The organism is Comamonas sp. BIGb0124, from assembly GCF_003752175.1.
Taxonomy (GTDB): domain Bacteria; phylum Pseudomonadota; class Gammaproteobacteria; order Burkholderiales; family Burkholderiaceae_C; genus Comamonas_F.
Genome location: NZ_RJVF01000010.1, coordinates 56,854 through 114,524, shown reverse-complemented (window position 1 = coordinate 114,524; position 57,671 = coordinate 56,854). Strand labels below are relative to the sequence as shown.

The window sequence follows — 57,671 nt, the reverse complement described above, 5'->3', positions numbered from 1 at the left end:
GCGGCAGCAGACACCCCTGCGGTGTCGCATGCAGCAGGCACGCCGGCCGGCGTCGCGACGGCAGACGCCGTCAATGCCTGGACGACGCCCAACGCGCGGCCACGCGCCAGTCATGTGCTGATCCGGCGCAACGCCGACGTGGCGGAAGCCCCCGCCGCTGTTGCCGTGGTGGCCGCCGCACCGGCCGCTGCCGCCCAGACTGTGGCTGCAGAATCGATTCCCGTGCCCGCCGTGGTGCCCGCACCGCCCGTCACCGAACCGGCCCCCGCAGCCAGGGTCGAGACCCCGCAACCGCAGACCGTGGACCAACAGGCCCCGGCGTCCGAGCCTGCCACCGTGGTCGCATCCGACGCACCGTCCACCCGGAACGTGTCCGTGGTGACGGAGCCTGCGGCACCGGTGACCGTGCCGGAGGCTGTGGTGCCGGCGACCGTGGCCGCGTCGACGCCTGTGGAAGCGACGCCGACCCCCACACCCGCACCCACACCTGCGGCTTTGGCATGGGTCGCACCGACGCCCAAGCCCGAGGTCTCGGCCCCGTCCACCGAACCGCTTGCAAAGACTGCGGCAACCCCGGTGATCGCGGCTTCCGCCTCGGAGGCGCCAACCCCAGCGACCGATACGGCTCAGGCCGCACCGGCCGAACCGATCTCGGTATCGGCTGCGCCATCGACGGCAGCGACGCGCGCAACCAACGATACCGCGACCACCACCGTGGTTGCAGCCGCAAACCTGAGCGCAGAGCCGGCGGTTGCGGTCAAGACGACGGAAACGGCCACTCCAGCAGCCACACCGGCGGTCGCGCCCGAAGCCGCAACGACGGCGCCGGTGGCGGCAGCCCGTGCGGCAGCGGAGCCATCCGCCGCGCCGCCTGTGGCTGCGGCGGTGCCGTCCGCTTCGCCTGCGGCTGCCGTTGTGCCATCGACCCCTGCCCCGGCTGCGGCTGTGCCACCTGTCGAGCCCGAGCCGTCCCCCGTTGTTGTCGCAAGCGTGGCACCAGAGACAGCGGCTCCGGCAGCCACGGTGGCACAACCGGCCGTGGTCGCCGACGAAGCCGGTGCACGTGCCGCGGTCAATGCCTGGCTGGCAGCATGGAACAACCGTAACGCCGACGAATTCGTCGCCGCCTACTCCGCAGGCTTCAAACCGGAAGACGGGACAGACCACGCGGCCTGGGTTCAATCGGTGCGAGCCGGTCTGGACGTGCCGCGGCCCCGCGTGCTGCAGATCAGCGGCCTGTCGTTCGAACTGCCCACGGCCTCGTCGGCCGATGGCGCACCGATGGCCATTGCACGTTTCCGTGAAAGCAGCGTGGCGGGCGTGCTGCGCATCACCAAACTCAAGCGGCTGGACTTGCGCCACGACGGCCAGCGGTGGGTGATCGTGGAAGAGGGTTCGGGTCTGTGATTGACCCGCGATCCAGGCCTTGGCGCCTGGACGACCGAAGCCGCGCCAAGCGCTGCGGTTTCGGTCAGACCCCCGTCAATTGATCAACGGCGTCTGCGGCTCGCCGTCGACGATCTGGTACTTGCGCATCTTTTCCCACAGCACCTTGCGGCTGATGCCCAGGTAGTGTGCAGTGTTCTGGCGCCGCCATTCGTTGGCATCGAGCGCATTGATGATCTTGTTGCGCTCGGCCATGTCCCATGAGCGGCGTGCACTGTCGACGGCTTCGACCGGTGCGAGATCGGGCTGCGACTCGCCGCTGATGGCCAGCATGCGCTTGACCACCGTCTCCACATTCCAGGCGCCCGTCTGCCGCACGATGACGCCCACGCGCTCGGCAAAGTTGCGCAGCTCGCGCACATTGCCGGGGAAACGCATGCGGCCGACCGTGTCGAGCAGCCACAGCGGCGGATCGCCCACGGTGGTCATGATGTCCTCGCCCACCACCTGGCCCACGATGGACCGGAAGATGGCGATCTTGTCCTGGTCGCCGCGCTCCTCGAGGGAGGGCACGTAGAGCTCGATCACCGCCAGCCGGAAGAACAGATCCGACCGGAAATCCCCGATCTGAACCATCTCGCGCAACGGACGGTTGGTTGCCGCCACCAGCCGGAAATCCAGACGCGTCGAGGTCGTCGCGCCCACCCGCGTCACGGCACTCTCTTCGAGCACCCGCAGCAGCTTGACCTGCTGGTAACGCGGCAGGTCGCCGATCTCGTCGAGGAACAGGGTGCCGCCGTTGGCCTGCTCGAAATAGCCCTTGTGTGCCGCCACCGCGCCCGTGAAGGCGCCCTTGGCATGGCCGAAAAAGAGGGATTCGAACAAACCATCGGGAATGGCGCCGCAGTTGACGACCACGAACGGGCCCTGGCAATACCCGGTGTGCTTTTCATGAAGCCGCTGCGCCACGCGCTCCTTGCCCACGCCTGTCTCGCCATAGATCAGCACGTTGTGCTCGCAGTCGGCATACACGTCGACTTCCTTGAGCAGCTCGATCATGCAGGCATCGATGGCGATCAGGTCGTTGGTCTGCACCTGCCGCACGGTGTTGGCGCGCATCTGCTGCACCACGCGGACCACCATGGCGCGCAACTCGGCACCCGTGAAGTCGTAGGGAAGCACATGCGAATACTCGGCGGCAAAACCGCTTTTCTTCTCGCGCTCGCGCCCGCTCGCCGCGACCCAGATCACCGGCATGCCATAGCTGCCCTCGATGCTCTGCTGCGTCAATTGGGCGCCTTCGAGCACCGAGACGCTGATCACGGCAATCGCCGTGTTGCTGATGTCCTGAACCGCAGAAAACACCACGCCGTCGGCGCGCATGACCTGCACGTCCAGGCTGGCCATGCAGCGTTCGACACGCTCGGCGATATCGGCTGAGCCTTCCCAGACGTAGATTTCTAGTTCATCGAGGTTGAGGGGGGTACGCATGAATAAATGGAAATATGACTAGTAGACCAACTCGGGACGTCCACAGCTCAGACTTTGAACATGCACCGTGGCTTTTCCAATATCCAGTCCAAGGATGCCGCCAAGCAGGCCATTGGCGAGCGTTGTTCCGATTGGATCTAATAATTTTTGCAGAATTTCTAGAATAGGGCCAATCACTACCGATAACAACGGCGTCCCTCCGCTTCCTGTTCCCAGGTTAAGTATTCCTGCAACCAAATTAACAAGTCCGCCCAAAACATTTCCGAGCAGCCCCCCAGTATTTGCAGTTTGAAGTGAGGCCGTCAACCCTTGCTCTTTACAGAGTTGCGTTGTACAACCTTTTAGATTGTGTTCCCACTCATCTACCATTGAAGAACTGAGTAGCCCCAAGAAACCAGGCCGATTCCAGTCCACGCCATCGCTGACTAAATTCTTCTTTGTGTTAGCCACATTATATGAATTCTTCACCAAATAGTCTTTAGCCAACTTCCCTGCCAAAGTAGCATTATCTATCCGAACCGCCGACTGACTATTGGATGCTCCGAGACCGCTCACAACCAATTTCAACAATTGATCAACCGTATTTTTCACGGTCGTCCCAATCGCCAGTTGATTCCGGGTTGTATCCTTAGACTCCCCTGCCACCAAGGTCACATTCTCAGGACTAGGCTGAGCCAACAGCGGCAAAACCGCTTTTCCGCTTAATAAATTCACACCCGCAACAGTCACAAAATTTGTATTCCCAACGTTGCTAGCTTCGCATATTTTTGCCTTGGACCAAAGAATACCGGTATCAATATTTCCGGCACATGCATTGACGACAGATGTGGTGACAGCAATCGTGGCTTGGGGCGGAGAGACATTGCAATTGATGCTATCGAGAGTGCCATAAGAATTTGCAACATCGATAATCAGTGGAACATTGATCTTTGTTGAGAGTAATTTAAGTACAGCCGAAAGAATGCTGTCTTCACTGCTGACACTGATCTTGGTCCGCACCTGAGAATTATAAGCAGTCACACCCACAGGGCCAATCGCAATCGATGGCGGCTCGACAATTCTTGATTCAACACTGATACCAAGCCCAGGAACCGACAAAGCGACGCTTGCTGCATTATTCCCATTTCCAACCGCAATCGCCGATGTCACCAAACTCAAAACATCAACATTTGCATCCAATGCGCTCATGGGATTGGCGCTGGTTATTTGTGCAAAGAGACCACGGCCAGCCTGATCAGACGAACCCAGTTGCACCAGAAGATCCTCGATCTTTACATTGATTGGAATACCATTAGAATTAATGATCTTCACAGACTGCGACAGCACCTCCGCCTGCAATCTGACCAAGTTATTCTGGCCAACGATTTCAGCTGCAGCATTCACCAAATCGCCAATTTTGATCTGCTCCGCAACCAGTAGATCATTAAGACCTCCAGCCGTTAAATTGGCAGTAACAGGTATTTCGAGTGCACTCAACAACCCTGCAGGCGTGACGTATGCCGAAGCCAATCCGTCATAACATCCTACGCACAGCTTCCCAATATCAGCACCGACAAATTTAAGAACTGAAAACAATGGAGCTTTCGGATTTGCATCCACCAACTTAGAGCCGACCGAGAAAGCAGCAGAGTCCGCACCGATGCGGGCTACAGCCCTTGCTGTCAAAGTTGTACTTTCGATACCAGGAACCAAGACAACCGGCGTAATACTTGCAACCACTCTAATCGCGTTGTAGGGGGCAGAACTCGCATTGAATCGCATGTCTTGAGCAGATGCCTCAGCCCAAGTACCACAGTAAGGCCCAGCAGCGGTGGCAGTAACACCCAAAACCTTGTTATTCGTCAAACCACTCCCCACCGCAACGCCTGCAGCCGTACATCCGGCGGCAGTTCGCCCATTCAGTTCTAGAGCACGAGCACCCGCCAGAGCGGCAAAATCCGCTGCACGCTGGAGTTCACGATTGGCATAAAATAAATAACCAATCTGCACGGCACCCAATATAACCACGCAAACCAGCAACCCAATTGCCGCATTAACGATCACAGACCCACGCTGCCGCCTTGCCGTGGCCATCGAATGAAACTTTTCATGCATCATTTCAAGCACTCCAAGCAGACTTCACAGTGATAACGGAATCATTTTTCAATAGCCAACCAGACATATCAGCCAGAGGTATATATGGCAACAGGCGATTTTTTCCGTATTCGAATCTAAGTTCAACAATCCTCGAATCCAGAGAGCTTCTGACCACCACTGAGTTCGCCCTAACCCAAGTCAACCTCTCCGCAAGATTGGCTCCGGGCGTAAAAGACGACTGGGCAAGCGACTCTTGCACCAGAGCGACCACCGAGTCTTTCTGCACATTCGAGAGAGTGACAGCGTTCCCTACCATGAGCCTCTGCGCTAATCGCGCGCCATCCTCCGCAGCGCGAGAGACCGCTTGCATCTTAAAAAATACATCAGCAAAAGTCACCAAGCCATAAAAAATAACAAAAATAATCAGAAACACAAGAGAAAACTCAATTGCTGCAACACCCTTGCACGTTGGCAAAGAGGCTTTGGGCATTTTTATGGTCGAGCAACTCATAAACTGACCCTCTCCAATAGCACCGATGCTTTACCCGTCAATACATCTGGAAAAATCAGACCAAAACCAGGCAAAGAAGGCGCAATAGGACGACTTCGATAGTCATAATCGATTTGAACTTCGATCGAGCAGGTCTGAGCGATATCAACACCGGTGCAAACAATTGGAGTTCCGGTCCCGCTCCAGCATACCGTCGGAGCATCCCGCCTGCATATCTGATGACTGACGGTATAACTAGATGATGGCAACCAACCGGAAAGAAAATTTTGACTTACTAGTGTGACATTTTCCAAGCGACTTGCACCAGTCGCCTCATAACGTAATGCAGCACGCGCCCCCTCCTCTGCAGCATGTTGCAATGACAACCTCAGTGTAAAAACCAATCCATAACTAATTACTGCGTACAGGATGACAAAGAAGACTGGGAACACCAATGCATATTCAAGCGCATACGCCCCCAGCTGCCGGCGCGAGCGGCTGCTATCGGGGATCATTAAGCTGAATGGACGCAACATGATCAAATCATTCTTTTGAATATCAGTTAGCTTCCGCCACCGCCACTTTGCTTCACATCCTTGATGTTGGACTCATACTTCTCGGGAATAGGAAATTCAAAACTCTTCAAATAACGCGCATAGCTCAACGAAGCCTGATCACCAGCCACAGGCCGTGCACGGCCCACCGATTCGCGTTGCAGCGCCAGCAGATTAGCCGTGGCGGCGCCAATGACCGGTCGGCGGGGCGGGTTGGCCACTGGAGCAGCGGAAGTAGGCTGGGCAATGGCGATGGGCGGCATGGAGGAGAGGGTCAATCCACTCCCCGTGCTTGGTGGCTGAGCGCTCACGGCCGGCGGGGCCTCTTGCAGTGCTACGGTCGAAACATGACTGGTTGCCGCGCCGACGTCTGTCGGTGCAGGCTGCTGGGCGTGAGCATCCGGAGCAGCCACGATGAGAGCGGCGAGGGTCGACAGAGTGGAAGCAGCCACTGCGACCTTGCGCTGGGCAGACTGGACTGGGAATGGATAGACGTTCATGGCGTGGACTCCTCTACTGAGTTGACGGGGCCGAGCGTTGCGTTGCCCGCAAGGGATTGAGCACGGGGCACCGCGTGTGTGGCGGGCATTTCGGATGTGAGCTGCAAAGCACTGGGCGAAGCACCGACGGTTCGGCGTACCAGCAAGGCACCGGTGGCATGGCTCGTGGGCAAACCGTTTTCTGCGGCCGTCACAGGGCGAATCGCATTGCTGCTGCCGGTACCACTGCGACCGATATCACTGGGCCGCTCGGCGCCACCGCTGCGTGCGCGGATCTGCTGCGCCGTACGCCGCAAAGCGTCCCGTGTGCTGTCGTCCGCATTGGCCATGGCGTTGAGAACCTGCTCGGCTCGGGCGCTGTCGCCCTGGGCGTAGTAGAACAGCGCCAAATTGGATTGAACTCGCGGATCGCGCGGTGTGAGTTGGGCGGCCTGCATGATGGGAACCCAGGCCGCTTCGAGCTGCCCGGCACGCATGTGGGCATAGGCCAGGTCACTCAGGATGCTGGCATCGGTCGGGTTGCGGCGCTGCGCCTGGGCAAAGAACTGGGCTGCTCCCGAAAAATCTTGTCTGGCCCCGGCGGCCAAGCCTAATCCTCGATAGGCTCGGGCGGCTTGCGGTCCGTTGGTCATCTGTTTGTAGATGGCAATGGCTTCGTCCATCTTGCCTGCGTTGCGCAGCGCATCGGCGCGCATCAACTGGGCATCGGGTGAGGTGCCATAGCTCAGCTCGAAAGCATCGATATGGGCGAGAGACGCAAACCACAAACCTTGGGTCTGCATCTGACGAATCAGATCAAGATAGGTGTCGCGGGTTTTCTCGGCCGTGGTGGTGGTATCGGCTTGAGCAGGATCCGCGATCATGGTCGCGGCAGGAGGCAAGTTACGGGTGGAGACGCCGTAGCCTTTGGGGGGTGAGCTGCAGGCGGAGAGCACGACAGCCGCTACCAAGGGTAGAGTGCGCAATCCAAGCGAGAGCACCCAGCACCGATGTGTCACATGCCTCAATGCATCAATCATCGCGCACCTCCCATGGAACTCAATGATCGAATGACGGCGACAAAACCCGGTCCAGCAGTAATCACCAGCAGCGCGGGAAGCAAGGTCAACACCATCACGCCCGTCATCTTCACGGTGATCTTGCCGATCTTTTCTTTGAACTGTGCCTGACGTTTTTCTCGGAGCCGCATACTGAACTGCTTGAGGGGCTCTTGCACAGCACCCCCATGTCGGTCAACTTGAATCAGCAACGCGATGATGGCACGCACATCGTCGCTGTCAGAGATGAGCGTTAACCGCCTCAAGGACTGTGCTCGACTGCGTCCATTGACATACTGAGCATTGGCGATACCGAGTTCCCGACCCAGAACCTGCAGCACACTGCTGAACTCGCTGGCGAGCACCTGCAAGGTTTGATCGATGCTCAAGCCGACCCCCTGCAACAGACGCAGCAAGTCGACAAACAAGGGAAGCTCTTCAGTGACTTGTGCACGACGTTTTGCGACGAGGTGGCGCAACACCCATTTGGGAATCATGATGCCGAGAGCAAGCGCAGCAAAGGCTGCAGTCATGAGATAGACAAGGCTTTTCTCTCTAAACAATACGAAAGCCACTAGGGGCAGGCCCAGACCAAGCACCACACGCGCAACAAAAAACACCGACTGGCCTGTGGCCGGCTCGGTACCACAGACGTCGATAAGTTTGCGATCCTCATCGGCTAAAAGCGCTTGCCCCAGCTTCCCGCTGAGCCAATGCCCCGGCACCGTAAAAGTCTCTTGCTGCGAGCCGTCATCGTCGGCCATAGGATCAACTGGCTTCCACGGCACCGCGCCACTTCGTGCCTTGAGGGCGGCCTCCATGCGCTGTTCAGCCTGTTCGTTTCGATGCGCACGCAACGCCATTGCGCCACCCATAACCAGCACAGCCAGTGCAAGCAGAGCCATGCTCCAAATCAACATGTTGTTTGCGTTCATGTCTTCGCGCCTCTTACTTGAGCCGCGCCAAGCGGTAGAGGATGAAGGAGCCCATCGCTTCGAGCACGCCCGCAGCAATTACCAAGGTGCGTCCCGTGCTGTCGTCCCACATACGCTGGAAGTACTGGCCATTCATGAAGATAATCATGCCCCCCACAACAATAGGTAGCAGCGCCAGAATCCAGGCCGAAAGTCGAACTTCAGCCGACAAAGCATGCAGCTCCATCTCCGCCGACTCACGGTCACGGATGTAGTCCGCAACCCGTTCAAGAACCACATCCGCGCGCCCGCCATAACGCACGCTCATGCGCAGCACAGCAGCGACCAAATCGAGTTCTTCGACGTCATAGCTATAGGCACTCTGCGCTACGGCATGATCAAGATCCTTGCCCGCCCGCAGCATGCTGCCCGCCTGCTCCAGGCAGGTCTTGATGGGCTCTACCAGGTTGCCTAGAGCCAGTTGGAATGCTGCATGGGGCGAGTTACCGATCGAGATAAGCCGAACCATGTTGTCCAGAAACACCGGCAGTTGGGCCACCAACCTGCGCCGCTTTTTCTGCGCACGCTGCCACAACACCACCGCCGTGATGCCGACGCTCAACAACAAAGCGAACACCAGACCAAAACCGCCGGCTGCAAACCAGCCGACAGCCGCCAACACCACAATACCCACGATAGCCACCAAGATGACTTTGCCGGAGATGTCCCACAGCGCACCACCACGCAAGCCCATCAGCCAGCGGCGCCAGGCTGTGGTTTCCTGCATACGTGCATAGGCGGCCGGATCGTAGTCGCTGTTGTTGAGCAAACCTATCGCACCGCCGGGGCCGAACAGGCGCGGCTCCATGCCGCGATCCAGGCGGGCTTCGGTTTCTTGCCGACGTGTCTGCTGACCCGCACGACCCAAGAGCAACACGGCGCCGGCCAGCAGCAACACCGCCACGGCGGCAAAACCCAAAGCGACGCTGTTAGCCATGTCGTCCTCCTCGCCCACCACCACCCGCCGGGTTGTTCTGCGCAGCCTGTTGCATGCCCTGCTGCTGATGGCGCCAGCGCTGCAGCTTGGGCGAATGCGGATTGATGCCCAGCGACACCCAGCGGTCGTGTTCCTGGCCGTCCTGACCCACGAAGGGCTCGTAGCGGTAAAGCTCCTGCATGGAGATCACGTTGTCGTTCATGCCGGTGACTTCGGTGATGGAAACCAGGCGCCGGCGGCCATTGGACATGCGTCCGATCTGCACGATGAAATCGACCGCATTGGCAATCTGGCGGCGGAGGCTGGATTCGCTGCCCTGGAAGCCGGCGAAACCCGCCAGCATCTCGGCGCGATACAGACATTCACGCGGCGAGCTGGCATGGATGGTGCCCATGGAGCCATCGTGGCCGGTGTTCATCGCCTGCAGCAGATCGAGCACTTCGCCGCTGCGCACTTCGCCCACGATGATGCGGTCGGGGCGCATGCGCAAGCTGTTGCGCAACAGGTCGCGGATCGTGACCAGACCCGTGCCGTCGAAACCGCCCGGACGGCTTTCCAGACGCACCACGTGCGGGTGATTGAGCGAGAGCTCGGCCGTGTCTTCGATGGTCACCAGCCGCTCGGTGGGCGGAATGAATGTCGCCAGCGCATTGAGCAGCGAGGTCTTGCCGGAGCTCGTCCCCCCGCTGACCAGGATGTTGCAGCGTGCCTTGACGGCATAGTCCAGCAAGGCACACATCTCTTCGCTGAAGGTGCCCAGTTGCACCAGTTCGTCGGGCCGCAACGGGTCTTTGCGAAACTTGCGGATGGAGACGCTGGGCCCATCGATGGCGAGCGGCTCGATGATGACGTTGATACGGCCACCATCGGGCAGGCGCGCATCGACCATGGGGCTGGACTCGTCGAGCCGTCGGCCGATGGGCGCGAGAATGCGGCGCACGATGCGCAACACATGCTCGTTGTCGTTGAAATGCAGGTGCACCCGCTCGAGAATGCCCCGTCGCGAAACGTAAACATTCTGGTAGCCGTTGACCAGAATATCCTCCACGGCAGGGTCGTCCAGCACTTCCTGCAAGGGACCAAAGCCATTGAGTTCACGCGTGAGCGCCTGCGCGATATGGCGAATCTCCGACTCGTTCATCGGAATGCGGTGCAAGCGCACAAAGCTGTCGATTTCCAGCGTGACGAACTGATTGATGGCCGCAGTGGACCAACGGCCGAACTCCGCACCCAGTTCTTCGATGCGCGCGAGCAGATGCTCGTGCGCCAGGTTCTTGACTTGCTGAAACTGTGCCGACGACTCGAGTTGAGACAGTGCGGCTTCGTCTGCGAATTCAATTTCGCTTGCCATGGCTGATCCGGTTCAGAAGATTTGAGAACTTGGGCAGCGACCTCAGACGGTCGCCGGAATTCGATGCGGTCAAGGCGCCATCGGTCTGCTGGACATCGGCCAGCAGCTTGTCGATCAACACGTTGACGGCTTGGGTATAGGGGTCGCGCGGTTGCTCCTGCACCAGCAGCTTGCCCAGATTGGCAGCCTGTACCAGCGGCACACGGCGCTCGGGCACGCGGCCGGCCAGCACCAGCCCCAGACGCTGAGCGACTTGATCGGGGGTGATATCGATCCGGCTGTCGTAGGCGTTGACGACCACGCTCAACCGGCTCGCCTCCACGCCTCGGTCGGCCAATCCACGCACCAGCTCGGCCGTCGCCACGATGGCAGACACACTCTGATCGCAGACCAGCCAGATGTCACCCGCCTCGCGTGCCACACGCGCCATGAAATCGAGATTGGAGAACCCGCCCAGATCCATGACCTGCCAGGCAAAGAAGGCCTGCAGCCGGCTGACCAGCGCACTGGATTCCGCATGCGACACGTTGCGCAATTCGCCCAGTTGTTGCGGCAAAGGCAAGACACGCAAACCGGTCGATCCGACTTGGCTGAAGGCTGTCTGCACCAATGTCTGGTCGAAACGATGCAGGCTGCGCACGGCATCGACAAACGAGAACTCGCCGCGCAGATCCAGATAAAGCATGCCGTCGCCCGCAGGCAACCCCAGGTCGAGCAATGCCACACCTTCCTTGATGTTGCCGTTCGATGCAGTTTCGGCCTTGGGCCCATGCGCCTTGGCGTTGAGCAGAACCGAAAGGCTGGCCGCCAGTGTGGTGACACCCAGCCCTGCGCGGGCGCCGAGCAAGGCAACGGATCGGGCCTTGCTGTTAACGGGCTTGTTCTGCCCGCCCAACATACGCTGCAGCATGCCCGACATCTCTGCTTCACTGGCTTGCACGTCTGCAAACTCCTGAACACCGGCGCGCAAGGCAGCCAGAGCCCCCGACGCATCGGACGTACTGCCTACCGCAACCAGCGGAATCTGCGGTTGCGCGCCACGAACGGCCGTGACGAGTTCGACCGCGCGGTCGAGGCGCGCCGCAGAAAAATCGACAAACACGATGTTGGGACGCAGCGCGTCTAGCCGCTCCACGACTGCAGCCACATCCAGGCTCGCGGCTTCGGTCACACCGAATCGGGTGAGCGAACGCAGCATGTTCTCAGCCGCAGGCAGTCCCCCGTGGGCATACAGAAAAGGTCCCCAGGCGCCGGCTGCAGGTGTCTGAAGAATATCAAGCATAGGGTGTGCGTGCATAGGGGCCGGTCCTGTTCATGTGCTGCAGGTTCTGGCCATTGCCTGTCAGTACGAGAAGCCGGGTAACGGCGCCCGCGGACCGGCAAAACCGGTGACATGTTTGCCCCATACGTTGCCGTTGAGGCGTTCGCTCGATGCACCGGGCAGCGAGTTGACCAGATCGGTGCCGGGCGGCAGTGGACTGATCAGGCGCGGCGTGACGACGATGACCAGTTCTTTCTCGTCCTGGGTGTAGTTGAGCGATTTAAAGAACGCGCCGATGATGGGCAGGTCGCCGAGCAGGGGCACCTTGTCGACGTTGGAGGCCGTTGTGCGGCTGACCAATCCACCGATCACAAAGCTCTCGCCATCGCCCAACTCGACCGTGGTATCTGCACGCCGGGTGACCAACGCGGGCACCGAGATGCCATTGAGCGTGACGGCGTTGGCATAGTCCAGATCGCTGGCTTCGGGGGCGACCTTGAGCGCGATGCGTTCGTTGGAAAGCACCGTCGGTGTGAGTTGCAACGAAATGCCGAACTGCTTGTATTCGATGCTGGTCTGGCCATCGCCAGCCGAGACCGGAATCGGCAGTTCGCCACCGGCCAGGAAACTTGCGCTCTGGCCCGAATGAGCGACCAGCGAAGGCTCGGCCAACACGCGGGCCAAGCCATTGGTTTCCATGATGCTGATGTTCATGTCCAGCGTGGCAAAACCGATCAGCAGGTTGAACGCCGAACTGATGGGACCCGTTTCCGTGCTGGCACGGGTGCTGCCAGGTTGATACACACCAAAACCAAAGCCCGAGCTGCTGCGGCTACGGAACAGATTGATACCCGCCTGCTTGAGCATGCTGCGGCTGAACTCGACCACCTTGACGTCGACTTGAACCGTGTTGCTTTTGACAGCCACGGTCGAGAGGTCGTTCAGCACACCGCCCTGCCCCGCCTGCACCTTGGCTGCTGCCGCTGCGCTGGCTTGCTCGGGCATGGTTGCAAAACTACGATCCAGAGTCAGGCTTCGTCCGCGCACGCTGACCTGATGCACCACAGGTTGGCCGCCTCCGCGCGGCCAGATGGTCAGCGTGGTCAGACCTGCAACCTTGGGCGTGAGCAGCAGTGCAGCGGCCTGTTTGCCGCGGGCCTGTCGTGTGACATTCACATCCAGCACATTCGGATCACCGATGGCGATGCGCTCGACGCCCGCGTCGACGATGAGCTCCTGCTGCATGCCGGGCGAAAGGCTGAGCGTCTGGGGCGTCGACGAACTGCTGCCTGCATTCGCCGACGCACCTGTCGAAGCGCCACCCACCTGGGCATGGGCCAAGCCGGTGGGCCCTGCCACCAGGCTCAGGCAAGACAGGCCGGCAATCCAGCGCCTCAGCACCAGGCCCGATGAGAACGGCGACCGGAGCGGGCCATGCTGGCGGTTCGCGATACGACGTTGCGTGACGCTGGCTAAGCTCATGTTGACAACCCCTCTGATTATTCTCGAACGCTGACCGGATCACCGGTCCAACAACAACTGAAGGCCTCCCGGTGCATGCACGCACCGCGGGGGCCGGAACATCTCGACAATCAATAACGGACGGTTTGTGACTGCCCGCCGCGCAGAATTTCGACCTGCGTCGTGGTGCTGGCGGCCGCACCGCCGCCCGAGGCCGCTCGCACGACGGGTCTGGGCGGGGCTGGCGGTTTTCGAGGCTCTCCGCCACCTTTCGCAAGATCTTCGAAACGCAGACCGGCATAGGCACGATCCAGACCCTGCAAGGTGGGCGGCGTTTTCTGACCCGGTGCAACGACAGGTGTCAGTGCCGGGGGCAACTGAGCAAACAAGGCCGGATCCGGCTCGGCTGTATCGGTGGGGTTACGCAGTGCGAGTGTCAGCTTGCCGTACTGCTCGCCGAGCGAAAGGCGTTCGATGTCTGCCAACGGCACGGCAAGAACGGCGGTACGGGCGGCTTCGACACGTTGCGAACTGCGCGCGGCGCGCGGCGTGTCGTTTTGGTCACGCGGTACATCCGGCCCTTCGACAGACGTTGTACCGTAAGCCAGCACACGCTTGCGAGCGAGCAGCAGGCGCGTCTGGCGATCGATGTTGTTGGCTTGTGCATTGGCACTGGATGCCGAAGATGGATTACCTACAGTTTGCTGATCCAACGTGAAATAGATATCGACAAAATCGCCAGGCTGGATTCGATTACCAGCGGCCATGGCTTCGTCAACTTTGATAGAAATTGCGCGTTCGCCTTCGTTTACACGCGTGGAAAACCCTTGGACCAATTGCTGGGTGAAAACAGGAACATCCACAGTCAGATCGACCATAGGAACAGCACCAGTCACTTCAGAAATCTTGGCATAAGAACCAGGAATGCGAGTAGGAAGCTGACTGACTTTCAGGTCAGGTTCGCCAATAATTTGGCCAGCCTGAATGCTCTTGGCAGCAACCACAACAGGGAATAATTCAGCGGGAACAACATGCTGAGTGGACACTGTTGCCGATGGCGCGGCAGGCGTGGGCTGCCGGGACAACATCCAGGCAACAGCAGCCAATAGTATTGCCATCACAATCAAAAAAGCAGCCAGGACTTTGGTCTTATTCATTAGGACATCCCCTCAAAAGCCCTCGAACAGCAAAAGCAACAACAAACTTGTCACTCAACCCATATTTCAATTTTTAATTACCAAAATAAAGGCAATTATTGCCATATACGCAGCATAAGGCACAACCCTCTTAATATTACTTTTCTCATTGCGAAGAAGGGAGAAATTCAATTTCATTTGGTCGCGCTGATCATCCACAGCGTTTATCCAACGATGCAGCCCAAGCGACAACAACACACCCTTGACCTCTACTCGCCTTTGCAACGCCGAGACGGCGTAGCTCAGCAGACTGTGCAGTCCGGCAAGCAGACTCCCACCAATCCACACCCAGCAAAGATCGAATGAAAACCCGAACCACAGCCCGGCAACAATTCCGAACTTCACATCGCCAGCCCCCATCCATTTCATCATATAAAATGGAAGGAGAATTAGAAAAGCGGACAAAGCCCCAAGCCAAAAAACGACGTTAGTAAAATCGCTTGTAGCCAAGAACCATCCCAAAAAACCAATCAAAACCAATCCATTAGGGACGCGTCGCCAAAGCAAGTCACAGGCAATGACAGCAACCAGCCACAACTGAATAAACATTCAATACTCGCGACGCGTCACAAACCAACTAATTCAAAAATCAACCATCTTACTGTGTGGTAGTGGGAGTAATAGTTGCCCCTTGCAGGGCGCCTGAAATGCGACCAAACAACCCGGTCAACTGCCCGGAAAGAGCTGTCAGCGCACCAGCAATAGCCACAGCAATCAAACCCGCAATCAGACCATATTCAATAGCCGTTGCGCCTTCTTCATCCTTCAGGAAACGAATCACAGCGTTTTTCATAACAATCCCCTAGTCAGTCAAAAAGTTAATCATGGACACAGGTTTCACTTCCCCTGTGATTCCATTGCATCACACCTCTCACGGGTCAGCAATCTCCTACGCCTGATGTAAGCGTTCTTGCACATGGCGTGCCAACTTCGAGAAAGACGGGCTCAAAAACTTAGGCATTAATACCGAAGATCACATTCAGCCCAAATTGAGTACCAAAGATGTAACCACTTGATCGACTTTTTCACCTAAAAACAAGGACTTACGCGGATTCACTCTCATTTGGTGTGTCAAAAAAATGTGGCTAAGACACCCAAAGATGTAAAAACCTTTGACAGAAGGTGGTCTTTTCATTCACACCAAAGTATTAAGAATGTGCTACACGTTACGTAACGGTGCAGTCGCGTTCCCGTAACCCGACACCTGTTTGTTTGCTCGGTTGCCAAAAAACAGGGCATTCGAATGTCGGAAACAAAGCCCGAAGCGTGCGATGAGCCCGATTGGAGCGATCAGCGCACGCGGCGATGGGCGATCGGGACACGCTGTTACCGTAACGCGGGGACATTGCCGGGGGGATGAGATGCGGCCCCAGAAGGGCTGCTGCGGGCCTTCGAGAGGCTTGCAATGCAAGCCGATGACCCTTGCCTTGGCGCAGGCAGATCCAGCGAGGGAGATGAATGACACGACCGCTCGGGCCGTGTCTGGCGTCGGATGTCGCGCCTCCCGGCGGACATCGATCGATCTGAAGTCGGAGGGGCTCCTCAGTCGGCCCCATCGACGCGAATCACAAAGTGGGTGGAGCCCGGCGCGGATGTGTCCACGCCCGCGCGGAGCTCGCCTGGCAAGCCCGCGTCAGGGCGCGGATGCGGTTTGTGTCGCGGCGACTGCGGTAGGCGACGATGCGCTCTGGGCCTTCTTGCCAGCAGACTGGGCCTGCGCGGACACCTTTTTCGAACCATTGCCGTTGGCAGCAGGGTTGCGTGGGCCGGCAGCGGGGGCTGCAGCGCCGGCGACAGGTGCAGCCGGGCAGGCACCCGGTGCGGCATCGGCGCAGCTCGGCACTTCGGCACGGGCCATCAGAGCGGACAGGCCGACGAGATCCTGGCCGGTGAAATAGCTGTCGAGCCAGTCGGCAGGCTGACCGGGCAGCATGTCGAGGTAGCCGGTGGTGCGGGCCAGGCGCAGATCGTTGATGCGGGTGTCGTAGACGGCGTCGACGTAGTCCTGCAGCGCGGTGTAGTAGTCGATCTGGGCGTCCAGCACCTGCGGCAGGGTCTCGCGGCCGAATTCCATGAGGCGGCGGCGGCCTTCGAACACTTCGCGTGCAGCATCGGCGGCTTCGCGCAGGCGGGCTTCGCGTTCGCGCATGGCGCTGGTCTGGCCCCACACGGCAAAGGTCTGCTGCTGCACGTTGCGGCGCACGGATTCGTACTTGGCCTCTTGCGCGGACTGCTTGGCCAGGGCGACCTTGACCTTGCGCTGCAGTTCGAAGCCGGTGCCGAAGTTCCAGTTGACTTCCACACCCACCCGCGTGCCGTCGCTGTAGACGACACGGTCCTTGTCCTTGGTCTTGGCGACGACGGCATCCAGCGTGGGCCAGCGGCCGCCTTCGGCTTCGCGCACGCCGGCCTTGGCCTGGTCGATGAGCAACTGGGCCTCGCGCAGCTCGACGCTGTTGTTGGACGCCGCCTGCAGCGCGTCTTCGAGCGTGGCCAGCGACCACTGGCTGGGCGTGGTGGTGGCGGGCATGTATTCGGCGTTGGGCTGGAAACCGAAATAGCTTTCGAACTTGGCCAGCGCATCGATGCGCTTGGATTCGAATTCGCTCTGGCGTGCAGCGGACGACGCACGGCGTGCCAGCGTCATCTGGTAGTCGCTGCGGCCCGAGGCACCGAGGTCGACACGGCGTTCCTCGACCCGTGCGATTTCGTCGAGCACGGCGCTGGAGCGGTCGGCGACCTTGCGCTTGAGATCGAAACGCTGCACCTGCAGGTAGGCGGTCAGCGAGTCGAGCAACACCTGCTGGCGAGCCGAGACATACGCTTCGTCGATGGCCTGGTTGCCGGCCTTGGCGGCATCGACGCGAGCGCCGATGGAGCCGCCGTCGAGCACGGTGATGCGGGCATCGGCCGACAGCGCGTTATAGCTCTGGCTGCCCGAGGCGGTACCGGCATCGGTATTGCCGACGGATGTACCGACCTTGAAGCGGGGGAAACGCTGCTGGCGGGCGGCTTCGACTTCGTAGCTGCTGGTTTCCAGCTCGGAGAGCGCGGTCAGTACGTCAGGATGGGTGCTGAGTGCGTCGACCAGGGCTTCCTTGATCTGGCGGGTATAGGCCACCGAGCCTTGCGATTGGGGCGAGAGCTGGCGGGTGCTTTGCAGCGGTGCCGCAGGCGCGGTCGATGCCGAGCCGGTGGCAGGCACGGCGGGCGTGGCCGTCGCGGGCAGCGGCTCGGTCACAGGCGCCGCAGCGGCAGGGGTGGCGGGGGCCGCGAGCGTCGGGCTGGCCGTTGCGGCCGGCGCGACAGGGGCAACAGGAACGACAGGCACCGTGGCGGTCGTCGGCGCGGCTTGCGCCAGCAGGCTGGTCTGGCCCGCGGGCATCGCGTCGGAGACGACGACCGGCGCGGGGGTGACGGCCGACGGTTCGGCCACCCCGGCAGCCGGCTCGGACTGGGCGCGGCGCACCAGCACGACACGGGTGCGTCCCTGGACGGCGGGTGTGGCCACGGGTGCGGACGAAGCAGCCGGTGCGGTCGATTCGGCGCTGACGGCAGCGCCCTCTGTGCCGACCGGTGCACTGCCATCGGCCCAGGCCGACACACAGATCATGCTGCCGGCGCACAGCAAGAGATGCGCGGGCAGACGGGAAGACCAGCCCAACCAGCGGGGCATGGAAAGAGAAGACTTGTACAAACGTCCGGACATCAGGGCTCCCTAAAGGCCTCATTCTTGACACGCAGCACGGGCCGCAGCATGTACCAGATGAAAGGCTCATGACCTACAACGAGGTCGGTTTCTGCTTCCATGCCGGCCGTGATGCGGTTGTCGGGGCGGCCCACGTGATCGGTCTTGGTGCTGACGAGCAATCGATAGAAGGGCTGCGAGTCCGGCTTGCTGGTGTCACGGTCGGCATCGGCGGCCACGAGTGTAACTTCGCCGTCAACGGTTCCATAGCGCAAAAAGTCGTAGGCGGTGATCTTGACCTTGGCCTGTTGTCCCACGCTGACGTAGCCACGGTCGTTCGGGCTCAATTGGGCTTCGACCAGGATGCTGTCTTCGTCGGGCACGATTTCCATGATCTGTTCACCCGGCTTGACCACCCAGCCGGGGCTGGGATTGCGCAGGCCCTTGACGATGCCGGCCGCAGGCGCGGCCACCGTGGTGCGTTCGCGCTGGTTGCGTGCACGCGAGAGGTCTTCGGTCAGGCTGGCGAGCTGGCGTTCGACATCGGCCAGGTCGTCGGAGGCCTTGCGCTGGAAGGCGCCGCGCGACTCGGCCACCCTCGCCTGAGACTCGTTCACCGCGGCGCGCCCGGAGATCACGACTTGCCGCGCCACGGCAAGCTCGCTGCGCACCGATTCGACCTGGCGGCGTTTTTCCAGAACTTCGAGCTGGCCGATGAGTTTTTCCTGGCCGAGCTGTTCGGAGATGTCGAGTTCCTTCTGGAACATGGTGAGGCGCTGCTGCAGGCCCTGCGCCTTGGCCTGCTGCTCGAGGCCCTGGCTGCGCGCCTGCTCGAGCGAGGAAACGGCACCGGCCTCGATGCCCTTCTGTTCGAGCATGCGTGCGTTGTAGGCGCCCATCTGGGTCCGCACCACACCGCCGTCCATCTCCTTCGGAAAATCGGCCAGCAGCAGCGGCTTGCCTTCGACTTCGGCGGTATGGCGTACGCGCATGGCCTGCAGGGTGGCGTTGCGTGCGCTCAGTTCCTCGAGGTTGAGACTGTTGCCGCCGAGGTCGATGGTGACCAGCGGCTGGCCCAGTTGCACGCGCTGGCCTTCCTGCACGTTCACCGCCGTGACGATGCCGCCTTCCAGATGCTGCACGGCCTTGACGCGATCCGAAGGAATGATGCGGCCGGGCGCGACGACCACGTTCTCGACCGGGAAGAACAGGCCGAAAACACCGAGCACCAGGATACCGCCGACCAGCCAGCGGACCTGCCGCTGGCGCTTCGGATCCTTGGGCTTGCGCACGTGTTCGGGGTTGTCCCTCAGCAGGACCTGGGGCAGATCGGGCGTCTTGCTCATGATGCGGCAGAGATGTTGGGAGTGAGGGGTGCCACGGCGGCCGGGGCGCCGGCCACGGATGCAGGCGATGCGGCGGCGGCCGAGGCGGCGGGCAGACGGGTGTCGTCGGCCTCCGGGCTGCTGGCGGCCACGGGGCGCCTGACGCCGAACAGCTTGGGCACCATGACCGAGGGCGTTCCCTGCACCACCGATCCGTCGCCGGTGACGTGATAGACCTGATCGGCCACCGACACCAGACGCAACGAGTGCGTGACGGCGATGACGGTCCGCGTGCGCGCCACGCCCTTGAGAGCGGCCAGCAGGTTGGTCTCGCTTTCGAAATCGAGGTCGTTGCTGGGTTCGTCGAGGATGAGCACGGAAGGATTGCGCAGGAACAGCTGCGCCAGGGCCAGCTTGCGCCGCTGGCCCACCGACAGCCCGGCCCCCGCCTCGCCCACGTCGGTGCGATAGCCGGCAGGCAAGCGCGAGATGAAATCATGCGCACCGGCAAGCCGGCATGCACCGATGATCTGGTCGTCGGCCGCTTCGGGAGCCGTGCGGCGCAGGGCTTCGATCAGCGGACCGCTGAACCAGTAGACCTCCTGCGCCATGATCGAGATCCACTGCACCATCTCGGTTCGGGAGAACTGCCCCACATCGTACTCGTCGATGTTGACGGTGCCATGCGTGGGCGCGTAGAGGCCGGCCACCAGCTTGATCAGCGTGGACTTGCCCGCGCCGTTGCGCCCGACCACCACATGCAGCCCGCAGGGGCCGATGTCGAGGTTGAGGTTCTCGAGCACCGGATTGGCGGCGCCGGGGAATTGGTAGGTCACGCCGTTCAGGCGCAGATGACCGCGCGGTTTGGGCAGGGCCAGTCCACCCGACGAGCGCTCGACCGGCTCGGCCAGCACTTCTTCGAGACGGATGGCGGCTTCGGAGGCACGCGCCAGCGAGCGCCAGCTCGAGGCCAGCCGGGCCACCGGAGCCAGCGCCTTGCCGGCCAGCAGGTTGATGGCCATCAGGCTGCCGATGGACATCCATTGCTGCGTGATGCCGATCGCACCGACCGTGATGACGACCACCGAGAACACGGTCAGCAGCACGGTCGTGCCTTCGCGCGCGTTCTCGATCTGGCCGTTCTTGCTGAAGCTCTCGGTCAGCCAGGTGTTGTAGCTCTGCTGCCACATCTTGTTCACGACCTCGTCCTGGCCCAGGGTCTTGAGTGTTTCGCGGGCCCGGCAGATTTCCGAGGTGGTCTTGTCGAGATCGCGTGCATGACCGGTCTCGTCGACCCGCTTGGCACGAACCTCGTCGGCCCACCACCAGGCCAGGAAGGACAGGATGGCCAGCGCGGCGATCACCACCGGCAGCACCGGCAAGGCCACGACACCGATGACGATGAGCGCGAACAGCGCCATGGGCATGTCGAACACGGCAGCGACCAGGCCGCCGGTGATGGTGGCACGCACGGCGCCCACATCGCGGAAGAGCTGGAACCAGGCCGTCGACGGCCTCGCCTCGAGCGAGCGCAGCGGCCGGTTGAGCATGCTGCCGAGCAGCGCCTTGGTGACGTCGTGATCGATCATGGCGCCGGCGTCGCGCAGCGCCCTGGCCCGCCGCACACGAAACCAGAACTCGAGCGCCAGGAAGAACAGGACGCCGGCGACCAGCGCGGTCAGCGTGGCCATGCCGCCGCGATAGATCACGCGGTTGTAGACCTGCAGGATGAAGATGGACGGCAGCAGCCCGAAGAGGCTGATGGGAATCGACCACCATCCCGCTCGCCGCAGCAAGGGCGAGGCGGCCCGAAAGGCGCGCGACATGGCCGCGGCATAGGGACTGGCCTGAGGATCGTCAGGTTGGCGAGCCACCAGTTGACGGGGCATGAGGAACTTGATCATGGGCTTTCAACCGGGAAAAACTAAAGGTGCGAACACACGATTGACCAACAGGCTGCGAGGATTATGGGAGGGTTTTGTCAATGAGAACTTTTTTATGCATGGCCGGCCGCGAGCCGCCGGAGCCTTGCTGCAAGGGCCCGGCGCCACGCGGCAAACCGATCAGGAAGCGCTGCGCAAACGATCCACGACGGTTCCCAGACCGGTGGCGGCCGAGCTCTTGACCAGCACCCAATCGCCCGCATGGAGGTTCTGCTCGAGCGCCCGCGACAGACTGTCGAGACTGTCGAACCAATGCGAAGGCGTGTGCTCGCGCAAGCGCTCGTGCAGCGCACGCATGAGACTGCCGTACAGGAAGACACGACCGGCAGCGGCCTCGAGCAGATCCTGCTCGAGCTCGAGGTGGTAGCGCTGGGCCTCGACGCCGAGGTCCAGCATGTCGCCCAGCACGGCCACGCGCTGGCTGGGCGCGCAGGGGGCCTGGGCCAGCAGGGCCAGCGCCGCTTTCATGGATTCGGGACTGGCCGAACCCGCATCGTCGATGACCGTGGCCTGGCCGCCCGACTGCAACGCAGCGCCGAAACGCTGGCCCCGGCCCGGCAAGGGCTGCATGTGGGCGAACTGCTGCAGCGCGGCATCGAGCGGCAGCTCCAGGGCCAGCAACGTGGCGATCACGCCCAGCGCATTCACGGCCATGTGGCGGCCCGGCAAGGCCAGTTGAAAACTCACCTCTTCGCCCTGTACCACGGCCCTCACCTGCCCGTTGCCGGCGACCATGAGGCTGACATCGGCTTCGTCGTGGTCGCCATACGAGATCACATGCAGCCCACGCGCCTGTGCCGCACGCTCGACCACGCGGTAGTGAGGCATGTCGCGCCTGAGCACGGCATGGCCGCCCAGCCGCATGTGTCCGAAGATCGCGCTTTTCTTGCGGGCGATGCGTTCGACCGTGCCGTAGTGCGACAGGTGGGCCGGCGCCACGCTGGTCACGATGGCGACGGTGGGGCGAGCCAGTTGCGCATTGAGCAGCATGCTGTCGACGGCCATCTCGATGACCCAGCACGGTGCGTCCTGCGGCATGCTGGCCATGTCGGCGGCTATGCCCAGCGGCATGGAAGTCTGGCTGTGGGTATGACCCGCGCCTCCCAGCGGACGCAGGGCTTCGGCCAGCATCGCGACCATGGTGGTCTTGCCGACACTGCCCGTCACGCCGACCACGTCGCCGAAGAACCGGCTTCGCGCATAGGAGCCCAGGCGCATGACGGCCATGGCGGTGTCGCCGACCTCGAGGACGGGAACGGGGACGCTGGCAGCCGGCACGCCGGCGGCATCCGATGTCAGCAGGGCCCCGCTCATGGGCACCAGACGCTCGAGCGCCAGGGCGCCGATGCCGATGCTGTCCGTGGCGCCCCGCAGCACCGCCATGCGGTTGGGGCTGCATGCATCGGCCGAGAGCGCAAGTCCGCTGACACGCCATCCCTCGGGTGGGGACACGACCCAGCGGCCTTCGGTCGCCGAAGCCACCATCTCGGCCGTCCAGGCGCCACCGGACTGCAGGCCCGGCGGCTGCGAGACACGCTCGAACATGGCCTTGAAGATGGGCGTGGGTTTGGCAAGGCCCATGGTACTGGCGGGCGGGGTATGCATGTCGTCTCCTGTGCCCTCTGTGGGCGGATGCCCCCCGGTGTTCTCGCGCAAGGCCAGGTGGGCGTGGTACGAGACCAGCGCGCGGATGGCTGCATCCGCCTCGCCCGTGCTCGCACGGAAATCGTCGCGCCTGGAAAAGAACGTCCCGGCGACTGCCTCCGGATGGGCAAAGTACATGGCCATCTCGGGCCACATGAACTGGTTGAGCAGGCCGTGCGCGAGCTGCTCGATGGCGGCATAGAGCCGCTCGCCGTCGAGCTGCTGCAGCAGATGCCCCATGGCCGGCAGCAAGGCCAGTCTTTCGGCAAGCTGTCGACCGGCCAGCGCCAGCTCGAGCATGGCCGGCGAAGCCGGTACACCCGGCCGGACGGTGGCCTCGAAATCGGGCAGATTGCGCACGCCGAACTGAAAGAATTTCTCGAGCGGACGAAAGCGCGTCAACACGCCGGCGGCACGGCTGAGCCACGGACTGTGGTGCTGCCAGTAGCGCTGGTCGATGACGTAGTCGAAAGCACTTTCCGCTGCGGACAGCCAGCGGCTCTCGCCCGTGAGCTCGTACAGCTTGAGCAGCGCATGGATCGCCTCGCCGTCGTATTCGACATGGCGAAAGACATCCACCACCGCCAGGTCGCGCGCCGAGATCACATGGTCGAAGCGCCCGGTCTGCGCATCCTGCATGCACAGCATGCCGGCCGCAAGGTTCTCGAGCAGCGGCAAGTGACCGCGTTCGCCCGTTGCCTCGCACAGGCGCACCAAGGCCAGTATGCCCATGGCATTGCCCGCGAGCGTGATGTGGCCGCTGGGCTCTACCAGGTAAGAAACCGTTTGCCCGAAAGCCAGACGGAACGACCGCACCCCGCGGGTCACCAGACCGTCGAGGGCCGGCTCGATCGTGGACCGGAGCGACTCGTCGCGCGACAGCGCCCAGGCCTCGACCAGGGCATGAAGCGCACTGGCCTGCGCACGAACCGTCGGCGCTTCGAGCTCACGTCCCGTGCGTGCCAGGTACCCGCCGCCGATGCGGCCATTGGCACGTACGCAGCGCGACAGGAACGAGGCGACGCTGCCCAGCATGTCGCCGATCCGGTCGGTATCGAGCTGGGCGACCTCGCGGCGACCGGTGTCCGGGCCCCGCGGCAACAGGCGATGCAGTTCGCCGTAGGGGTCGCAGTACAGCCCCTCGAGCGTGAGTACATGCAGCTTGCGCTGCGTGTCGGCGAGCACAGGGACAGGCAAACGCCCGAACCGATGACGCGCATAGCGCTGCAAGGCGACTCGGTTGAGCTCTGCACATGCTTTCTGATCGTCGGCCACCAGCACGCCGTTGGCGTTGAGCTCCTGTTCGGTCAGCGCAATAGCAAAGGCGTCGTCGAAGGCGATGCCGTAGCGGAAATGACCACGCCGGACTTTGGCTGCCAGCTTGGCAAAGCTGCCCAGCGTCATGGTGCGGATGCCCACGACCCAGTCGATCCGGAAATGCACCCAGCGGGTAGCCGTGTCGTTGCCTTTGGAGGCCTGCTCGAAGCCGCTCATCAGCAGACGCCAAGCGGCATCGAAGTTGGCGGCCACGGCGTGCAGCACGTGAGCGCGTTGCCCGTTCTCACCGACCGAAAGAAACAGCGAGACAGCGGGCAAGTCGTGTATCGTCAACGGGTGGCAGTGAGCTGCCACGTGCTCCCTGCAGGCCTGGAGGCGACTTTCAAGCAGTGCCACAGGGCGTTCTGCCTCGGCCGGCCACATGGGAAGAGACCCTTCAGCGATAGACCAGTTCGACGCGGCGGTTGAGCTGGTAGCCGCTCTCGGTGGCTTCGGTGGATGCGGGACGCTCCTTGCCGTAGCTGACTGCCTCGAGCCGGTCGTTGCTCACACCCTGCTGTGTCAGCGCGCGCTCGACGCTCTGCGCCCGGCGCTGGCCCAAAGCCAGGTTGTACTCCGCGCCACCGCGGGGGTCGGTATGACCGGTCAGCAGCACCTGGCTGCGGGGGTTGCTGCGCAGGTAGTTGCCATGCGCTTCGACCACGCTGCGGTACTCCGGACGAATTTCGGCACTGTCGAAATCGAAATAGATGATGCGCGCGACATTGGCAGGTCCGCCCGTGCCGGTATTGGCCGGAGGGACCGTCACGGGCGTGACGGCTGCCGACGACGGGGCACGCTTGCCGCTGGAGTAATAGTAGGCGGTGCTGTCCTGTCCGTCTTGCGGTTTGGACGCACAGCCGACCAGCACCATCGCCGCAGCGATGAGTGCCAGCGAAGGCTTGGAAATAGGTTTCATGGTGTGACTCCTTGATATGAAACGTTGTCGGCCGAGCCGGCCCGGGTCTGGAATGCTTTCGCGAATCCCAAACCCGTAGCCGCTCAGACTCAGGCCAGGGTGTGCAATTGCTCGACCACGCTGGAAGCGGTTGCCGATGCGGTATCGGCCACTTCGCTGACCGTGCTGGTGACCGGGGCGATGCTGGATCCACCCAGCAGGCCGCCCAACAAACCACCACCGGTGCTGCCACCCAACAGGCCGCCAACCAGGCCGTTGTTGCCCAGCAATCCGCCCACCAGACCACCGTCGTTGAGCAGACCACCGACCAGACCGCCTTCGTTGAGCAGACCGCCGACCAAGCCGTCTTCACCCAGCACACCGCCGAGCAGGTCACCACCCAGCAGATCGCCACCGATCAGACCGCCCACCAGGCCGTCTTCTCCCAGCACACCGCCGAGCAGGTCACCACCCAGCAGATCGCCACCGATCAGACCGCCCACCAAGCCGTCTTCACCCAGCACGCCGCCGAGCAGGTCACCACCCAGCAGGTCGCCGCCGATCAGACCACCCACCAGGCCGTCTTCTCCCAGCACGCCGCCGAGCAGATCGCCACCCAGCAGGTCGCCACCGATCAGACCACCCACCAGGCCGTCTTCACCCAGCACACCGCCGAGCAGATCACCACCCAGCAGGTCGCCGCCGATCAGACCGCCCACCAGGCCGTCTTCACCCAGCACACCGCCGAGCAGGTCACCACCCAGCAGGTCGCCGCCGATCAGACCGCCCACCAGGCCGTTTTCTCCCAGCACACCGCCGAGCAGATCGCCGCCCAGCAGGTCACCGCCGATCAGACCACCCACCAAGCCGTCTTCTCCCAGCACACCGCCGAGCAGGTCGCCACCCAGCAGGTCGCCGCCGACCAGACCGCCCACCAGGCCGTCTTCTCCCAGCACGCCGCCAAGCAGGTCACCACCCAGCAGGTCACCACCGATCAGACCGCCCACCAGGCCGTCTTCTCCCAGCACACCGCCGAGCAGGTCGCCACCCAGCAGGTCGCCGCCGACCAAACCACCCAGCAGGTCACCGCCCAGAACGGTGTCCACCACATGGGCAACGCCGTCCGTCACGTAGTCGACTTGGTCGACGACCGGTGCCAGCACGCCGTTGGTCACGCCGGTACCCAACACGCCATCCAGAACCGGCGTCACAAGACCGCCTACGGCGCCCGTCACGGTACCGACCACGCCATCGACGGGGTCCAGCACATTCGGGTTGTCGACCGTGAAGCTGTCGCCGAACACCGGTGCCAGCAGATCGCTCACCACATCGGTCACGCTGTCGGTGACGTCGACCACCGGTGCAACGACACCGGCCAGCAGACCGCCAACGACCGGCGCACCGGAGAGTGCGTCGCCCACGTTGCCGACCAGCGTGTCGGTGGGGTCGAGCAGCGCGTCGCCGTCGCCGCCGCCTGTCGTCGGCAGCAGACCGCCGACCACGTTGTCGAGCAGGCCCGACACGGCATCGGTCACGTAGTCGACCTGTTCGGTGACCGGATCCAGCAGACCACTGGTGGCACCTGCACCCAGCAGGCCGTCGACCACCGGCGTCAGCAGATCGCCCACGCCATCGGTGACCGTGGTGACCACGTCGTCGACCGGATCCAGCGTGTTGCTGTTGTCGGGATCGAATCCACCGCCCACCAGAGGTGCGAGCAGGTCGCCGACCACATCGGTCACGCTGTCGGTCACCTCGGCGACCGGGGCGATCACACCGCCCAGCAGATCACCGACAACCGGTGCACCCGTCAGGGTGTCGCCGATATTGCCGACCAGGGTGTCGACGGGATCGAGCAGCGCGGCGTCGCCTTCGCTGCCGCCACCTTCGGGCAGCAGGCCACCGACGACGTTGTCGAGCAGGCCGGAAACCGCGTCGGTGACATAGTCGACCTGTTCGGTGACCGGATCCAGCAGACCGCTGGTGGCGCCTGCACCCAGCAGGCCGTCGACCACCGGCGTCAGCAGATCGCCCACGCCATCGGTGACCGTGGTGACCACGTCGTCGACCGGATCCAGCGTGTTGCTGTTGCCGGGATCGAAGTCGCCGCCGACGATGGGCGACAGCAGGTCGCCGACCGTTCCGGTGACTTCGCCCACCACATCTTGCACGGGGTCGAGCGCACCACCCAGCAGATCGCCCACCACGGGCAGGTTGCCCACGGTGTCGCCAGCCGAGGCGACCAGGTCGTTGACGGGAGCCAGCACGCCGTTGCCCGTGGTCGTACCGCCGCCCAGCAGACCACCCAGCAGTCCTTCGCTGCCCAGCAGACCGCCGACCAGTCCATCGTTGCCCAGCAGGCCGCCGACCAATCCGCCGTTACCCAGCAGGCCACCGAGCAATCCGCCCAGTCCGGCATCGCCCAGCAGACTGGCAAGGGGGCCGTCGTTGCCCAGCACGCCTTCGAGCACTTGGCCGATGGGCGAGTTGGGGCTGCCGGTCAGGCCTTGCAGGATGTCATTGAGCGCTGCAGTGACCGGTGCCAGGGCTGCGTTGTCAGAGGTCAGCAGTGCATCGACCAGATCGTCCAGCGCAGCCAGGCCGCCGGTGCTGCTGGTCAGGTCTTCAAGGGTCGATGTGAGACCGCCCAGCACGCCCGTATCGGGGTTCAGCAGCGTGTCGACCAGCTCGGTCAGGGGCGCCAGCGCCGTCTGATCGGTGATGGTGGCCAGCGCGTCCTGGACCGTGGTGATCAGACCGTCGCCATCGCCACCGGTGCCGCCAGGCAGCAGGCCACCCAGCAGGTCACCCAGTCCACCGTCGGCCAGCAGATCGGCCAGTGCGCCGTCTTCGCCCAGCAGGCCGGAGACGATGTCGCCCAGAGGTGTGCCTTCGTTGCCCGAAACACCTTGCAGCAGTTCGGCCAGCGCATCGGTCAACGGAGCCAGAGCAGCGTTGTCGGCGGTGGTCAGGGCCACCACCAGCTCGCCCAGGGCAGCCAGTCCGCCATCGGTGGCGGTGAGGTCTTCCAGGGCACCGGTGATGCCGGCTGCCGTGCCGGTGTCGGGATCGACCAGGCTGTTGATGAGGTCGGTCAGCGGCGCGACAGCGGTCTGATCGGTGATCGAAGCCAGAGCCTCTTGTACCGTCGACACGACGCCTTCGCCGGAACCGCCGCCACCACCGCCCAGTCCGCCACCCAGCAGACCGCCCAGCAAGCCGCCCAGGCCGGCGTCACCCAGCAGACCGCCCAGCAGGCCGCCGCTGCCCAGCAAGCCACCCAGCAGGCCGCCGTTGTCGTCCAGGCCACCGATGATCTGCTGCAGAGCAGAGACCAGGGGCTCGAGTCCTTCGTTTTCCGTGTTGATGAGTCCATTGACCAGCTCGGTCAAGGGTCCCAGCGCGCCGGTCTCGGTGTTGGTCAGTTGGTTGAGCGCATTCGTCAGGCCCGCCAGCGTGCCGCCATCGGGGCTCACGAGGTTGTTGATCAACTGAGCCAGAGGTGCAGCCAGGGTCTGGTCGGTCAGGTTGTTCAGGACATCCTGCACGGTGTCGATCAGGCCGCTGCCCTCGTCATCGCTATCCGAGTCGGAGTCCGAGTCGCTGTCGGAATCGCTATCCGAGTCCGAGTCACTGTCGCTGTCCGAGTCGCTATCCGAATCGGAGTCGCTGTCGCTGTCCGAGTCACTATCCGAGTCGGAGTCGCTGTCGGAATCGCTATCCGAGTCGGAGTCGCTGTCGCTGTCCGAGTCACTGTCCGAATCGGAGTCGCTGTCGCTGTCCGAGTCACTGTCCGAATCGGAGTCGCTGTCGCTGTCCGAGTCGCTGTCCGAGTCGGAGTCGCTGTCGCTGTCCGAGTCGCTGTCCGAGTCGGAGTCGCTGTCGCTGTCCGAATCACTGTCCGAGTCGGAATCGCTGTCGCTGTCCGAGTCGCTGTCCGAGTCGGAGTCGCTGTCGCTGTCCGAGTCACTGTCCGAGTCGGAGTCGCTGTCGCTGTCCGAGTCGCTATCCGAATCGGAGTCGCTGTCGCTGTCCGAGTCACTGTCCGAGTCGGAGTCGCTGTCGCTGTCCGAGTCACTGTCCGAGTCGGAGTCGCTGTCGCTGTCCGAATCACTGTCCGAGTCGGAATCGCTGTCGCTGTCCGAGTCACTGTCCGAGTCGGAATCGCTGTCGCTATCCGAGTCACTGTCCGAGTCGGAGTCGCTGTCCGAGTCACTGTCCGAGTCGGAGTCGCTGTCGCTGTCCGAGTCACTGTCCGAGTCCGAGTCGGAGTCGCTGTCGCTGTCCGAGTCGCTATCCGAGTCGGAGTCGCTGTCGGAATCGCTATCCGAGTCCGAGTCACTATCAGCATCAGCATCAGCATCACTGTCGCTATCGTCATCGTTGTTGCTGCTCTTGTCGTCATCCGCCAGCAACGCACCGATCAAGCCGCCACCCAAGGCGCCCAACGCAAATTCACCCAGAGAAAAACCGCCACCCGCAGCGGCGGGCACATTCTTTGTCACCATCAGCGCAGCGGCGTCCGAGGCGGCGTCGTCCGGCGTGACGACCAGGTCGCCTGCAGCCAGATCGACCGTGACCTGCTGTCCGCCACCCGGCTGGGGAGTCGTGCCGATGGTCGCATCGGTACCGCCGGTGAAGGTGCCTGCCAGAGGCGCCTCATTGGCACCGGAGCCGGGGAACGAGACGTTGGCCGAACCGCCTTCGGGCACGATCACGCGATCGCCGGCCAGCAGAGCCTGCTCGCCGGTGACGCCGATCTGCTGACCGCCGCGGATGATCTGCACGCCGTCGGTGGCACCCGAGATCGTTCCGACGCCCGATTGCACGCCACCCGCAGCGACCGGTGCGACCGGCGTGGCCGTGGACGACGAGCCCAGTTGGGCCACCAGAACAGGACTGGCCTGCGTTCCGGAATTCAATGATGCTTGTGCAGCCATGGCAGTATCTCCGACTCATCAATAAAGGGTTAGACCGTTGGACGCCGAAGCCTCGGCCCCGTCGCGTTCACGTCTATGAATAGGCAACCGGCGTGCCACGACCCAGTGACACGCGGAACCCCCCTCTTTTGAATACCAAGGTTTTCTTTTCTGGCCTTGAAACCTCAAAAAACCGACAAGCATGTGGGAGATGTTCCCACGGCGTTACGTGACGCCGTCACGCGGGAACACGTTCCGTGGGAACACGGCAAGGAGTGAACTGAGAACTATCGGTGTAGCCATGAAATCCGGCTGCGCACCGGCTCTGCGACACATGCAGCCCGATGACAAATGCGGAATGGCGGCCGTCATGTTCCTCGTCACAGACCGGACACAACACCCGCGGCAGCCGCCACTTTCCCGCTCGAGAAGCAGCAAACCTATGCGTTCGACAACGGAAACGTCACCCTGACCCGCAGTCCGGAGCGGTCCGTCCGGTTTTCGATCGCGATCTGCCCGGCGTGCGCCGTCACGATGCCTTCGACGATGCTGAGGCCCAGGCCATGCCCCCCTGTCGCGGGATTGCGCGAGGCCTCGCCTCTCACAAAAGGCAGACGCACCTGCGCCAGCAGCTCGGGATCTATCCCGGGGCCGTCGTCCACCACGCTGATCTCTGCCTGCGAGCCCACCCGGGCCAATTCGACACGCGCGTTTCCGGCATAACGCAGCGCGTTGTCGATCAGGTTGTCGAGCACCCGCCGCAGGCCTTGCGGATAACCGTCGATCTGGCCGCCACCCGTGCCGCCCGAAACCTCGACACGGGCGCCGAGATCCTGCCAGTCGTGACATGCACTGCGCACCCATGAATCCAGGTCGATGCGATGCGACGGACCGTTGCGTTGCCCCGATTGGATGAAGGCCAGCGTGCTGTCGATCAGGCTTTCCATGCTGGACAGGTCCGAGCGCAGCTTGGCCTTCACGGGCTCGATTTCGGGGGCGTCGAGCAACTCGAGCCGCAGCCGCATGCGGGCAATCGGCGAGCGCAGATCGTGCGAGACGGCCGCCAGAAAACGCGTTCTTTCGGCCAGATGGACCGCAATGTGCTGCTGCATGCGGTTGAAGGCCTGCGCGGCATGGCGCACCTCCATCGGCCCCTGCTCGGCCAGCGGCAAGGCGCCCGCCACATCGCGCTCGACCGCCTGCGCAGCACGCGCCAGTTCGGCCAGGGGCTTGACCACCCACTTCACGGCCAGCATCACCAGCACCACCACGATGGCGATGCGCACCAGATAGACCCGCCACAGCAGATCCCACAACACCGCCCACCCCGATTGCGTCTGCCAGCCCTGCGGCAGACGGGCATCGACCCACAGCCACTGCCCGCTGTCCTGCTCGATCTGCAGGGCATAGTCGACCGACAGGCCCGCAAAGCCGAGCAGCGAGAGCCAGTCGGCCGGCTGTCCTCGATCGTCACGCAGATGCAGTCCGGTCAGCGCCACGGCCTTGCTGCGCGGCAGGCGCTCGTGCAGCACGTGGTTCAGCAGATCCTCCACGTCACCCGCGCGGGGATGGCGCACCGCCTCGCGCTCGCGCGGCCTGTCGTGCAGGGCAAACAAAAAACGCTCGTTCACCATGATCCGCTGGACATCCTGCATCGTCTGCCCGCGCTCGAGCAGGCCGAGCAGATCGGCCACGCGCTCGCCCATCACACGTGTCGGCGCTTCCAGTTGCTGTTGGTAACGCACGCTGAGCCAGATGCTGCTGGTCAGGAACTGCGCGGCCAGCATGCCCGAGGCCAGGATCAGAAACAAACGCCCGAACAGCGTGCGCGGCCAGAGCCTGCGTACGACCCGCTCGGCCGAAGCCCGAAGGCGAGAACCCACGCCCCGGCTACAGGACATCGGCAGCCGCCGCGTCGCGTGTCGGGCTGTACATATAACCTTCATGCCGCACCGTGCGAATGATGCGCGGCTTTCGGCTGTCGGGCTCCAGATGCGCACGCAAGCGGCTCACGCACACATCCACCGCCCTGTCGATCGGCGAGCGCTCGCGGCCGAAAGCCTCGGTCAGCAAGCGGTCGCGACTCAGCGGCTGGTCGGGATGGCGCAGCAGGCACAGAAGAACACGGTAGTCCGAACTCGCCAGGCCGACCGAGACCCGTTCCGGAGAAATCAGCTGACGCGAACGCGTGTCGAGCTCCCAGCCCTCGAACCGAATCACCTCGAGCTCGGCCGGCACCACGCCTGCAGCAGGCGCCGCCGGTTGGGCCATGCGCGGAGAGCGGCGCAGCACCGCCTTGATCCTCGCCAGCAATTCACGCGGCTCGAACGGCTTGCCCAGATAGTCGTCTGCGCCGATCTCCAGCCCCACCACGCGATCGGGCATGTCGGTGAGCGCCGTGAGCATGATGATGGGCAACGAGGCATGGTCCGGGTCACCTCGCAACCTGCGGCAGATGTCCAGTCCGTCCTGCCCTGGAAGCATCACATCGAGCAGCAGCAGATCCACCGGCCCGTCGGCCAGGGCCAGCCGCATCTCTGGGGCATTGCCCACCTCGCGCACATCGAATCCGGCTCGTTCGAGGTACTGCGCGATCAGGCGTCGCATGTCGATGTCGTCTTCGACGATCAGGATGTTTCGGTCTTGCATGGCGGCCTCGAGGGCCTCCTCCAACGGCTAATCATTCTTATTCTAAAAGGAGAATGAATCCGACACTCAGGTCGGCGACCCCCTTCGCGCCCTTCCAACGCCAAAACATTCCAATACATACGGGCGACAAGGCGTAACGCGTGCAGCACCTTGCCCCACTACATTCCGCATCCGAATGGCTAATCATTCTTATTAACCGAGGGAATTCCATTTTGATGTTCGGGAAAAGTTTTCAGCGCCCGCCGGTCAAGCCGGCCCTTCTGGCCCTGGCGGCACAGGCCTTCTTCATGCAGGCCGCCCTGGCTCAGCAGGACGTCCAGCTCGATGTGGTCGAGGTCAAGGCACGCGGCGAGATCACCAACGCCAGCGAGGTCACTCGGTCGTATGAGAACCCCGCCGTCTCGGCCTCGACCGGGCTGGCGCTGACTCGGCGCGAAACCCCGCAATCGGTCAGCACCCTCACCCGCCAGCAGATGGACGACGAGAACGTCGAAACCCTCGACGATGCGCTGCTGCATGCGACGGGCATCAGCGCCACCCAGTTGGACGTCGGTGTCCGCACCACGTATCGCGCTCGGGGCTTCGCCATCAGCAACTTCCGCGTCGACGGGGCCAAGATCGACGGCGAGACCAGTTTCGCCGGATCGGGCCAGTCCCTCAACATGGACCTGTACGACCGCGTGGAAATCCTGCGCGGCGCCAACGGCCTGCTGGGCGCCACGGGCGATCCGTCGGGCACCATCGACCTAGTTCGCAAGGAAGCACGCAAGACCCGCTTCGGCGCCGCCAGCGTGACCTTCGGCAGTTGGAACAAAAGACACCTGATGCTGGACCTGAACCAGCCGCTCACGCAAGACGGCAGCGTGCGTTCGCGCCTGGTGCTCAGCGGCGACGATTCGGACGGTTTCCGCGACCGCGAGCAAGACAAATCGCTGGGCCTGCTGGCCAGCGTCACCGCCGACCTGAGCGCCGACACCCGGGCCGGCCTGGGCTTTCAGCTTGAACGCCGGCGCATCAACGGCGCGACCTGGGGCACCAACGTGCCGATCTGGTTCTCGGACGGAAGCACCACGCACTTCAGCCGCAGCATGAGCGCATCGGCCGACTGGAGCTACAGCCTGCGCGAGACCCGCACGCTCTTCGCCAACCTGGAGCACCGCATCGACAGCAACTGGAGCACCCGCCTGACCGGCTCGATTGCCCAGGGCGAAGCCAGAAACCACTTGGCCGTCTCCAAGGCCAACAGCGGCTCGACCGCCACCCGCGGGTTCTGGAACCAGGACGGCACCGGAGCCTACCTGAACACCATGTTCCAGGAGAGCGACAACCAGACACGCAACATCCAATGGACCGTGAACGGCAACTACCCGTTCGCGGGCCGCTCGCACCAGTTCATGGCCGGGCTGAACGCATCCGACAGCAAGACCACCACGTTTGGCCTGCAGTGCCGTGACGCGGCCGGCGTTGCACTGGCCTCGTGCATGAACCGCATCTCCAGCCGTTTTGCCATCGGCGACTGGCGGGAGTTCATCGCCTCCGGCTCCAGCATCGGCGAGGTGACCTCGACCCGCACCGGCCTCAACACCACCACCCGCCAGAAGACCTATGGCGGCTACGTCGCCAATCGTTTCAAGATCACCGACCCGCTCGCCGTCATTGCGGGCGCGCGGCTCGGATGGCAATCGAACTACGCCAACGGAGCCGTCAGCTCGAGCTTCAGCCACCAGGTCACGCCTTACCTGGGCGCGGTTTACGACCTGAGCAGCAACTACTCGCTGTATGCCAGCTACACCGATGTCTTCGAGGCCCAGACCCAGCGCAAGACCAACGGCGACTACCTCTCCCCCAAGACCGGAACCGCATTCGAGACCGGCATCAAGGGCGAATGGCTGGACGGCCAGATCGACGGCTCGCTGGCGGTGTTCTATTCCAAGCAGAAGGATCTCGCGACCATCGCCCGGGATGCCGAAGGCAATCCGCTCTACGTGAACGGCAACGAGGCAGATGGCATCGCCTATGTCAATGGCGCGTCGGGCGTCCGGACCCGGGGCTTCGAGCTCGACTTCTCGGGTCGCATCACGCCGCATTGGAATGTCTATGGCGGCTACACCTTCCTCTCGGTCGACAACCCCAACAGCCCTACCACCGACAACGATCCTCGCCACCTGTTCAGGCTCAACACCAGCTACCGCCTGCCCGGCGCCTGGAAGAAGCTGACGATCGGCGGCGGCTTGACCACACAGAGCGCGATGCGCCAGGCCCCCACCGGCACCAGCCACCCCACCCTGGGCTCGAATGTGAACATCGACCTCAAGGGCTACACGCTCTATCACGCCATGGCGCGGTACGACATCAACAAGAACCTGGTCGCCACGCTCAACATCAGCAACCTGTTCGACAAGACCTACTACCGCCAGTACGGCTTCTACTCGGGCGCCATCTACGGCGAGCCGCGTGCCTTCCGCCTGACGCTGCGCGCCTCGTTCTGAGCGCCGCCCCACGGAAATCGGGGTAAAGGCAAGCCGGTTAGTACCAGAACAGGATATCGTCGGCGTTCCAACCCGACCGATCGGGCGCCGGCGCCTCTTGCACGAAACGCCGACCGCCCGACTCAGTCGGCGACAAACCCAGACGCCAGCCCTGATCGATGACCAACGTATTGCCCTTTCGAGGGAAGCAGCATGCTGCCGCCGAAGCGGACACCGATCCGTATCGCAGCCTGTTCAGCCTGCCGCCGATCGACCCGGCGACACCCCTGCTCGCCCTCACCCCGGCCGAGAAGTTCTGCAAAGCCGCACTCAAGGGCCTGCGCAAGGACAAGTACTGGAATCAATACAAGATCGACCAGGTGGACGAGCGATTCCACGCCCACCCCCAACAGCTCCCCCAGTCCCTGGACGACTGCCTGGCAGAAATCGAATACTGGGACCACTTGAACCGGCTGCGTTCGTCCCTGGGCGCCGCCGTCGCGGAATCCCTTCCCGTCCAGGCCCGGCGTCATTTCCTCAGACGTTGCCTCTCCGTGATCCAGCCCGTGAACGGCGCCGAGATTGCGGCGGTCATCCGGTACCTCGTCGAGAAAGGCCTGCTCGATCCGGAAGCCGAAGGCATCGTGTTGAATCTGGTGTGAACCGTCCGCGTCGCCTGCGGCTCGATGCGGCAATCCTCAACGAGAGTTGAGCCAGATCAAGCTGCAAATGTCCGGTTCCGATACGCTCAATCCGACACAACAACAGTCGACAGACAGAGGATAAACATGAGCGCACGCCTAGACTTCACAACCCGTGAAGAAAGACTCTGGATCGGCCCCTTCGCAGGCCTCTACAACACGTTTGCACAACCGCTCGGGTGGCTTCTACTCCGGGTGACGCTGGGTGGCTGGCTGCTGTTCGAAGGATGGCCCAAACTCATGGCCCCCATGGCGCAAGTCTCGTTTGTCGAGATGATCGGATTTCACCCGGGATGGCTTTTTTCGCCGCTACTTGCCGTCATGCAAGTCGCAGGCGGCATCGGCTTGATCCTGGGCCTGCTTACCCGCCCCCTGGCGCTGGCCAATGCCGTGATGCTGTTCGTCACCGTGTGGTTCCACTTTCACTTCCCTTACGACGCGGCCCTTCTCCTGACCAGCGCCGGGATCGAGGCCGTCAAGGCCCACCCCGAATACATCACGCCCAACGGCGCCAAGCGCCTGTTCGACGGAGGCGCCGTCACGCTGGAACTGCTCCAGCACAAAGCCATTCAACTCTCCAGCCTATGGGCCGCCGGTTGTCTGTTCTTTGCGGCGTTTGGTGGGGGGGTGTTTTCGGTGGATCGGTTGCTGAAGAAAGAATTCTGAGCGATGGGTCTTTGGTTGAGGGAGAGGTCTGCTTTGATGGGAGTTGTCGAGCAGTTGCGGTCCTTAGCGACTTTGGAGTGACCGGAACAAGAGCATGGTCGGCGTTCATGTATTGACCCCACAGAACCTGCACAGGTGAGACCGCTACCGCGTGCGCCTCGACACACGTCTTCATCGCCGACCCCAGACACGGCAGCCGTGCCTTCCTGACCGCTCACGCAGCGTCAGCAACAGACGCGCCTTCGATACGATGCCGAGCGAGGGCCTGCTGCACGAAGCCGCTCGATTTCATTTCCTCGACAAACGCTCTGAGCCATGTCGCGGCTTCGACACCGCGGCTGCGGGGTAAGCCCATGGCCTGCTGGATCACCATGAAACGGCCGGGCAGGATGCGAAGGCCAGGCCATCGGGCCGCATCGGCCTCGAGTTGCTGTCTGACGCCGGCAGCCACTTCCAGAGCTTCCGCCACAAAGGTGTCCACCACGGCAGGTGAAGTCACCGCGCGGACAAGGCTCGCGTTCTGGAGTTCGCGCGTCAGGTAGAGGTCGTAGGCGCTTCCTTTGCCCACGACGACCCGGTGGCCCGCCTGGTCGACCTCGGCGTTGTCCCGCAATGGGGACGTTTCGCGAACCAGATAGGCGCCTTCGATCAGAACATACGGGGCCGTGAAGTGGATGCCTTCGCCGCGCAGCGGATCGACTGCAAAAAAACCGATGTCCGCCTCCTCGTTCGTCACGGCCTGCACGGATCGACCGGCTGAATCGAACACCTTCAGTTCGACCTCCACGTCGAGCCACCTGGCGAACTCCCTGGCCAGGTCGACCGATACGCCAGCAGGCAGTCCTGCTGCATCGAGGTTTGCAAGAATGGGGTTGCCCACGTTGATCGAAGCCCGTAACACGCCGCCGGGTGTCAACGCAGCACGAACGCCGGCATCGATGTGTTTTTCAGTCGGGTTGGTCTGGCGGGTCATGATCGAAACCTTGAAATGAAAAGTGGGGTCGAGGCTGCATCGCAGAGGTCGATGCGTGTCGGTAGAAGAATGACGTCGGCGTCTTGGATGAGAATGCCAGACAACGCCGCCCTTACACGGCACTGGCTTGTCCATGAGCCTTGAGCAACTCGAGCACGGCCGGATCGAGCGCAATGCCTTGGGCCCGTTGGCGTTTCATGTTGGCGAGTTCGATCTCTCCCGGCACGATGACGGGCTTGTCCGCCTCCACAGCCGGGCTGCCGTGCAGGATGGCCGCGAAGTCCCGCATCCGCTCGGCAAGCCATTGCGCCGCACCAAGCCGGCGGGTGTCGATGAGGATGAAGAAATGTCCGAGGTTCTGCGGCTCGTCCGGTGCGTCCACCCAGGATTTCACATGGGTCAGGTAAGCCGCGTTGGACAACACGCCCGCGAACATGTCGACCATGAGCGCCAGGCCGTACCCCTTGTGGCCGCCGATGGGTTGCAGAAAGCCATCGAGCGCGGCTTTGGGATCGGTGGTCTTGCGGCCTTGTCTGTCGGTGCCCCAGGTGTCGGGAATGGCGTCGCCGGCCTTGAGCGCATTGCGAATCTTGGCGCGGGCCACCACGCTCATGGCCATGTCCAGCATGAAGTGGGCGCCGTCGGCACCGGGCACACCGAAGCCGAGGGGACTGTTGCCGAGCCGGGCATCGCTGCCGCCCCAAGGCGCGATGGTCGTTGTGGCGTTGCTGCCGATCATGCTGGCAAAACCGGCTTCCGCCGCAAGATAGCTATAGGGAGAGATGGGGCCGAAATGGTTGCTGCCGCGGACGAATGCAGCGCCGATGCCGTACTCTCTTGCCACCTCCATCGCCGCACGCAGGCCGTGCATGCCGACCAGCGGACCGACGCCGTTCGCGCCATCCACCGTGACCAACGCAGGCGCGGCCCGTTCGACGGTGATGTCGGGGTTCTTGGCGATACCGCCGACGGCCAGTCGCTCGCCGTACGACTCGACCCGGCTCAATCCATGGGTGGACAAACCGAACAGGTCGGCCAGCACGAGGACCTCGACGACATCCTGGGCATTCCGTTCGTTCAGTCCCAGTCCCTGAAAGGCCTGCAGCCCCAGGCTGATCAGTTCTTGTTCGGGGACGATGGGGCGTGTTTCGTGGCGTACGTTCATGGTGATTCCTTTAACGGCTCGGTAATGAGTCGAGCAAATGGTCTGGGTATGGGGTGGCGATCAGTCCGCAGTCAGCTTGGCGCTGCGCACCACGGCACCCCAGCGTTTTTGCTCCGAGGCGATGAACGCTGCAAATTCCTGAGGTCCGAGGGGTGCGGCGGTGCTGGAGTCCTCCTCGAGCCTGCGCTGGACGGACGGCGATGCCAGGGCCTTCAACGCTTCCTCATGCAAACGGGCAATGACCTCTGCAGGGGTTTTGGCGGGGACGATCAAGCCGAACCATTGCGAGCTTTCGAAATCCGGGTAGCCCAGCTCTGCGACGATTGGTACATCGGGCACGGCATGCAGACGCTTGACCGAACCCACGGCCAGAATCTTCAGCTTGCCGGCTTTCGCCTGGGACAGAAAACCGGGCAGGCCGGCCGACGCAGCCTCGATGTTGCCGGCGAGCAGATCGGTCATTTGAGCGCCGGTCCCCTTGTAAGGAACATGCGTCACATCGGTGCCGGTCGCCAGCTTCAGCATCTCGAACGCCAGATGGCCCGCGCTGCCATTGCCGGCAGAGCCATAGTTCAACTTGCCGGGCTCGGCCTTGGCCTTCGCGATCAATTGCGGCAAGGTGTCGACGTGGGCGCTCGGCCCGACCGCGAACACCATGGGGACCGTGGCCAGCAACGCGACCGGCAAGAAGTCTTTCTGCACGTCGTAGGGAAGCTTAGGCATCATGGCCGGGTTCACCGCCAGCGTGCCCACGTGGCCCAGCACCACGGTGTAGCCGTCCGGCGCGGCGCGGGCGCCTTCCTGCATCGCAATGACGCCTTGCCCGCCCGCCTTGTTGTCGACGATGACGGCCTGGCCAAGGCCCTTGGACATTTCAACGCCCATGGCCCGTGCAATCACGTCGGAACTTCCGCCGGGGCCGTAAGGCACGATGAGGCGTATCGGCTTGGCGGGTTGCCAGGTCTGGGCGGTCGCCGCAAAGCAGGCCACGAGTGCGGTGCAACCCCAAAAGCCCCTGAGCATGCGGCGCTGCCAAGAGCCCCCCGCCGACTGCGAAGAAAAAAAATGCATGACGTTTCCGATCAGTTGTTGACAACATCGGTCAGGCGGCTTGCGCACCGACTTCGGTTTGTCTTGTCTCCGTTGTTGTGCAGGCCTTGCTTTTCGGTGCAACGCTTGCCCGGACCCAAATGATCAAGCGCGTCATTCAAGCTGTAAAGTGCAAATATTGCTACTATTCTTGCGTCAAACGCAGGAGTACCACTTGGAAAAGATTCTGAATTTCGACTTGGCCGATCTGCGGGCCTTCCTCGCGGTCGCCGATCTCGGCAGCTTTCGCGCGGCCTCCGAGACGCTGCATCTGTCGCAGTCGGCCCTGTCACGTCGCGTGGACAAACTCGAGGACGCGCTGGGCGTGGCGCTGTTTACAAGAACCACACGCAAGGTGGAGCTCACCACCGTGGGGCGAACCTTTGTGCACCGCGCACGCAACATCCTGAACGAAGTCGACAGCTCGCTTCTGGGCATTCATGACCTGGCGGAGCGGCTATCGGGCGAGGTCACGCTAGCTTGTGTGCCATCGGCGGTCGGACACTTCCTGCCTTCGGTGTTCGAGGACTATCACCGGCACTATCCACGCATCCGCATTCGGGTGCTCGACGAGGCTTCAAGCGATGTGCTGCTGGCGGTGACGCGCGGCGACGCAGACTTTGGTGTCACCTACATCGGCACTCAAGAAGCCGACATCGAATTCATGCCGCTGATCGAAGAGGCCTTTGTGTTGGCGTGTCCATCGCATCATTTGTTGGGCAAGCGCAAGTCGGTGGCATGGCGTGAGTTGACCGAGCATCACTACATCGCTTTGGCACAGGGCAGCGGCAACCGTTTCCTGATCGACCAGGCCTTGGCGCACTCGCCCTCGCGTCCACGGTGGTTTTGTGAGGTCAATCATGTCCCCGCATTGGTCAGCCTGGTCGCGGCGGGACTCGGCATCGGGGTGGTACCGCGCATGGCCCTGCCCCCTGAAGGGCATGAGGGACTGTCGGCAGTGCCCCTCGTCGAACCCCAAGTCAGTCGAACGCTGGGTCTGATTTCCCGTCGCGGCCGGCCCCTTCGTCCGGCGGCACAGCTTCTCTACGACATGTTGGTCGCGAAGAAAACGTATGGGGAATGACGACCACAGACTGCAAGCCTGGTTGAGCGCACCTGGGTCCTTGCCTTTCGCTGGGTCGTTGCCTTTCGTTTACCGAGAGACCCGTGGGGCGGTCAGGGGTGCAGCACCGAACATGCCGCGATAGTCCCGGGGCGCCAGGCCCAGTTTGACGTGAAAGTGATGCCTCAAGACCTGGACGCTGCCGAATCCGACCCGCGCGGCAATGTCCTCGATCGACATCGCACTGCTCTCGAGCAGGCGCTGGGCTTCTGCCACCCGTTCGGCGATCAGCCATTGGCCGGGCGAGACGCCCGTCGCCTCGATGAAACGGCGCAGGAAGGTCCTGGGACTCATCAGCACGCTCCGAGCCATGCGATCGACCGTCCAGTCGTCTTGAAGATCCGCCCGCATCTGTTCCAGCACGTCCGAAAGCCGGTGGAGACGGTCCGCCTGAACGGGGCGCTCGATGAATTGCGCCTGGCCGCCATTGCGATGAGGGGGCATGACCAGGCGCCGGGCCACGCTGTTCGCGGCCTCTACGCCGAAGTCCGTGCGCACGAGATGCAGCATCAGGTCGATGCCGGCAGCGCTGCCTGCCGAAGTCAGGATGCGGTCTTCCTGGACATACAGAACGCCGGCATCGACCTCGATCGCGGGGTGCCGCTGCCGCAGGGCATCTGCATAACGCCAGTGCGTGGCGGCCCGCCGGCCATCCAGCAAGCCCGTGGCGGCCAGCACGAAGGCACCGGAGCAGATCGAAGCCAGACGGGCGCCGCGCTCCCAGGCCAGCCGCAGACGCCGTGCCAGTTGCTCCGGCACCGGAACGTGCGCGCCTTTCCAACCGGCCATCACGATCAGGTCCGCACGCTCCAGCAGGTCGGCCTGCCCGTCTGCCGTGACCCGCAGACCGCCGTGGGCGCGCAGCATGCCGGGCTCGACCGCCGCGCTGGCAAAGCGGTACCAGGCCGGCCCCATCTCCGGCCGCGCCAGTCCAAAGACCTCGGCCACGATGGAGAACTCGAACGTACACAGGCCGTCGTAGATCGGGGCCACGACCAGTGGCCCATGGGTGGCTTCGGCGATTGGCGTAATCTTGTCGATGGTTGTCATATCCGCCAATTGTGACCCGGCTCACGTCTCGGCAAGATCGACTCTGTCGCCACCAACACGATCTTTTTTGCCATGCCTTCCACCCGCACCCATGTGACCACCATCCCCGCCGCCCCGGCTTTCGCCGCCGAGGCTCATTTCGCAGCCGAATTGACTTTCGAAACCGATTGCTGGGATGTGCATGACGGGCTCCGCAAGGGTCCCGACTTTGTGCTGCTCGACGTGCGTTCACCCGCACTGTTCGCCATGAGCCATGTGCCTGGTGCCATCAACTTGCCTCACGGCAAGATCGTCGAAAGCAAGCTGGCGGCCTGGCCAGAGGGGACGCTTTTCGTGACCTACTGCGCCGGCCCTCATTGCAACGGAGCGGCGCGCGGCGCCTTGCGTCTGGCCCGGCTGGGCCGCCCGGTCAAAATCATGGCTGGCGGTGTCGCCGGCTGGCTCGATGAGGGTTTCGAGCTGAATAGCTTGGCGTCAGAAGTCCCCGCCGCCTGAAGCTTTGGGCCACCGCCGTCGTAACCCCTGCAAGAGCTTGCCGTGTTTTATTCGGTGTCGTCATACCGAAGTTGGCGAGACGCGAGATGGGCCAGCCGACCACCATCCGTTCGCCCATAAAAAAACAGGATTGTGCATCATCTGCACAATCCTGTTTCCTATTCTGGTGCCCGAGACCGGGGTCGGTAAGCCTTGTTTCATGCGGCTCACAATAGGCCATCGGGAAGCATTCGTGAACACCTGGCTCCCGTACCAAGTAGGCTAAACCGACGTCCTCGCTTGCCGGAAATGACTTGAACACTGATAAAGCATAAGCTTTTTCTCTCCATGGACTTCCGTAGTCGTTCAATCATCACTACGAATGCTACGGCACTTCATCCGGGCTATAGCTAGTAAGTTTTTGCACAAGACTTCGACACAAGCACTCCCTGGGATTACTTGTAGCCCATTTCGGTTACTTGACGCGCTTGACGTGCTTACTGTTTCGCAGCGAGTGCTGCCGGTCAATTTGTGCACATTCATAGATTACTTTCGGCCCAAAGGGCCTTTCGCTCAACTACTGCTGTGCCTATTTGCACTGATCACGAAAAGCGGGACAGGATTTTTGCTGAACAATTTATCTCTTCTTCAAGCATCCATCTAGCGAGACGTCTATTTTAGGTTATGCTAGCACGTTTCGCCGTGCGGCAGGATTCGGAGAGTTGGGATGGGAGTTACAACGGTTGCAAATGTAGAAGAGGCAATTGAAGTCGCCTCGAGCTTAAAGCTGGCAGGCAAGTACAACTGGTTTCGCGGTCAAGTGCGAGCCGATTGGGTTCCCTCGTCGACCGCTCAACGGAAGCTGCAAGGCGGGACGACAGAAAGTGAATTTAACAAAGACCTTGATCGTTTTTTAGACTGGGTGCGACTGGTGCCCGAGCTAGCATATCTTGATGATACGGCTAACGAACACTTTTTGTTCGCAATAAGACAGCATTACGGATATCCAACTACTTACATCGATTTCACATCTGATCCAAGTGTCGCAGGATTCTTTGCATCGGATACTCCGCAACCTCCGGAAGAGGGTACTTTTTCCGCAATTTTCTGCCTTAATACCAACGATCTTCTCGATTTTTACCATAAGCACGCGCAACTCATTGGTGAAGAGCTGGAGATTGAACCGGTTTCGGTTGATGTTAAAAATCTATGGCGACTTCAGGCGCAGCACGGTCACTTCCTACGTGCAAACCACACTTGGTACAACGTGTACAGCATGGATCGTATCGAATTCCCTTGGACAGGATTACCTGCTTACCCGCCTCGCGATCAAATCTATCCCCCACAAAAGAGCCACCTCGAACAGCTACTCGACGAGTTCGAATCCTTAGAGCGCCGGAGAAAGGGGCAAGAGCACATGGAGAAATTACTAATTGACCTGGAGGGACAAGGCGTGAAGATACTGAAGGAGCTTTGGATCACTGACCCAGAAAGATATACCAAATCGGCATTCTCCGCAGCGCCTATATTACTTGAAAGCTGGAATGAAACAGCGCTTGCCCCATGGCGACTAGAGCGTCATGAGAATTTCCATACTGTAGTAGGGAAAACTGTACACATTCGTGTCCGCTCTGGCTCTGGAGCCCCTCCTGCCCATCAGCAGGTCAAAGCCGCCTTTCTTAATGCACTATCTCGTGAGATGAATTTGCGGGCGAGTTCATCAGTTTGGAAAATTGATGGACTTGAAGGAATACATGACATAGACCGATATCTAAGTGCAATTCAATCCGCATGGAATGGAATGCGAAATATACCTTACAAAGACCAGGATATCGCCAGCACCATGGGAGCACTGACGCAGCTGTTCTCAATCAGCAAATGCAATTCAATGATAGGGCACACTATGGATCATGCGTTTAAGCAATGGATACCCGATGCTTTTGAGATCGAATTTGGATGTGACATTTTAAACACGATCTCACGCGCTCATTGCAGTAGCCACGACATACTTCAATGCCTGGATTCGAACTGGAAACACAGCTGCAAGAATCAGAAGACATACTCCACCCCAGCTGGAGCACTTAGTGCTTGCTCGAAGCCTGACCACATGTTTGAATTCGACGCATTTGCTAGTATTTTTGCGCGTCAAATAATACCCGCTCAGCTAGCTAGAGAACGGCCACTGGTCTTATTCAACCCAGCAAGACTGAGCTTTTTTGGCATACCCTAAACAAAAATTGACATCGCAATACAGGAAGAAGAAAACTACCGCGCATACCCCGCCTAAGCTGAGCGAGTCAGCAAAGCAATGCAAAATTAGCGAAACCCCGTTTGATCCTTATCAATCAACTTCAACGAGTGGCCGATTTGGAGTTCAAAAGCCACTATAGCCCTTTATACATCTCCAGACCTCAGCCTGAAGAAGTCGGTCACCCCGCCTCTCGAACGACGACTTAAGTTGACAGCATTCATCCGCAACCTTATCGGCGAAGAAAAGCGGCGTTATTGACACTTACGCACTGTCATTTACACCCGATAAACGCAATCGGCGTCGACATGCTTTGCGGCGCAAGCGGATAAATTCCCACTGAACAGGTCCATCTTTACCAATTTGATGCAAACAATTTTTATTTCATGGCGACAGTTACCCCACGCGTCCACTTTAAAGTCACCGGCATTTCCAAATTAATAGTGAAAATATACGCGCCATTTTTTAATATTTCAGCACTGCACAACTCAACTCAAATCCATATTGGCATCCGCTCTCGAAAAAGGAAATTAGAGGGAGTTCCGCGAAAGTCATCTTGAATCGCCCCGGGTTTGAACTGACCCCCAGAAGTTGGACGAACTTCAAGGGGTTTCATGAAGAAGTACGAAACGGAGTTCAAGCTGGAAGTGGTCCAGAGCTTCTTGGCAGGAGAAGGCGGCGCGAAGCTTTTGGCTCGGCGGTGGTCGATTCCCGAGGAGAAGGTCCGCACGTGGGTGAGCCACTACCGTCTGCACGGTATCGACGGCTTGCGCCCCAAGCCCAGCGCATACAGTGCGCAGTTCAAACTACTGGTCCTGTCCCATCAGGATCGCGAGCAGCTTTCCAGCCGCTAGGTCGCCGCGCTCCATGACATCCGCAATCTGACCTGCCCCCTCACAGCCGTACCAATCGAATGGAAGTGAGGTCCGTCAACCTGGAGAATGACGGACATGAGGAAGAGTCGATTTACCGAGCAGCAGATCATTGGGTTCTTGAAGCAGGCCGAGTCAGGCCTGCCGGTCAAGGAGGTCTGCCGTCAAGGCGGGTTCAGCGAGCCCACGTTCTACAAGTGGCGCAGCAAGTACGGCGGCATGGAAGCCGATGAGGCCCGGCGCCTGAAGGACCTGGAGGTCGAGAACTCCAGGCTCAAGAAGTTGCTGGCAGAAGCTCATCTCGACCTTGAGGCGCTCAAGGTCGGCTTCGGTGTGCGTATTCCGGCGAACGTGACCGTCGATTCCGCGCTATCGTGACCGGTCGTCAGGCGTGTTGAGTTGCGCGATCAGATTGTAGAAGTGGCGGTCACGATGGGTCTGGGTTTTTCTCCTTTTGGGGCGTTTTTATACTCTGCCGCAACGACTCGCCCGTGAGGGTGAGTCGGTGGTTCTGTTGCATCAGGCGGTCGAGGATCGCGTCGGCAATGGTGGCGTCGCCGACCCAGGCATGCCAGTGTTCGATCGGCAGTTGACTGGTGATGATCGTGGCCTTGCTGGCTGCCCGGTCGTCGATGATCTCCAGCAGATCCGATCTGGCCTGAACATCCAGCGCCGCCATGCCCCAGTCGTCGAGCACCAGTACATCGATCTTGGCCAACTGAATCAGCCATTTACCGAAGGTGCCATTGCCGTGGCGGATGCGCAGCTCCTCGCCCAGCCTGGGCATGCGCTGGTAATACGCAGAGCGACCTCGTCGGCAGGCATACTGTGCAAGTGCGCATGCCAGCCACGACTTGCCCACACCTGTCGGGCCGGTGATCAGAACGCTGTGCCCCGAGTCAATCCAGCCGCTCAAGGCCAAGCTCATGACCGCTTTGCGATCGACGCTTCGTCCAGCACGAGCATCCATGTCTTCGATGGCCGCTTGCGGGTACTTCAACCGAGCTTCCTTCAAGAGGCGTTCGCGCCGCTTGTCGCCACGCCAGTGCACCTCGCGCTCGACCAGCAGTGCCGTTCGCTCCTCGAAGCTCATGCACGCCATGCCTGCGCTGGTGAGCTGGTCCTGCAGGCCTGCTGCCATGCCCAGGAGCTTGAGGGCGCGCAGTTGATCGAGGGTTGTGTTCATCATCATTTCGAATTCCTTTTGTTCGGCTGCCGGATGCAGTCTGCCGTCACTGGTAATACCCAGGACCGCGCACATGTTCATGAGGCGGGCTGGTCCAGCTCGGCGCCGTGCTCGCGGCAGTCTTGTCGCGCTCGTTGACCAGAATGGCTTTCACGTGCACGTACTTCGCCGTGCCCAGCTCCAGGGCGATCAGGCTGGCTGCCTCCAGCCGCTCCCTGCCATAGCGGCGTGCCAGCGACAGCAGTCCGAGGCATGCCCTGTAGCCATGCTCGGGGTGACGCCGCTCCTCGATCAGTCGCGCCACCAGGCGGGCGGTGGCAACGCCGATGCTCTGCCCCCAATGGATCAAGCGCTCGGGCGTCCATTGCAGGTGAGCGCGATGCGCCGCCGGCAGGTGGGCTGCGACTGTCGTAAAGCCGCCCTTGTGTGCGCTGCGCTGATGCGATGCCACACGCTGGCCGCGGTGCAGCAGCTCGACTGCGCGGGCGGTGATGCGCGCTTCGAGCATCAAGCCAACGAGGTTCTGGGGCACGCTGTAGCGGTGGCCGTTGATCTCCACGTGATGGTCGATGTGCACACGCACGCTCTTGAAGACCGCCCACTCCCAGGGCTGCAGCGGTAGCGCATGCAGTGCAGGCGCATCCAGATCGGCGAAGGCGCTTGCACGGCTGCCAGGCAACTTCTGGAACGACTTGTTGTTCAGGCTCTGAAGCAACGGCTCGATTGCATCGTTGACCTCGTCGACGCTGGCAAAGCGCCGATGACGCAGACGCATCAGGATCCAGCGTTCGACGACTTGCACGGCCGACTCCACCTTGGCCTTGTCTTGGGGATGACGAGGCCAAGCAGGCAGCACCGAAGTGCCGTAGTGGCGTGCGAAGTCCTCCACCGTCTCGTTGGCCCGAGGCTCGTAGCGGTTCGGACTCGCGATCATTGCGCGGGGGTTGTCCGGGACGATGAGTTGCGGGACGCCGCCGAAGAAGCGCAAAGCACGCGCGCAACCCTCGAGCCAGTCGGCCATGGTCTCGCGAGGTGTTGCGCAGGCGAAGGTGTAGCTCGAGGCGCCAAGGGCAGCCACAAAGATGTGCGCACGCCCTGTGTTGGCGAGTTCGACCGTGGGGCCGGCATAGTCGACGAAGAGCTTCTCGCCGGCACGGTGGGTCTGGCGCATCGAGCGCTTCAGGCGCAAGGCGTAGCGTCGATAACGCTCGCAGAACTGGCTATAGCGGTAGGTCGGCTGCCCGGGATGGGCCGCGACATACTCCTCCCATAGCAGCATGAGGGTCATACCCTTGCGTCGCAGTTCCTGGTGCGCGCGCCCGTAGTCGGGCAGTACGTAGTGGGTCGGGCGATCCAGTCGCCCCTGTACGACGCGGCGCTCCAGGGCGGTGTCGCTCAATGTTTGAACGGTTGGCCAGTCCAGGCCAGCAACGGCGGCTAGGCTGACGTACTTGGCGACGACCCCCTTGGAGAGGCCGAGCGAGGCGGCGATTCGTTCATGGGAGAGGCGGGCATCGAGTTTGAGACGTAAGACGTCTCTGATCTTGCGCATGTTGATCCTTGGTGGGGGCACGCCTGTCTCCGGCAAAAGCCGCAAAGGCTACCCGCTTGGGGGGATGAAGTGCGCAACACCGACACGCTGACATACGGCAGCGTTCCGCTGCCGTGACCGTTGATTCCGTCATCGTGACCGGCGATTCCGGAGTAAGCCAAAATCGGTCACGTTGAGCCCGGAATCACCGGTCACGTTCAAGCGGAATGCTCGGTCACGATGGCCCGGAATGAGCGGTCACGATGCTCCGGAATACCCAGGTGTAAAGCGCTAGCCCCGCAAGACAAGCGCAAGGTCATCGTCAGGATGTTGGAGCACACCCAGATCTCCGAGCGCAGGGCTTGCCGTCTTGTGGGGCTGTCCCGCGACGCCTGGCGCCATCCAACGCAGCTCGATGAGCACACCGTGCGTCTGAACGACGCATTCATGCAGTGGCCATGGAGCGCCGGCGCTTTGGGTATCGTCGTGTGCACGACATGCTGCGCAAAGAGTTTCCAGGCACGAACCACAAGAAGGTGTTTCGGCTCTATCGCGCACAGGGCCTGGCTGTTCGCAAGCGCAACAAGGCCAAGAAGTACCGTGGTGAGCGGACGCCTTTGGTGGCCGCTGCCCGGGTCAATCAAACCTGGAGCCTGGACTTTGTCAGCGACTCGCTGTCCAACGGGCGCCGCATCAAATGCCTGACTATCGCCGATGACTTCACCCATGAGTGCGTCGACATCGCTGTGGACCTTTCCATGCCTGGGGCATACGTCGCTCGCGTCCTCGAGCGGGCTGCAAGATTCAGGGGCTACCCAGGGGCCATCAGGACCGACAACGGCCCAGAGTTGACATGCCGAGCCTTCAACGAGGCATACAGCACATCCTGATTCAGCCAGGCAAGCCAACTCAAAACGCCTACATCGAGAGCTTCAACGGCAAGTTCAGGGATGAATGCCTCGATGAGAACTGGTTCGAATCCCTGGCCCAAGCCCGCGAGGTCATCGCCATCTGGCGCCAGGACTACAACGAGGTCCGACCGCACGGAACGATTGGCCGGATTCCTCCGGCTGAGTTCGCCGCCAAACACCGCAATCCCAACCCATCAACCACCGAGGCAGGATCAGTTAACCTGCAAACCCTTGGACCTCTCTCCAACTGATTGGTATGGCTGGAGGGGGCAGGTCACAAGCATATTCTCCTCAGCTGCCCCTCATAGTTATAAAAAGCCACGCTCCAGGCTACGCCTCTCATACGAGCGATTGCCAAGTCTGCTTGCGACTCGAAGCGGAAGTTCGGCCGACGAAAGCCAATAGCTGCTTCGCAGCGTTTGCAGACCGTCACTAGCTCTCAGTCGACCGTCATGTCCTCGCCTTTGCGGGTATTGGCGGTCGGCGGCTTTGTGGAGACTCGTTCTAAAATTTCAGCCCGGGGACCGAGAGGCAAGAAAATCGATACATATAGAAACCTTGGACGATCTGCGACTCGTCGACCGGCTTGTCCGCGAAAATCGCCTTCACAGAGCTCCTGAGGTATGACGTCCATTCAGATGAGAGAATGGCGTGCATGGCACTTGCCGATCGCGGACAATCCGTTCAATTGTTGAATGCGCGCGTGGACTCGCTTTGCGAGAAGAACTAGCCCTGGGCGGTCCAGGACGCAGCCCTGTCTGGCGTGACAACACCGTTTGGCCCCTTGGGAGCGAGCTCGTGCACTCGGTAGTTGATGCCTGAGCTTCGGCACTTTCGAATCAGAAACTCCGCTTCAGCGCTGTCATGTGTTGAAAGGACGATCTGGTATCCGAGACCGAGGACCATTTGCCTGAGAAGATCCATGAATGCACTCGCATGGATGACGTCGTTGTGCTGGAGCGGATCGTCCAACAGTAGGCCACGCCAGCGGGACCATCCGAAAGACGTGCTCGCCGCGAACAGAGCCGCGACGCTGAGGGCGGAAAGTTGTCCCTCGCTGAAATAGAGGCTAGGGTTCATATCCACATTCCGAGTGCTGCCGTCAAGATCACTCCGCACGATGGTCGGGCGCAGCTCTGATCGGGCAGCAAGATGTTCAGCCTTATAGGTAACGGCCGTGTCGGACCCTGTCATCAGGGCGCGCGCGAATCTCTTTATTGTTGCGTTGAGAGGCTCAAGAACTTCGCCGGCGTACGTTCGTGCCTGATCCTTCATTCGTACGCCATAGTCCTCCACCTTTCTCCTAGTGGCCTTTGCGAGCTCAATGGACTGTTGAGCCTGATCCACACGCTGCACCAACTTCCGCAGGCTCTCGGCCTCCGAGCTTGCTTGGACGGACTTCATCCTTCCAACCACATCCTCTGTCAGCTTGCGCAACTGTTCGTCTTTAAGCCACTTTCGATAACCGGCGGTCAAGCGTTCGAGCGCTGCTGATACAAGGATCAGCCGATCATCCCTAGCAGTCCAGCTCGCCCGCTGAGACGCGATAAGGGACTGTTCTGGTTCACCGCTGAGACCTGCGACGGTCCAACGCTGCCGCATATCCTCCAGTTCACGATTCAACCCGGCTAGCCTGGTGTTGGACGCCGCAACCACTCCCATTTCGCGAGCTAGAGCTGCTTGCGATGCATCGCGTGACGCCTGCGCCGCAGTGACAGCAGAGGCGGCATCAGCCAATTTGTCTCCAGCGTCATGCGCCATTCGTTCGCTGGCCGCGAGCGTAGCTGGCAAGTCGACAATCAAGCCGTCAGCTTGCGTCCAAATATCGGGATGCTGCAATAAGAATGAGCGACACGCTTGGATTTCATCGGAGGCAACGGAGAGGAGCTTCTGCGTCGAAGTACGCTTGAGGGTCTCCGCCGTTAGGGCGGCCTCTGCGTCGCCAATTCTTGAGGAAATCGCCTGCGGCGTGTCTGACGTCGCAAGCTGCTCGTCGATCACCTTCAAGTCGGCCTCAATCGTCTCGACGGCGCGATTGTCATAGCTGCCATCAGCGGCACCTCCCGCCTCAACCAGTTGCTGGCGCAGTTCACTCTCCCGCGCGCGATGCTGAGTCAATGTAGCCTCAAGCTCAGCGCACTCAACAAGGTCACGTTCGACAGCGGCGATTTGCCGTTGAAGTGCCTCCACTTCAAGGCGTGCTTCTACAAGTGTTGAAGCAATACCTGAGGCAGTTGTCGGGCCCGCTGCATTCTGTCGCTGTACCAATCGAAGCAGCTCGCCCGGCTCAAATTCAGATGCACAGACTGGGCAAGATGTATCATCGTGACGGAGTCTATGGGCAATAGCGGTCACGGCCTCGACGACTGATCGCGCCCGGTCGTCATGCTGAAGAAGAGCGGAGGTGGCGTCAATCACGCGCTGACTTGATATGGCCAGTTCCGCAGTCAGCTCACGCCGTTTATTACGAAGGGCAACTTGGTCTCGTTCACCGAACAGGAGCGAGACTCTCCCAATCTCTTCGAGAAGTGCAGCGAGTAACTTCGAAGTCTGAGCGCGTTTGCGTGCTTGCTCCAGGCTATCCGCTCGCGTCCGCCGATCTACCCGCACCGCAAGCACAGCTGACTGTTGCTCGCGCAACTTCTGCAGTTGCGCGGAGGCATCATCTATTGCCAACTCTGCCGCACTAGATTGCGCCTCCAAAAGTGCTTGGCGCTCGATGGCATCATTCAGCTGCTTCACCGCAATGGCAATACGACCCAGCACAACGAGGCGATTCCGAATATGACCCACCTGCAGGTCGCTAACCCGAACCGCTTCACCGGCCTCGAGCAACTTCTCCTCGTAGAATCGCAATTCGTCACGCACGTTGATCAAACGCTCCTCGGTAGACTGAACCAACGCTTCGAGTGCTGACTTCTCCGACCGCCCCCCTTCGAATGCAGTCACAGTCCTTGCTAGGTCATCAAGGGTTGCCGCCTCGGCATTTGACCGATCGAGTGTGGTGCGCAGCAGGGAAGAAACTGCCTCAAGGATTCCTTCTGGCGTCGCGCCAAGGACTTGTGCAAACTTCGCGGAGTGGTCGATGACAGTGCCGATTGTGGCGGCCAGACGGTGCGCTTGCTCTATGACTTCGCGTGGTTCAACGGCATGCTCAGACGAGGCAAGCTGAAGTGCACGGTCACGTTCGCCGACGAGCTCGGTCCAGGAAACCAAGTCAGCTTGCGCCTTCTGCAGAATCGCAGTTCTCTCTTCGAGGGCTCTTGTGAACGCCTTTGTGACTCCCTGCCCACTGATCCTCTCGCGGAGCGCATTGACGCGATCGACCCCAGCCGGGCCTTTCAGCGCTTCCCACTGATCCGTCGGTTTTTTCAGAGAGAATCGTTGCGCCGAAGCTTGGCCAAAGAAATGCGTAATAGACAGATACCCATGCAGGTCGCCAATCTCCGCCCATTCTGGACGCTTCAGCAACTCAAGTATCTTTTTCTCTTCTGCATCGAAATCAGCACCTCTATCGATGACCGATCCGTCCGAAAAGTGCAGGCTGACACGGTGGCTCTTCTCAGGAGCACCTATTCTCGTCAGTGGGTCAGTTGTCTTGCGCCGTGCATCCGAAGGGAACTCACTGAACCGGCCAACCTGGTTCGTCAACCCCCACTCGACCCCATCGAAGAAGCTGGTCTTGCCCAGGCCATTGCCGCCCGTGATGATCGTGATGCTAGGTCCGTCGGGAAACTCGAACGCATAACTGTCCCCATATATTCGAAAGTTTGAGAGCTCAACGCCTCGCAGGTAAAGGTCGCTCATAGTTGCAACTCCCGCTCAAGATCTATCAGTTGCTCGACCAGACCAGTGTTGTCTAAATCTGGGTCCTGAATCGCGTCCTCCCATCCGGGAGGTAACTCGAAGCTCGCCATGCTGTCCAGACGTTCAGACCGTTGGATTGCAGGCCAAGGCCGCGCGACGAAAGTGCGTTCCATGAACTCGCGCGCACTCTCTGCCGACGGTGCCTCATCGAAGAGCCATACCAGCTTGCGGCACACCCGGTCGTCGCCCTCAATCTCCGTTGCAATCTGACGCCACTCTGGGTCACGGAGAGCGCCGGCAGGAGCGGCAAGGAAGAGATGAAGATTTGGAGCTGCACTTCCTAGCCAAGAGCGAGCTATGGTGGCTTGGTTCCTGTACCGCCGAAGCTGAGAGCCCACGCTCGGCCTAAACGGCGGGCCCGATAACACTCCGATCAAGACAGCGAATCCGTCCAGCAAAAAAGCCTCGACGAACTGGGGTAAATCGCTGTCCTGCCGCTGCATAGTGCGGCCAGAAATCGCTTCACTTAGAACTTCCGCGTTGAAGCGGTAGCCCTTCAGATTGGATGGGGCATCGGCGACTTTGGCGCCGATAGCAGCGGCCGCACCGCAAAGAAAAGGGACAAGATCGGATGCGTCATAGCTTGCCATCGTCGACCTCCTGAAGGGATTGTCGAGCCGCGTCCGCGCGTCGTTGGAAGACGGCCTCGAAGAACTGCTGAACCGCCGGGCTTCCTTCTTCCATCGCGCTCAGGAACGCATCGTCGGCGCCAATCACGATAGGACGTTCGCTTAGGGAGGGTACGCCAACCTTTGGCGGATCTGTGACCTCCTGATCCAGACGCACGTCGCCTTCCATCATCTGAACGGTCTCTCCCAATTGGGAAAGCAACACGACGGTCGTCGTCCAAGTTTGCATGCCAACTGTACTTCCCCGCACAGTGCGCTTATTGATCCATTCGACGCCACAAGCGTGGCCCGTCAGCATGTCGATCGCAACATTCCCGGGGTGCTGCATTGCGGGTTCCACCGCGCGGCCAGAGCATGTCGCAAATGCCAGACCAAAGATGGTGGGTAGAGTCAGATGCGGGGACACGGTCCGTAAGCCTACTCCCACCAAAGAGGTGTAGTCAGCCTCCATCTTGTCGCTCGCGTTAGCCAGAAGACGCAGGAACCGACGTCGTTTGCTGCTATCGGCTGTCAGGGTGTCGAACCAGGCCTGCCACAGCTCCAGGAGGCGTTGGCGCAAGGCCTGCTCAATCAGCCAGCCGGTCGCTAAGGCAGGCGGGCCAAGGATGTCAAACAAGGTGCCGTGCAGCTCGCGCAAGGTCTCGGCATCAAGGCGATCGTTAATGGTCTCCGCAAGATCGGCAATTGGGATCTCTACCAGCGGCTCGAGCGCCGGTGGGTCTCGCCATTGTTCAACGGCGCATCGAAATTGCAGACCTGGGCCGGGGTGCGTCGGTTCTTGCCACAGGGCATCCAAGGCGGAGCGCCACCGAACCGCATCACGAACGAACAGAGTAATCCCAGGTGCATGCGCCCCAAGACGGGCGAAAGCATGCACAAGTCGACCAGCGTCGATAGCGCTAACGCTGCAATGCAGCGCAACGACAGAGCCGGGGGCCCAGCACGCCGCGATCATGTCAGGACCGATGCCGCCTGACCAATTGACACGCCCTGCGGCTACGTGCGAGACGACCAGGTTGAGCGTCGCTGGCCTAACCTCTTCAAATGCGTGCGCCACGACTTCCGCTCCATTGGCGACGCGGAACGGCTCAAATAGAGCGCTCGCAGTCGCGGTAAGGGTTGGAGACTCTGGCCGTGTCGCTGAATGCAGCACCGCAACCTTTGCGGCATACCCAGAAAGCAAGGATGCAAAAGGTGACAAATTTGCCGGCACATCTGGTCCTAGGCGCAGGACTCGTTTGAAAGGCAGAAACGGTACTTCTCCAGCTAGAACAACCGGTCCGTCTTCTGGCGGGGGACCGTCGAAGTCGATACCAACCTTGACCGATATCGCGTTGTGTCCCATCGTCTGATCAGCATCTAGAACCAGAAAGGTGGCGAAACGGTTGTGAAGAGCGGTCGTTTTTCGCAGAAGCCGCGCCTCTCTGGTGTGAAGAACGACGCGAACGTTTCGCCGCAACCGATCGTTGATCTCCGCCCAGACGGCAGGAGGCACAAGGGACCGTACTCTCGCGCGATACTGTTCCAGCAGGTCAAGATCAGCACCGGCTGCCCAAGCCTCTTGTTCGATTGCCTGCAACTCGGTGAGCGCCTCGCCGAAATCTTGGTTGATGAGCAACTGACAGATGTCCATGTGCTCAAGGCTGTCAAACGCCGCCATCAGGAAGTCGACCAATCCGCCATCGCCGTTGCCAGATACAAATATGGTCGGTTCAGCACCACCAGCAAGAAGCGGTGCCGCCAGCTCAGACGGCGACCAGTAGGAAGCGGTCTCGTTCCCCAAGAACCTCTCAAGGCCAAAGCCAACGGCAAGAATCACCGCGTCATAAATCCGCTTGGTAGCTGCGCCATTTCGTGTGAAGACACGCACCAAGCCTACGTCGAATGACTTGAGCTCAACAACCTCATGCTCTGTGAAGCACACCAGCGGAGACGCGGCGACCGTCTCCGTAAACTGGCGATGCAGTTCTTTCGCAACGGCACCAGCGGACCCCGCATGCCAGTCCATGATGGGCAGGCCGGCTTTTGACCTTGTCGCGCCATCCGCTGGCCAATCGTAGAGGTGGGGATGCAGGAAGCGTCCGCTGTTCCGCTGCAGTTCAAGCACGCCAGCCCGGCGCTCGAAGAGGTCAAGTTGAGCCAATCTTGGAGCCGCCTTAGCAAGCGCCACGGCGGCTGTCATCCCGGCGGCTCCGCCGCCAACGATGGCGATCCTTCCGCCCTCCCGCCGTACCATCTCTAGCGACAGCAGCGCGTCAACCAGATTGAGGGCGCGAACTTGTTGCGAGTAGACCGTTACGCGCTGCTCAAAACTGCCCAGGACGAACACTCCCTTCGTTCCCGGCACAAGGGTTGCGTCGATGATCTCCTGCGGTGTCATGGCTTCGGCCAGAGCGCGAAACCACGTGTGCGAAGAAATGCTCCCACGTTCTCACTCCAGTTCATTTGTATCTTTATGCGTCGATCATAGCGTAATCATGTCCTCCGCCCGGGTAGCGAAAGCCGCACTAACGACAGCTCCAGCAGCGTGCAGAAGGATGGTTGGCATTTCAGGATCTCCACCATCTGATGGGCTCGCAGGTGCGGCAGGTAGTCGTTGCGCCACCGATCCCGGCTGGCGATGAAGAGCTGGGCGGAAACATCGACGGTATCGGCGGTCGGCAGTTCGTGTCGGACAAGCACGTCGCAGCGGCTCATCAGGTGCCCGACCGCTTTACGACGCCGAATTAGGTGTAAGCGATGTCAGGTGTGGTGTGAGATAGCCCCCTGATTCCCCGGCCCCGTCCTGTCGCTTATCTTTGTAGATAGGAACAGGACTGTGCATATGACTAGGCATACGGAGTCAATAGAGGTAGTCGTGAAGGACCAGCGCCGCAGGCGCTGGTCCCTCGCAGAGAAGGCGGCGCTGGTGCGCCGAACTTACGAACCAGGCATGAGCGTATCGCTCGTCGCTCGCCAGGAAGGGGTCTCGGCTGGACTGCTGTTTCAGTGGCGCAAGCTCGAACGCCAGGGTGCTTTGACCGCCGTCTCCGCTGGCGAGGCAGTCGTGCCCGCATCCGAGCTGGCGGCTGCCCGCGCTGAAATCGCCAAGCTGCAGCGCGTGCTCGGCAAGAAAACCTTGGAGAACGAAATCCTCAAGGAAGCCGTGGAGTACGCCGCAGAAAAAAAGTGGATTGCGCGCTCGCCCTTGTTGCCCGGGGGCGACCAGTGAAAACAGTCTGCCGGACGATGGGGCTGGCGCGCTCGCATGTGCGCGACCTGCTTGGGCGCGGTGAAGGCTGGGCCGATGGCCGCAGCCATCGCACCCCCAGCGACGATGCCGGGCTGCTCGCCGAACTGCGCCAGGAAATTGCCGACTTGCCCAGCTATGGCTACCGACGTGCCTGTGCCTTGGTGAACCGCCAACGCACAGCTCGGGGGGCCCCGAGGGTCAACGCCAAACGCGTCTATCGCGTCATGGCTCAAGCCGCTCTGCTGCTACCCAAGGCTCCTAGCCGGCGGCAGTCCGCACGCACGCATGAGGGCCGTGTTGCGGTCTCACGCAGCGACCTTCGATGGTGCTCCGATGGACTGGAAATCAAGTGCGATTCGGGTCAGACCGTGACGGCCACCTTCGCCAAG

Annotated in this window: 41 protein-coding genes and 2 pseudogenes (2 of these 43 only partly in view); 11 read left to right on the top strand and 32 right to left on the bottom strand. The window is 61.5% G+C overall.

Translation table 11 applies throughout. From position 1 onward, the window contains the following. Positions 1–1,407: the 3' portion of a tetratricopeptide repeat protein gene (locus EC845_RS11135; protein ID WP_123298183.1), read on the top strand. Its footprint begins 1,338 nt before the window's first position; only the last 1,407 of its 2,745 coding nucleotides appear in the window; the start codon falls outside the window, past its left edge; it ends in the stop codon at positions 1,405–1,407. A gap of 75 nt (positions 1,408–1,482) precedes the next feature. Here the strand turns inward: EC845_RS11135 and EC845_RS11130 are convergent, their stop codons facing one another. The 22 genes from EC845_RS11130 to EC845_RS11025 form a co-directional block, all read right to left on the bottom strand. After that, the gene (locus tag EC845_RS11130; RefSeq protein WP_123298182.1) at positions 1,483–2,877 is read right to left on the bottom strand and encodes a sigma 54-interacting transcriptional regulator; all 1,395 of its coding nucleotides are present in this window, start codon (positions 2,875–2,877) and stop codon (positions 1,483–1,485) included. Between the two features lie 18 nt (positions 2,878–2,895). Beyond that, positions 2,896–4,974: a pilus assembly protein TadG-related protein gene (locus EC845_RS11125; RefSeq protein ID WP_123298181.1), complete on the bottom strand. Its 2,079-nt coding sequence runs from the start codon at positions 4,972–4,974 to the stop codon at positions 2,896–2,898. Between the two features lies 1 nt (position 4,975). After that, complete coding sequence (locus EC845_RS11120; RefSeq protein WP_123298180.1) at positions 4,976–5,464, bottom strand: TadE family protein; 489 nt, start codon at positions 5,462–5,464, stop codon at positions 4,976–4,978. Then, on the bottom strand, positions 5,461–5,979 hold the full coding sequence (locus EC845_RS11115) for a TadE/TadG family type IV pilus assembly protein (protein ID WP_233598032.1): 519 nt from the start codon (positions 5,977–5,979) through the stop codon (positions 5,461–5,463). The genes EC845_RS11120 and EC845_RS11115 overlap by 4 nt, the downstream gene beginning before the upstream one ends. A gap of 26 nt (positions 5,980–6,005) precedes the next feature. Continuing rightward, positions 6,006–6,497 (bottom strand): DUF3613 domain-containing protein, encoded by a 492-nt coding sequence (locus EC845_RS11110; protein ID WP_123298179.1) that lies wholly within the window; start codon positions 6,495–6,497, stop codon positions 6,006–6,008. Then, positions 6,494–7,360: a tetratricopeptide repeat protein gene (locus EC845_RS11105; RefSeq protein WP_123298178.1), complete on the bottom strand. Its 867-nt coding sequence runs from the start codon at positions 7,358–7,360 to the stop codon at positions 6,494–6,496. Before EC845_RS11105 ends, EC845_RS11110 begins: the two co-directional genes overlap by 4 nt. A gap of 152 nt (positions 7,361–7,512) precedes the next feature. Continuing rightward, on the bottom strand, positions 7,513–8,469 hold the full coding sequence (locus EC845_RS11100) for a type II secretion system F family protein (protein ID WP_123298177.1): 957 nt from the start codon (positions 8,467–8,469) through the stop codon (positions 7,513–7,515). A 13-nt stretch (positions 8,470–8,482) separates the two neighbouring features. Further along, on the bottom strand, positions 8,483–9,445 hold the full coding sequence (locus tag EC845_RS11095; protein ID WP_148077290.1) for a type II secretion system F family protein: 963 nt from the start codon (positions 9,443–9,445) through the stop codon (positions 8,483–8,485). Then, the gene (locus EC845_RS11090) at positions 9,438–10,796 is read right to left on the bottom strand and encodes a CpaF family protein (RefSeq protein ID WP_123298175.1); all 1,359 of its coding nucleotides are present in this window, start codon (positions 10,794–10,796) and stop codon (positions 9,438–9,440) included. Before EC845_RS11090 ends, EC845_RS11095 begins: the two co-directional genes overlap by 8 nt. Further along, the gene (locus EC845_RS11085; protein WP_158615681.1) at positions 10,780–12,078 is read right to left on the bottom strand and encodes a fimbrial protein; all 1,299 of its coding nucleotides are present in this window, start codon (positions 12,076–12,078) and stop codon (positions 10,780–10,782) included. The genes EC845_RS11090 and EC845_RS11085 overlap by 17 nt, the downstream gene beginning before the upstream one ends. Before the next feature lie 60 nt (positions 12,079–12,138). Further along, positions 12,139–13,539 carry a type II and III secretion system protein family protein gene (locus EC845_RS11080; RefSeq protein ID WP_123298173.1) on the bottom strand — a complete coding sequence of 467 codons (1,401 nt, stop codon included), beginning with the start codon at positions 13,537–13,539 and terminating at the stop codon, positions 12,139–12,141. Between the two features lie 110 nt (positions 13,540–13,649). After that, positions 13,650–14,675, bottom strand: a complete 1,026-nt coding sequence (cpaB, locus tag EC845_RS11075) for a Flp pilus assembly protein CpaB (protein ID WP_123298172.1) — start codon at positions 14,673–14,675, stop codon at positions 13,650–13,652. Positions 14,676–14,741: 66 nt separating this feature from the next. Beyond that, positions 14,742–15,263 (bottom strand): prepilin peptidase, encoded by a 522-nt coding sequence (locus EC845_RS11070; protein WP_123298171.1) that lies wholly within the window; start codon positions 15,261–15,263, stop codon positions 14,742–14,744. A 49-nt stretch (positions 15,264–15,312) separates the two neighbouring features. Beyond that, positions 15,313–15,507, bottom strand: coding sequence for a Flp family type IVb pilin (locus tag EC845_RS11065; RefSeq protein ID WP_123298170.1), 195 nt, complete (start codon positions 15,505–15,507; stop codon positions 15,313–15,315). Between the two features lie 840 nt (positions 15,508–16,347). Next, positions 16,348–18,390, bottom strand: a complete 2,043-nt coding sequence (locus EC845_RS11060) for a TolC family protein (protein ID WP_148077289.1) — start codon at positions 18,388–18,390, stop codon at positions 16,348–16,350. A 32-nt stretch (positions 18,391–18,422) separates the two neighbouring features. After that, a complete protein-coding gene (locus EC845_RS11055; RefSeq protein ID WP_123298168.1) occupies positions 18,423–19,748 on the bottom strand; it encodes an HlyD family type I secretion periplasmic adaptor subunit in 1,326 nt (441 codons plus the stop codon). Then, positions 19,745–21,631 (bottom strand): peptidase domain-containing ABC transporter, encoded by a 1,887-nt coding sequence (locus tag EC845_RS11050; protein ID WP_123298167.1) that lies wholly within the window; start codon positions 21,629–21,631, stop codon positions 19,745–19,747. The genes EC845_RS11055 and EC845_RS11050 overlap by 4 nt, the downstream gene beginning before the upstream one ends. A 159-nt stretch (positions 21,632–21,790) precedes the next feature. Then, entirely contained in the window at positions 21,791–24,910 is a 3,120-nt protein-coding gene (locus EC845_RS11045) for a UDP-N-acetylmuramoyl-tripeptide--D-alanyl-D-alanine ligase (protein ID WP_158615680.1), read from the bottom strand. Between the two features lie 118 nt (positions 24,911–25,028). Next, positions 25,029–25,550, bottom strand: coding sequence for a peptidoglycan-associated lipoprotein Pal (pal, locus tag EC845_RS11040; RefSeq protein ID WP_123298165.1), 522 nt, complete (start codon positions 25,548–25,550; stop codon positions 25,029–25,031). Positions 25,551–25,639: 89 nt separating this feature from the next. Next, positions 25,640–30,469: a hypothetical protein gene (locus EC845_RS22480; protein WP_199739782.1), complete on the bottom strand. Its 4,830-nt coding sequence runs from the start codon at positions 30,467–30,469 to the stop codon at positions 25,640–25,642. A 419-nt stretch (positions 30,470–30,888) separates the two neighbouring features. Next, the gene (locus EC845_RS11030; RefSeq protein ID WP_158615679.1) at positions 30,889–32,331 is read right to left on the bottom strand and encodes an ATP-binding protein; all 1,443 of its coding nucleotides are present in this window, start codon (positions 32,329–32,331) and stop codon (positions 30,889–30,891) included. Between the two features lie 7 nt (positions 32,332–32,338). Further along, the gene (locus EC845_RS11025) at positions 32,339–33,097 is read right to left on the bottom strand and encodes a response regulator (protein ID WP_123298448.1); all 759 of its coding nucleotides are present in this window, start codon (positions 33,095–33,097) and stop codon (positions 32,339–32,341) included. Positions 33,098–33,312: 215 nt separating this feature from the next. Here EC845_RS11025 and EC845_RS11020 point away from each other — a divergent pair, with 215 nt between their 5' ends. The 3 genes from EC845_RS11020 to EC845_RS11010 all read left to right on the top strand — a co-directional run bounded on the left by EC845_RS11020 (position 33,313) and on the right by EC845_RS11010 (position 36,932). Next, on the top strand, positions 33,313–35,586 hold the full coding sequence (locus EC845_RS11020) for a TonB-dependent siderophore receptor (protein ID WP_123298163.1): 2,274 nt from the start codon (positions 33,313–33,315) through the stop codon (positions 35,584–35,586). Between the two features lie 158 nt (positions 35,587–35,744). Further along, positions 35,745–36,227, top strand: coding sequence for a hypothetical protein (locus EC845_RS11015; protein WP_148077288.1), 483 nt, complete (start codon positions 35,745–35,747; stop codon positions 36,225–36,227). Between the two features lie 126 nt (positions 36,228–36,353). Continuing rightward, positions 36,354–36,932, top strand: a complete 579-nt coding sequence (locus EC845_RS11010; protein ID WP_123298161.1) for a DoxX family protein — start codon at positions 36,354–36,356, stop codon at positions 36,930–36,932. A gap of 214 nt (positions 36,933–37,146) precedes the next feature. On the opposite strand, the gene EC845_RS11005 is transcribed toward EC845_RS11010, so the two are convergent. From EC845_RS11005 to EC845_RS10995, 3 genes are all read right to left on the bottom strand, one after another. Beyond that, on the bottom strand, positions 37,147–37,905 hold the full coding sequence (locus tag EC845_RS11005; protein ID WP_123298160.1) for an ABC transporter substrate-binding protein: 759 nt from the start codon (positions 37,903–37,905) through the stop codon (positions 37,147–37,149). 112 nt (positions 37,906–38,017) lie between these two features. Then, on the bottom strand, positions 38,018–39,070 hold the full coding sequence (locus EC845_RS11000; protein WP_123298159.1) for an Ldh family oxidoreductase: 1,053 nt from the start codon (positions 39,068–39,070) through the stop codon (positions 38,018–38,020). A gap of 60 nt (positions 39,071–39,130) precedes the next feature. After that, complete coding sequence (locus EC845_RS10995; protein WP_233598031.1) at positions 39,131–39,970, bottom strand: tripartite tricarboxylate transporter substrate binding protein; 840 nt, start codon at positions 39,968–39,970, stop codon at positions 39,131–39,133. A gap of 376 nt (positions 39,971–40,346) precedes the next feature. Here EC845_RS10995 and EC845_RS10990 point away from each other — a divergent pair, with 376 nt between their 5' ends. Continuing rightward, positions 40,347–41,243, top strand: coding sequence for a LysR family transcriptional regulator (locus tag EC845_RS10990; protein WP_123298446.1), 897 nt, complete (start codon positions 40,347–40,349; stop codon positions 41,241–41,243). Positions 41,244–41,312: 69 nt separating this feature from the next. On the opposite strand, the gene ftrA is transcribed toward EC845_RS10990, so the two are convergent. Continuing rightward, complete coding sequence (gene ftrA / locus EC845_RS10985) at positions 41,313–42,332, bottom strand: transcriptional regulator FtrA (RefSeq protein WP_123298158.1); 1,020 nt, start codon at positions 42,330–42,332, stop codon at positions 41,313–41,315. 72 nt (positions 42,333–42,404) lie between these two features. On the opposite strand from ftrA, the gene EC845_RS10980 reads away from it, so the two are divergent. From EC845_RS10980 to EC845_RS10965, 4 genes and pseudogenes are all read left to right on the top strand, one after another. Further along, complete coding sequence (locus tag EC845_RS10980; protein ID WP_123298157.1) at positions 42,405–42,827, top strand: rhodanese-like domain-containing protein; 423 nt, start codon at positions 42,405–42,407, stop codon at positions 42,825–42,827. A gap of 706 nt (positions 42,828–43,533) precedes the next feature. Then, positions 43,534–45,036, top strand: a complete 1,503-nt coding sequence (locus tag EC845_RS10975; RefSeq protein WP_123298156.1) for an FRG domain-containing protein — start codon at positions 43,534–43,536, stop codon at positions 45,034–45,036. 632 nt (positions 45,037–45,668) lie between these two features. Then, positions 45,669–45,908 carry a helix-turn-helix domain-containing protein gene (locus EC845_RS10970; protein WP_123298155.1) on the top strand — a complete coding sequence of 80 codons (240 nt, stop codon included), beginning with the start codon at positions 45,669–45,671 and terminating at the stop codon, positions 45,906–45,908. 96 nt (positions 45,909–46,004) lie between these two features. Then, positions 46,005–46,250: pseudogene (locus tag EC845_RS10965) on the top strand (transposase); the annotation flags it as partial. A 103-nt stretch (positions 46,251–46,353) separates the two neighbouring features. Here the strand turns inward: EC845_RS10965 and istB are convergent. Beyond that, on the bottom strand, positions 46,354–47,118 hold the full coding sequence (gene istB / locus EC845_RS10960) for an IS21-like element helper ATPase IstB (RefSeq protein WP_123298154.1): 765 nt from the start codon (positions 47,116–47,118) through the stop codon (positions 46,354–46,356). A 40-nt stretch (positions 47,119–47,158) separates the two neighbouring features. Next, positions 47,159–48,685: an IS21 family transposase gene (gene istA / locus EC845_RS10955; protein ID WP_123298153.1), complete on the bottom strand. Its 1,527-nt coding sequence runs from the start codon at positions 48,683–48,685 to the stop codon at positions 47,159–47,161. 243 nt (positions 48,686–48,928) lie between these two features. Here istA and EC845_RS22635 point away from each other — a divergent pair. Continuing rightward, positions 48,929–49,805: pseudogene (locus EC845_RS22635) on the top strand (IS3 family transposase); the annotation flags it as partial. A 475-nt stretch (positions 49,806–50,280) separates the two neighbouring features. On the opposite strand, the gene EC845_RS10940 reads toward EC845_RS22635, so the two are convergent. The 4 genes from EC845_RS10940 to EC845_RS10925 form a co-directional block, all read right to left on the bottom strand. Then, complete coding sequence (locus EC845_RS10940; RefSeq protein WP_123298150.1) at positions 50,281–53,361, bottom strand: AAA family ATPase; 3,081 nt, start codon at positions 53,359–53,361, stop codon at positions 50,281–50,283. Continuing rightward, the gene (locus tag EC845_RS10935) at positions 53,358–54,011 is read right to left on the bottom strand and encodes an ABC-three component system middle component 1 (RefSeq protein ID WP_123298149.1); all 654 of its coding nucleotides are present in this window, start codon (positions 54,009–54,011) and stop codon (positions 53,358–53,360) included. The genes EC845_RS10940 and EC845_RS10935 overlap by 4 nt, the downstream gene beginning before the upstream one ends. Beyond that, on the bottom strand, positions 53,998–56,430 hold the full coding sequence (locus tag EC845_RS10930; protein ID WP_123298148.1) for an ABC-three component system protein: 2,433 nt from the start codon (positions 56,428–56,430) through the stop codon (positions 53,998–54,000). The genes EC845_RS10935 and EC845_RS10930 overlap by 14 nt, the downstream gene beginning before the upstream one ends. Before the next feature lie 95 nt (positions 56,431–56,525). Further along, positions 56,526–56,732, bottom strand: coding sequence for a hypothetical protein (locus EC845_RS10925; RefSeq protein WP_148077287.1), 207 nt, complete (start codon positions 56,730–56,732; stop codon positions 56,526–56,528). A 142-nt stretch (positions 56,733–56,874) separates the two neighbouring features. Between EC845_RS10925 and EC845_RS10920 the strand changes: the two genes are divergently transcribed. Then, a protein-coding gene (locus tag EC845_RS10920) for an IS3 family transposase (protein WP_233598030.1) occupies positions 56,875–57,671 on the top strand; the annotation gives its coding sequence in 2 pieces (ribosomal slippage) (positions 56,875–57,205 and positions 57,205–57,671; 1,260 coding nt in all) (it continues 462 nt past the right edge of the window).

Bases quoted from the DNA above. Each gene is read 5' to 3' on its own strand.
- pal (WP_123298165.1), bottom strand. From the start codon at position 25,550: ATGAAACCTATTTCCAAGCCTTCGCTGGCACTCATCGCTGCGGCGATG.
- EC845_RS22480 (WP_199739782.1), bottom strand. From the start codon at position 30,469: ATGGCTGCACAAGCATCATTGAATTCCGGAACGCAGGCCAGTCCTGTT.
- EC845_RS11065 (WP_123298170.1), bottom strand. From the start codon at position 15,507: ATGAAAAACGCTGTGATTCGTTTCCTGAAGGATGAAGAAGGCGCAACG.
- EC845_RS11100 (WP_123298177.1), bottom strand. From the start codon at position 8,469: ATGAACGCAAACAACATGTTGATTTGGAGCATGGCTCTGCTTGCACTG.
- EC845_RS10930 (WP_123298148.1), bottom strand. From the start codon at position 56,430: ATGACACCGCAGGAGATCATCGACGCAACCCTTGTGCCGGGAACGAAG.
- EC845_RS11125 (WP_123298181.1), bottom strand. From the start codon at position 4,974: ATGATGCATGAAAAGTTTCATTCGATGGCCACGGCAAGGCGGCAGCGT.
- EC845_RS10980 (WP_123298157.1), top strand. From the start codon at position 42,405: ATGCCTTCCACCCGCACCCATGTGACCACCATCCCCGCCGCCCCGGCT.
- EC845_RS11085 (WP_158615681.1), bottom strand. From the start codon at position 12,078: ATGCTTGATATTCTTCAGACACCTGCAGCCGGCGCCTGGGGACCTTTT.
- EC845_RS11060 (WP_148077289.1), bottom strand. From the start codon at position 18,390: ATGCCCCGCTGGTTGGGCTGGTCTTCCCGTCTGCCCGCGCATCTCTTG.
- EC845_RS11095 (WP_148077290.1), bottom strand. From the start codon at position 9,445: ATGGCTAACAGCGTCGCTTTGGGTTTTGCCGCCGTGGCGGTGTTGCTG.
- EC845_RS11050 (WP_123298167.1), bottom strand. From the start codon at position 21,631: ATGATCAAGTTCCTCATGCCCCGTCAACTGGTGGCTCGCCAACCTGAC.
- EC845_RS11120 (WP_123298180.1), bottom strand. From the start codon at position 5,464: ATGAGTTGCTCGACCATAAAAATGCCCAAAGCCTCTTTGCCAACGTGC.
- EC845_RS11005 (WP_123298160.1), bottom strand. From the start codon at position 37,905: ATGACCCGCCAGACCAACCCGACTGAAAAACACATCGATGCCGGCGTT.
- EC845_RS11025 (WP_123298448.1), bottom strand. From the start codon at position 33,097: ATGCAAGACCGAAACATCCTGATCGTCGAAGACGACATCGACATGCGA.
- EC845_RS11130 (WP_123298182.1), bottom strand. From the start codon at position 2,877: ATGCGTACCCCCCTCAACCTCGATGAACTAGAAATCTACGTCTGGGAA.
- EC845_RS10935 (WP_123298149.1), bottom strand. From the start codon at position 54,011: ATGGCAAGCTATGACGCATCCGATCTTGTCCCTTTTCTTTGCGGTGCG.
- EC845_RS11115 (WP_233598032.1), bottom strand. From the start codon at position 5,979: ATGTTGCGTCCATTCAGCTTAATGATCCCCGATAGCAGCCGCTCGCGC.
- EC845_RS11080 (WP_123298173.1), bottom strand. From the start codon at position 13,539: ATGAGCTTAGCCAGCGTCACGCAACGTCGTATCGCGAACCGCCAGCAT.
- ftrA (WP_123298158.1), bottom strand. From the start codon at position 42,332: ATGACAACCATCGACAAGATTACGCCAATCGCCGAAGCCACCCATGGG.
- EC845_RS11105 (WP_123298178.1), bottom strand. From the start codon at position 7,360: ATGATCGCGGATCCTGCTCAAGCCGATACCACCACCACGGCCGAGAAA.
- EC845_RS11015 (WP_148077288.1), top strand. From the start codon at position 35,745: ATGACCAACGTATTGCCCTTTCGAGGGAAGCAGCATGCTGCCGCCGAA.
- EC845_RS11090 (WP_123298175.1), bottom strand. From the start codon at position 10,796: ATGGCAAGCGAAATTGAATTCGCAGACGAAGCCGCACTGTCTCAACTC.
- cpaB (WP_123298172.1), bottom strand. From the start codon at position 14,675: ATGAATAAGACCAAAGTCCTGGCTGCTTTTTTGATTGTGATGGCAATA.
- EC845_RS10940 (WP_123298150.1), bottom strand. From the start codon at position 53,361: ATGAGCGACCTTTACCTGCGAGGCGTTGAGCTCTCAAACTTTCGAATA.
- EC845_RS10970 (WP_123298155.1), top strand. From the start codon at position 45,669: ATGAAGAAGTACGAAACGGAGTTCAAGCTGGAAGTGGTCCAGAGCTTC.
- EC845_RS11020 (WP_123298163.1), top strand. From the start codon at position 33,313: ATGTTCGGGAAAAGTTTTCAGCGCCCGCCGGTCAAGCCGGCCCTTCTG.
- EC845_RS11055 (WP_123298168.1), bottom strand. From the start codon at position 19,748: ATGAGCAAGACGCCCGATCTGCCCCAGGTCCTGCTGAGGGACAACCCC.
- EC845_RS11110 (WP_123298179.1), bottom strand. From the start codon at position 6,497: ATGAACGTCTATCCATTCCCAGTCCAGTCTGCCCAGCGCAAGGTCGCA.
- istB (WP_123298154.1), bottom strand. From the start codon at position 47,118: ATGATGATGAACACAACCCTCGATCAACTGCGCGCCCTCAAGCTCCTG.
- EC845_RS10975 (WP_123298156.1), top strand. From the start codon at position 43,534: ATGGGAGTTACAACGGTTGCAAATGTAGAAGAGGCAATTGAAGTCGCC.
- EC845_RS11070 (WP_123298171.1), bottom strand. From the start codon at position 15,263: ATGTTTATTCAGTTGTGGCTGGTTGCTGTCATTGCCTGTGACTTGCTT.
- EC845_RS11000 (WP_123298159.1), bottom strand. From the start codon at position 39,070: ATGAACGTACGCCACGAAACACGCCCCATCGTCCCCGAACAAGAACTG.
- EC845_RS11010 (WP_123298161.1), top strand. From the start codon at position 36,354: ATGAGCGCACGCCTAGACTTCACAACCCGTGAAGAAAGACTCTGGATC.